39 protein-coding genes and 1 tRNA gene (1 of these 40 only partly in view) are annotated in these 57,671 nt (G+C 42.9%); 21 read left to right on the top strand and 19 right to left on the bottom strand.

Features of this window, described 5'->3' with window-relative positions; genetic code table 11:
- From GWR56_RS15240 to GWR56_RS15200, 9 genes are all read right to left on the bottom strand, one after another.
- A protein-coding gene (locus tag GWR56_RS15240) for a DUF3179 domain-containing (seleno)protein (protein ID WP_162432083.1) crosses the window boundary here: on the bottom strand, positions 1-658 show its 5' portion. Its footprint begins 593 nt before the window's first position; only the first 658 of its 1,251 coding nucleotides appear in the window; the start codon lies at positions 656-658; its stop codon lies off the left edge, out of view.
- A 116-nt stretch (positions 659-774) separates the two neighbouring features.
- Entirely contained in the window at positions 775-1,149 is a 375-nt protein-coding gene (locus GWR56_RS15235; RefSeq protein ID WP_162432082.1) for a hypothetical protein, read from the bottom strand.
- Between the two features lie 39 nt (positions 1,150-1,188).
- Positions 1,189-3,417, bottom strand: coding sequence for a CRTAC1 family protein (locus GWR56_RS15230; RefSeq protein ID WP_162432081.1), 2,229 nt, complete (start codon positions 3,415-3,417; stop codon positions 1,189-1,191).
- 29 nt (positions 3,418-3,446) lie between these two features.
- Positions 3,447-3,995 carry a carboxymuconolactone decarboxylase family protein gene (locus tag GWR56_RS15225; protein WP_162432080.1) on the bottom strand — a complete coding sequence of 183 codons (549 nt, stop codon included), beginning with the start codon at positions 3,993-3,995 and terminating at the stop codon, positions 3,447-3,449.
- An 8-nt stretch (positions 3,996-4,003) separates the two neighbouring features.
- Positions 4,004-4,546 (bottom strand): carboxymuconolactone decarboxylase family protein, encoded by a 543-nt coding sequence (locus GWR56_RS15220; protein ID WP_162432079.1) that lies wholly within the window; start codon positions 4,544-4,546, stop codon positions 4,004-4,006.
- 33 nt (positions 4,547-4,579) lie between these two features.
- Positions 4,580-5,713 (bottom strand): MFS transporter, encoded by a 1,134-nt coding sequence (locus GWR56_RS15215; protein ID WP_162432078.1) that lies wholly within the window; start codon positions 5,711-5,713, stop codon positions 4,580-4,582.
- Between the two features lie 118 nt (positions 5,714-5,831).
- Positions 5,832-8,600: a TonB-dependent receptor gene (locus GWR56_RS15210; protein ID WP_162432077.1), complete on the bottom strand. Its 2,769-nt coding sequence runs from the start codon at positions 8,598-8,600 to the stop codon at positions 5,832-5,834.
- A gap of 34 nt (positions 8,601-8,634) precedes the next feature.
- Complete coding sequence (locus GWR56_RS15205) at positions 8,635-9,195, bottom strand: carboxymuconolactone decarboxylase family protein (RefSeq protein ID WP_162432076.1); 561 nt, start codon at positions 9,193-9,195, stop codon at positions 8,635-8,637.
- A 133-nt stretch (positions 9,196-9,328) separates the two neighbouring features.
- Positions 9,329-9,820 carry a hypothetical protein gene (locus GWR56_RS15200; protein ID WP_162432075.1) on the bottom strand — a complete coding sequence of 164 codons (492 nt, stop codon included), beginning with the start codon at positions 9,818-9,820 and terminating at the stop codon, positions 9,329-9,331.
- A gap of 252 nt (positions 9,821-10,072) precedes the next feature.
- Here GWR56_RS15200 and GWR56_RS15195 point away from each other — a divergent pair, with 252 nt between their 5' ends.
- The 8 genes from GWR56_RS15195 (at position 10,073) to GWR56_RS15160 (ending at position 28,787) form a co-directional block, all read left to right on the top strand.
- The gene (locus tag GWR56_RS15195) at positions 10,073-11,977 is read left to right on the top strand and encodes a hypothetical protein (RefSeq protein WP_162432074.1); all 1,905 of its coding nucleotides are present in this window, start codon (positions 10,073-10,075) and stop codon (positions 11,975-11,977) included.
- 12 nt (positions 11,978-11,989) lie between these two features.
- Positions 11,990-19,342 carry a hypothetical protein gene (locus tag GWR56_RS15190; RefSeq protein WP_162432073.1) on the top strand — a complete coding sequence of 2,451 codons (7,353 nt, stop codon included), beginning with the start codon at positions 11,990-11,992 and terminating at the stop codon, positions 19,340-19,342.
- A 229-nt stretch (positions 19,343-19,571) separates the two neighbouring features.
- The gene (locus GWR56_RS15185) at positions 19,572-21,440 is read left to right on the top strand and encodes a M1 family metallopeptidase (RefSeq protein ID WP_162432072.1); all 1,869 of its coding nucleotides are present in this window, start codon (positions 19,572-19,574) and stop codon (positions 21,438-21,440) included.
- Between the two features lie 952 nt (positions 21,441-22,392).
- Positions 22,393-23,373 (top strand): hypothetical protein, encoded by a 981-nt coding sequence (locus GWR56_RS15180; protein ID WP_162432071.1) that lies wholly within the window; start codon positions 22,393-22,395, stop codon positions 23,371-23,373.
- Positions 23,374-24,002: 629 nt separating this feature from the next.
- The gene (locus GWR56_RS15175) at positions 24,003-24,290 is read left to right on the top strand and encodes a helix-turn-helix domain-containing protein (protein ID WP_162432070.1); all 288 of its coding nucleotides are present in this window, start codon (positions 24,003-24,005) and stop codon (positions 24,288-24,290) included.
- Positions 24,291-24,394: 104 nt separating this feature from the next.
- Complete coding sequence (locus tag GWR56_RS15170; RefSeq protein ID WP_162432069.1) at positions 24,395-24,727, top strand: plasmid mobilization relaxosome protein MobC; 333 nt, start codon at positions 24,395-24,397, stop codon at positions 24,725-24,727.
- Positions 24,724-25,920, top strand: a complete 1,197-nt coding sequence (locus tag GWR56_RS15165; protein ID WP_162432068.1) for a relaxase/mobilization nuclease domain-containing protein — start codon at positions 24,724-24,726, stop codon at positions 25,918-25,920. The genes GWR56_RS15170 and GWR56_RS15165 overlap by 4 nt, the downstream gene beginning before the upstream one ends.
- Positions 25,921-26,291: 371 nt before the next feature.
- Positions 26,292-28,787 carry an SIR2 family protein gene (locus GWR56_RS15160; RefSeq protein ID WP_162432067.1) on the top strand — a complete coding sequence of 832 codons (2,496 nt, stop codon included), beginning with the start codon at positions 26,292-26,294 and terminating at the stop codon, positions 28,785-28,787.
- Between the two features lie 516 nt (positions 28,788-29,303).
- Here the strand turns inward: GWR56_RS15160 and GWR56_RS20565 are convergent.
- The 6 genes from GWR56_RS20565 to GWR56_RS15135 are packed head-to-tail and all read right to left on the bottom strand — an operon-like array spanning position 29,304 to position 39,320.
- Positions 29,304-29,837 carry a DUF4357 domain-containing protein gene (locus GWR56_RS20565; protein WP_202925330.1) on the bottom strand — a complete coding sequence of 178 codons (534 nt, stop codon included), beginning with the start codon at positions 29,835-29,837 and terminating at the stop codon, positions 29,304-29,306.
- The gene (locus tag GWR56_RS20560; RefSeq protein ID WP_202925329.1) at positions 29,830-30,240 is read right to left on the bottom strand and encodes a GIY-YIG nuclease family protein; all 411 of its coding nucleotides are present in this window, start codon (positions 30,238-30,240) and stop codon (positions 29,830-29,832) included. Before GWR56_RS20560 ends, GWR56_RS20565 begins: the two co-directional genes overlap by 8 nt.
- Entirely contained in the window at positions 30,237-30,914 is a 678-nt protein-coding gene (locus tag GWR56_RS15150; RefSeq protein WP_162432066.1) for a DUF4391 domain-containing protein, read from the bottom strand. The genes GWR56_RS20560 and GWR56_RS15150 overlap by 4 nt, the downstream gene beginning before the upstream one ends.
- Before the next feature lies 1 nt (position 30,915).
- On the bottom strand, positions 30,916-34,146 hold the full coding sequence (locus tag GWR56_RS15145) for a helicase-related protein (RefSeq protein WP_162432065.1): 3,231 nt from the start codon (positions 34,144-34,146) through the stop codon (positions 30,916-30,918).
- Between the two features lie 5 nt (positions 34,147-34,151).
- Positions 34,152-37,289, bottom strand: coding sequence for a type III restriction-modification system endonuclease (locus tag GWR56_RS15140; protein ID WP_162432064.1), 3,138 nt, complete (start codon positions 37,287-37,289; stop codon positions 34,152-34,154).
- 3 nt (positions 37,290-37,292) lie between these two features.
- Positions 37,293-39,320 carry a site-specific DNA-methyltransferase gene (locus tag GWR56_RS15135; RefSeq protein WP_162432063.1) on the bottom strand — a complete coding sequence of 676 codons (2,028 nt, stop codon included), beginning with the start codon at positions 39,318-39,320 and terminating at the stop codon, positions 37,293-37,295.
- A gap of 176 nt (positions 39,321-39,496) precedes the next feature.
- Here GWR56_RS15135 and GWR56_RS15130 point away from each other — a divergent pair, with 176 nt between their 5' ends.
- From GWR56_RS15130 to GWR56_RS15120, 3 genes are read left to right on the top strand one after another with little or no spacing between them, the layout of a single operon-like run.
- Positions 39,497-40,150, top strand: a complete 654-nt coding sequence (locus tag GWR56_RS15130) for a hypothetical protein (RefSeq protein ID WP_162432062.1) — start codon at positions 39,497-39,499, stop codon at positions 40,148-40,150.
- 16 nt (positions 40,151-40,166) lie between these two features.
- Positions 40,167-41,501, top strand: coding sequence for a DUF262 domain-containing protein (locus tag GWR56_RS15125; RefSeq protein WP_162432061.1), 1,335 nt, complete (start codon positions 40,167-40,169; stop codon positions 41,499-41,501).
- A complete protein-coding gene (locus tag GWR56_RS15120; RefSeq protein ID WP_162432060.1) occupies positions 41,485-43,503 on the top strand; it encodes a DUF262 domain-containing protein in 2,019 nt (672 codons plus the stop codon). The genes GWR56_RS15125 and GWR56_RS15120 overlap by 17 nt, the downstream gene beginning before the upstream one ends.
- A gap of 110 nt (positions 43,504-43,613) precedes the next feature.
- Here GWR56_RS15120 and GWR56_RS15115 read toward each other — a convergent pair whose 3' ends face one another.
- From GWR56_RS15115 to GWR56_RS15100, 4 genes are all read right to left on the bottom strand, one after another.
- Complete coding sequence (locus tag GWR56_RS15115) at positions 43,614-44,159, bottom strand: ORF6N domain-containing protein (RefSeq protein WP_202925328.1); 546 nt, start codon at positions 44,157-44,159, stop codon at positions 43,614-43,616.
- Between the two features lie 18 nt (positions 44,160-44,177).
- Positions 44,178-45,443: a site-specific integrase gene (locus GWR56_RS15110; RefSeq protein ID WP_162432059.1), complete on the bottom strand. Its 1,266-nt coding sequence runs from the start codon at positions 45,441-45,443 to the stop codon at positions 44,178-44,180.
- 194 nt (positions 45,444-45,637) lie between these two features.
- Positions 45,638-45,724: transfer RNA gene (locus GWR56_RS15105), tRNA-Ser, on the bottom strand.
- A gap of 83 nt (positions 45,725-45,807) precedes the next feature.
- Positions 45,808-47,874: an HD family phosphohydrolase gene (locus tag GWR56_RS15100; protein ID WP_162432058.1), complete on the bottom strand. Its 2,067-nt coding sequence runs from the start codon at positions 47,872-47,874 to the stop codon at positions 45,808-45,810.
- A 117-nt stretch (positions 47,875-47,991) separates the two neighbouring features.
- Here GWR56_RS15100 and GWR56_RS15095 point away from each other — a divergent pair, with 117 nt between their 5' ends.
- The 10 genes from GWR56_RS15095 (at position 47,992) to GWR56_RS15050 (ending at position 57,584) form a co-directional block, all read left to right on the top strand.
- On the top strand, positions 47,992-48,849 hold the full coding sequence (locus GWR56_RS15095; protein WP_162432057.1) for an SPFH domain-containing protein: 858 nt from the start codon (positions 47,992-47,994) through the stop codon (positions 48,847-48,849).
- A 4-nt stretch (positions 48,850-48,853) separates the two neighbouring features.
- Positions 48,854-49,384, top strand: coding sequence for a hypothetical protein (locus GWR56_RS15090; protein WP_162432056.1), 531 nt, complete (start codon positions 48,854-48,856; stop codon positions 49,382-49,384).
- A gap of 2 nt (positions 49,385-49,386) precedes the next feature.
- Complete coding sequence (locus tag GWR56_RS15085; RefSeq protein WP_162432055.1) at positions 49,387-49,551, top strand: Arc family DNA binding domain-containing protein; 165 nt, start codon at positions 49,387-49,389, stop codon at positions 49,549-49,551.
- Positions 49,552-49,649: 98 nt separating this feature from the next.
- Positions 49,650-50,828, top strand: a complete 1,179-nt coding sequence (locus GWR56_RS15080) for an acetyl-CoA C-acyltransferase (RefSeq protein ID WP_162432054.1) — start codon at positions 49,650-49,652, stop codon at positions 50,826-50,828.
- Between the two features lie 74 nt (positions 50,829-50,902).
- The gene (locus GWR56_RS15075) at positions 50,903-51,823 is read left to right on the top strand and encodes a hypothetical protein (RefSeq protein ID WP_162432053.1); all 921 of its coding nucleotides are present in this window, start codon (positions 50,903-50,905) and stop codon (positions 51,821-51,823) included.
- A 112-nt stretch (positions 51,824-51,935) separates the two neighbouring features.
- Positions 51,936-53,429: an MFS transporter gene (locus GWR56_RS15070; RefSeq protein WP_162432052.1), complete on the top strand. Its 1,494-nt coding sequence runs from the start codon at positions 51,936-51,938 to the stop codon at positions 53,427-53,429.
- A 116-nt stretch (positions 53,430-53,545) separates the two neighbouring features.
- Positions 53,546-54,277 (top strand): polyprenol monophosphomannose synthase, encoded by a 732-nt coding sequence (locus GWR56_RS15065; RefSeq protein ID WP_162432051.1) that lies wholly within the window; start codon positions 53,546-53,548, stop codon positions 54,275-54,277.
- 252 nt (positions 54,278-54,529) lie between these two features.
- Entirely contained in the window at positions 54,530-55,552 is a 1,023-nt protein-coding gene (ruvB, locus tag GWR56_RS15060; protein ID WP_162432050.1) for a Holliday junction branch migration DNA helicase RuvB, read from the top strand.
- Positions 55,553-55,714: 162 nt separating this feature from the next.
- Positions 55,715-56,311, top strand: a complete 597-nt coding sequence (locus GWR56_RS15055; RefSeq protein ID WP_162432049.1) for an RNA polymerase sigma factor — start codon at positions 55,715-55,717, stop codon at positions 56,309-56,311.
- 88 nt (positions 56,312-56,399) lie between these two features.
- Entirely contained in the window at positions 56,400-57,584 is a 1,185-nt protein-coding gene (locus GWR56_RS15050) for a FecR family protein (protein WP_162432048.1), read from the top strand.
- Positions 57,585-57,671 lie beyond the last annotated feature (87 nt).

Below are 57,671 nucleotides of genomic sequence, written 5' to 3'. Positions count from 1 at the left end.
TTTTTGTGGCATCATCTTCAATAACAGCATTATAATGCCTTGCTCCTACTAATCTAAAAGTTTGCCTTTTGCCGTTAATAACAGGGTTATATACCCTGCCGCTGCGGCACATGGTACAGTAGGTAACCAACACAGGCTGGCCGCCCACATTATCCTGTATTTTATGGTGATAACCCAAATAAATTAACGGGTATGCTTTGGCTACGCCATTGCTGACTACACCAATGATCACAGCGCTTTCGGGCACGCTGTTATTAACAAAATTTGCAAACTTAACGCTCTGTGGCTCTTCAAACATACGCTCGGCACTAAATTTAAAGTCGGTAAAGTAAAAGCTTACAAGACCGAGCCCTAAAATGGTGGCTTTGCTAATTTTATTACGGGTAGTGTTATTTTTAAAGTAAAAGATCGCATACCAAACAATTAAGAAACCACCCAAAATCCGAATAGGGAGAACTATTTTTTCAAGATAATAAGATACGGTAATAGCGTTTAAATTCTGGCTCCCCGGAAATGGCATTAGTAAATAAGCATGAACCAGGCCGGGCAGTAATAAAAATATAAAACCTGCCCAAAAAAGGTACGATTTGTTACGACGCCCCTTAGCGGTTTCTTCTACGTTATTTTGCTGTAACGCAGCTGCGGGTTCTTGATGCATTAATATCATAATATAGTTACAATAGTTTAAAATTTACAGCCAATTGGCAAGCTATAAATCAAGGGATGACCGGTAGTAACATCCGCTACACCCGGATGTTACTACTGATGTTAAAATTATTCTGTTGGCGAACTCCAGCCTTCGCCCCATGCAAGGCCACCCGGTTTTGCTTTATTTGTTAGCAGTTTGTCGTACTCAGTTTTTTGTACGGGGTTTAGTTCGGCTTTAATTTTTTTGATGGTTTCGGCGCGTAATGGCTTTATGGCGATCATTATTTTCGCGTTATCCCCGTGTTCATTCTGCTTGATCTTTTCAAATTTTTGCGACGACTCCTGGTAAATTGCCGATATCCTGGCTGTTTGTTTATCGGTAAGCTTTAATTGTTTTTGCAGATCTTTCGCTTTATCCGAAGACTTAACAGTAGCATTCTGGGCCTTACCGGCCACTGTAAGGCCTATAAGCAGGCCGCATAACATCATTAGTTTTTTCATGTTTAGTTGTCTGGTTGTTAGTTATTTAAATATACTATTTTATTTAATTTTTGCATTCACGGGCATACAAAACGGGGCCGATTTATCCATAAAAGTTAATTTAGCCAGCTTATTAACGCTATAACGATTATCACCCTCGGTAATTTGCAGAAACTGATTGGGCAATACATTTTTAAACCGTTGTATAGTTCCGCTGCCGGCCCATGTTATTTCAATTTCGGAAATAACGGTTGTTTTACCAATGCCGATCTCCTGTTTAAGCGGCGACGACCCAAAACTGCCGCCAGAATTAACATCTTTATAGACTGATCTTTTTACGCCATTTTCGGAAAATGTTAATTTTATGTGGCTGCCAATAGCAGCTTTATTTGATTTTACACCTATTAGCTTAAGGCTTATCCAATTGTTATTATTACCTGGGTTTAAATACAACGAACTGGTATAAGAATCGCCTATATAAGCACCTCCCATTTCGGCAAAGATGTCCTGCTTTCCGTTATTCCTCAGATCGGCAAATGCAATGCCGTGCCCTTTTTGCAGATTACCCATGCGCGATGCGGTAGTAATATCATCAAACCTATTACCGCCGATATTATGAAACATCTTATTTGGCACCAGTGAGCGAAAATCAGGGTTGCCGGTTCCGAAATACATATCCGGGTAGCCGTCATTATCAATGTCGCCGAAATTAGCGCCCATGCTGTAAACTACTTTATCAAGGCCGGCTTCTTTGGTAACGTCGGTAAATGTTCCGTTACGGTCGTTTCTGTACAAAAACACGTTTCCCGCAAAAGGCACCGGTTTCCCCAGGGCTTCCGCGGCACAGTAGTACGCCAAGGCGCGGTCGAACTTATAATCGCAAACTATAATATCCTGCCAGCCATCATTATTATAATCATAAAACCAGGTGGTAAAGGTGCGTTCGGTATTTTTAGCTATGCCCGCATGTTCTGTTACATCTTCAAAATCGATAACAGCACCTTTTTTCCCTTTATTTTTAAGCAGATACTTTTTACCGTTCATGGTAGATATGAACACATCCATCCAGCCATCATTATCAAAATCGGCCGAGGTAACACCTTTTACAAAAGCGCTTATGTCACAGTGCGCAGCCTTTGCAATATTGGTAAAAGTGCCATCGTGATTATTGATGTATAGCATGCAAAATGATTGGGTGTTATCAATATTATTTAAGCTTTCGGTGCCTATAAAAACATCAAGCCAGCCATCGTTGTTAAAATCGGCCCATGTAGCCGCCTGTGTAGGGTAAAAAAACAACAAACCGCTGTCCTTGGTAACATCTGTAAAAGTACCGTCGCCATTGTTACGCAGTAACGAACTGGGCTGATTGCCAAATCCTTTATCAAGCCAAGCGCCGCGTAATACAAACAGGTCAATATTGCCATCGTTATTATAATCGGTTTGCTGCACATTAAGCCCGCCCGTAATACCATTTAAATTACTTTGTTCGGTAACATCGCTAAATGTTCCGTTCCTGTTATTTTGAAAGTAATGCATCGGGTCGCTCAGATCCCATCCCGATGTCACAATATCCAGGTAGCCGTCATTGTTAAAATCGTCTATCACCACACCGCCCGCACGGCCGTTAATATTAAGGCCTAAGCTTTTAGCAATATCTTTAAAGGGCTTTACATCTGTTGTATTGTTGCTGTTAAGGCCCGGGATCAATACATCCGCCGGTACACCCTGGGGGTATTGCCCAAGTGTCATGTAAGCAATATTGATCAACCATCTCGATTCAAGGTCTTTCGGGTTAATTTTCAGAAGGGTCTTATAAGTTTCAATTGCTTTACCTGATCCGGTTTTGATGATGTGCACACCATCGTCCTTTATCGGAAAAATGCAGGATGAGCCGGTATGATTTAGCATACAGTTGGTGCGTTCGCCTAATCGCATATAGGCTATCCCTGCATCAACCATCACCTCGTCGGTAGTCATAAAATCAAGTTTGTTCATTATCTGCTCGTATTGTTCTACGGCTTGTTGCTCTTTGCCAACCTCCAATAAAAGCGACCCCTTGGTTGCTAGCAGTTCCCGGTCCTGCACACCCGGGTTCGCTTCTATAAATGAATCCAGATACGCAATTTTTGGCTCGGCATAAAAGGGGTTTAAAATATTGTTGTTTTTCTGCTTAATAGACTCCAATATTTTGATCATCTCTTTATGAGAGGTAGATCGATTGTTTATAACAAGTGTAAAGCCAAAGGCCACAAGCACCAAAACGGTAAGCATGATCTTTATTTTCATAATGGCTGTTTTTGGATAGGTAGATGTATTTATTTATATACGCTTGATTGATAACCTTCCTGCGCGCGCTGCGGGGCCCTGTTTATGTAGAATTGCCTGTCTTGCGGTGCCCAGGTACCCAAACCGTCAACATAGCGGTTAAACATGCAAAAGGCGGCGGCTATCAATACCACATCGTGTATTTCGGTATCTGTGGCACCGGTTTCGCGCGCTTTGGCTATGTCATCCTCTGTAACGTTTTTACCACCCGTTTGCACTTTTGCAGCAATATTTAAAAAGGCTTTCATTTTTGGCGACAGATCGGCCCCGCTAAAATCTGCTTTAATTTGATCTATCTGTTCTATATTACAATTAAGGTAAAAACCAGCGATAGAACCGTGTACATTCTGGCAAAAAAAGCAGTCGTTTAAGTATGATACATATGTGGCTATCAGCTCTCGTTCTCCACGGCTCAACGTGTTATTGTCGTCGCGCAGCAAAACTTCAGCAAGGGCGTTCAAGGGTTTTTCAGTTTCCGGGCGGTAGGCCATCAGGCCGCGTATCCCGGGCAAATCATTATTTAATTGGATATATGCCATAACTTTATTTATTGTTTTGCCGGTAATGCGTAACCCTGTACCATGCGTTGGCCCATTTCCTTATATGCCTCAGGGTCGGTTGGGGTAAGGCTACCCAGGCCATCAACATATCTGTTAAACATGCAGAATGCCGCTGCTATTAAAACCGTATCGTGCAACTCCTTATCTGTAGCTCCTTCTGCACGGGCAGCTTCAATATCTTCGGGCTTTACCTCTTTACCCAATATTTGTACTTTGCCGGCAATGTTTAGTAAAGCTTTCATTTTTGAGCTGATGCCGGAATGTTGCATGTCCTTGAGCACATCATCTACGGTAGTATCCTCTTCGCCATAAAGACATCGGGCGGCTGCAGCGTGGCTATTCATGCAAAACATGCATTCATTGCGGTATGATACATAAGCTGCTATCAACTCGCGATCGGCTTGAGACAAAGGCGATTCGCCACGCAGTAAAACTTCGGCTAACTCGTAAAGGTGTTTACCCGTTTCGGGCCTGAACATAACCAGCGACCTGATACCGGGTATACCTTCGGGGACGTTTATATGTGCCATATTAAGTTTGTTTAATTATTATAATTATAGTTACTAAGCTTTATAAGGTGTGTTTTGAGCTTTGCGGGGCATAAAAATTACCACAAGAAAGCCCAATACAAAAACCAACGAGAACAAAAAAATCGCATTGCCATATCCGCCTAAAGAGGTAACCAATACCCCTATAAACAGTACGGCTGTAGCTGTAAAAAGCCGGCCTATATTAAAGCAAAAACCTGTAGCTGTTGCGCGTATGCCTGTATGAAACAATTGCGGGATGTACGCCGATAACACCCCCTGGCTTGCACCAAAAAACAAGGCCATAATTGCTATTTCAACAAAAACCATATTAGAAATAACCGTATTGGTTTTAAAAAGTATAAATGACAATGCGGTACAAACGCCAAAGCAAAGTATCATGGAGCGGCGTAACCCAATTAAGTTGACCAGCCAGCCAGAAAAAAAACCGCCGGTAAGGCCGCCCATGCCCATAAACATCATGCTAAGGCCGCGCTGTTTGGCCGCATCGCCGGTTGTAAGGCTTTGTATCCAGGTTGGAAGCCACGAAAATATTGCCCAAAGGCCTATCAGCATTGTGCCAAAAACCAGTGACCCGATAATGAGTTCGCCCCTGTTGGCAGATGAAAATATTGATCCATTTGCTGATAATTGTGCGCTTTGTTTGTGGCTGGCCCATTGGGGCGATTCGGTAATAACAAAAAGCCCTATCAAGGCCATTGCCAGCGGTACAATGCCTATCAAAAATCCATGGCGCCAAACAGGGGTAATAATATTTATTGCCCCGGCACCAAAAATACCTATGGGGAAAGCTATTGACAGAATGCCGATCATAATAGCTTTGCTTTTTTCGGGCCATATTTCTGATATAAAGGTCATGGCTATTACCATTTCGCCGCCAACGCCAAAGCCACTCATAAAGCGGCAAACCATCACTCCTGTCCATTGCTGCATCATACCGGTTAACACGGTAAAAACGCCGTAGCAAACAATTGAACTAAGTAATGCTTTTTTCCGGCCCATACGGTCGCTGACGATGCCCCAGGTAAAACCGCCAATTGCCCAGCCATAAATAAACAAGGCATTTATAAGGCCGCTAACACCATCAACCTGGTCCGGTTTAATATCTCCCTGCAGGTCTTTTAGAACCACAGGGAGATAAACCGACATTAAAGTTGAGACAGAACCACCAAGTACGCTACTTACAAAACATAGCGTAAAAACCGCAGCAAAATATGCTTTGCTGTGTTGGATAGTTGTATAATTTAATTCCGTTGCTTTCATAAGATTATTTCAAAGGGCTGTCAAAAACAACAGCTACATAGTAAATAGCACCAACGGCAGGCGAGCCATAAGCCTGCGATATGTATTTGTTAAATATGTTGCTGCCGCCAAGTTTGATGGTAGTATTTGCACGCGGCAATTTTTTGTTTATCTGCGCATCAACCATCGAGTAAGCGTTTATACGGCCCGGCCTTACACCATTAAAGGTGCCATACCAGTCAAAGGCGCTTTGCCAGTGCCATGCCACATTAAAGCCGTAGCCGTTGCCAACATTAGCGTTGCCAAAAGTTGCATTAGTACTCCATTTTGGGGTGTTGTATTGTGCAATGTTGTTGATATTTGCCTTGCCCAGGTTAAACACCGATAAGGTGGCATTTGCCCCCACCATGTAGCCTTTGTTAAGCAAATAAGTTAGGCCCATACTTGCACCCTGCGCCGATACCTTATCAGAAGCGTTGGTATAAAGCTGGTAGGCGTGCACTTTACTATTTAATATGTCCATAGCCGCATTTACATTAGGTTTACCATCGGCGCCCAATACAGGGCTTTCGGGGTCAATAACAACTGTATTCAAAATAAAGTCGGTATAGCTGCTGTAATAATAATTCAGGTCGATCAAAAGCTTATCGTTTACCAGGCTTTTATAACCTACTTCAAAGGCCTTTTGCTGCTCAGGCTTTATATAAGGCACATTTGATTTAACAAGCAGGTCCTTGTTTTCGGCAACGGCTTGCGGAAAAGGTGTACCGCTGCCAACAGCCGCTCCAAAGGCTGCTCCAAATGCACCTACCGATGCGGCTGTAAAAGAGTTTTGATATGCATTTACATTGGCGCTGTTGCTTGGCGCACCGCCCAGTATGGTAATAGGTCCAACATTCAGGTTTATGAATTGATCTACAGGAGTTGGGTTGCGGAAACCGGTTTGATATGAGGCCCTGAAATTATGGGTTTTAGCAACTGTGTATACCGCCGAAAAACGAGGTGTAAAACTGCCTTTAAAGTTCTCGTTCTTATCGTAACGGATAGATGCCGTAAGTTTAAGATTATCATCCAGCAGTTTTTTACCAGCCTGTAAAAACGACCCGTACTCGTTGATCTTTATTTTATTGGTTTTATCATCAAACAAGCTGCCGTTAGTAAACATAGCGTATTTGCGGAAGCTGCCGCCAGCTAAAAGCTCAAAAACCTTAATGGCTTTTGAAAAATCATACTGTGCATCAGTATGGTAAAATTTGCTGTTACTAAACACACCTGCCCCGCTTAAGCCATAGTTGTGGATAGCTGCGTCTTTGGCATTCTCAAACGCAGGGGTGCCTGGTAAAAACCTGCCCTGGTCTGCAAAACCGCGGGCTGCGGTATGGCTGCCCGCTGTTACGCCCGGCGCCGAACCGTTAAACGCTGCCTCGTACCGATCGAACCATGTTTGGTCTGCATCTTCCGGCGATACTACTTTACCGCTCATATCCTGTACCCAATCGCGGTTAATGAACTGAGCGAGCGACCGGGTGTTGTAAGAATCGTGCGAGTTTTCACCAACTACGTAGCTGCGTACAAAAAAGTTACTGCCTTTTAATTCTAAACGGTGCGTTTGCAGCACAAAGTTGTTCAGGTCGAACCTGCTGCTGCCCGTGTAGCTGGCAGTACCACGACCATAATTATACTGATAAACAGCCTCGATATCACTGGTTAGTTTATAGTGCAGCGCGCCGTTAAGCTTCAGGCTGTAAACATCGTAGTTCATTAAATCCTTTTCTTCATAACCGGTACGCGATACCACGCCTATACCCGGCAAATTTTCAGACACCACTTCATCTCCATAAATATTTAATGCATCGCGGCGCGGATTGTTAGGCCCACGGTCAGCAACAGGGGTAGCGGCGCTGATATCAGTGTAATCATTAGCATACCAATCGGTCCCGGTGAGGTACGATGCATTAAGCTTAAAGGCAAAGCGGTTGTTAAATGCCTTTGCATAACGCAGGGCAAAGTCGCTGAGGCTTTTGGCGCTGCCAGCGGATTCGCCTATGTGGTTTATACCTGTTTTTAGCTGTACCGCAAGGCCCTGGTATTTAAAAGGGTCTTTGGTTTTTATTGATAACAAGCCATTGAATGCAACCGGGCCGTAAAGGGCCGATGCCGCGCCGGGAATAACCTCAGCCGATTCGATATCAAGATCTGATGCACCAAACAAGTTACCTACGGCAAAGTTAAGACCCGGGGTTTGGTTATCCACCCCATCTACCAGTTGTAAAAATCTGGAGTTGCCGGTGCTGTTAAAGCCACGGGTATTTACTTGCTTATATGTTAAGCTGCTGGTAACGGCTTCCATACCTTTCAGGTTTTGCAAACCATCATAAAAAGTGAACGATGGGTTTTCCTTTATAGCCCGCTGACCCATTTTTTCGATACTTACAGGCGATTGCAAGCTGCTTTGGCTTACCCTTGTAGCCGAAGTAACAACCTCGTTAAGCATGGTTGTCTTTACCGTAAGCGAGGCGCCCACAGTTTGCGAAGCCGACGTTATCTGGACTTCCTGCTGCTCGTAGCCGAGGCCCGAAATTACCAGGGTAAATGGAAGCGTGATATTTTTAGTATGCAGGGTAAAAATACCGCTTGAATTTGTGGTAGTGCCGACATTTTTACCTTTAACGTTAATACTGGCATTGCTAACAGGGTTACCGGCGGCATCATTTACGGTACCGGTTATTTTAACATCCTGCGCAAATACATGCGCTGAGGAAAGTATCATAATTATAAATAAAAGTTTTTTCATTGTGGATCGAGTTTAAATTGATAAGGGGATTTAATTACTTTTTAAGATGGTCGTAACCTTGCGGCAAACGTGTGTAACCGTGGTTGACCAGCCTTTCTGCCAAAACATTATAGTAAGCCGGGTCGGCAGGGAGGGCGGTGCCCAGCCCGTCGACATAGCGGTTGTAAAGGCAAAATAAAGCTGCTATTAAAACGGTATCATGTATTTCTATATCAGTTGCGCCTGCCGCTTTTGCACGGCTAATGGCATCGGCAGTAACGCTTTTACCACTTTGCCCGGTTAACCTGGCTATGGTTAAAAGCGCCCTCATCTTTTCGCTAACAGGCGCGGTTTCAATGTTTTGCTTAACCTTTTCGGCCGTTTGGGTCTCGCCGGCTAAAAGGTCGGCAGCCGCAGTATGGGCGGTTGTGCAAAAAGTACATTCGTTACCGTATGATACAACGGTAGCAATAAGCTCGCGTTCGGCTTCAGTTAATGTAGACGGGCCTCGCAACAAAAATTGTGTCAAATCGCGTATAGGCTGTGCAGTACCCTTGCTATACTCTAACAAGCCGGTAATGCCCGGCAGATGATCTTCAAGTGCTATATAAGGCATAAAAATTCAATAAAATATAAAAGATATAGGGCGGCGTACAGCAATTCTATCGCTCTGATGAGCAAAAAATGCGTGCGATCAGGCTATAGCTTATACCTATGCCGATGTGCTTCCCCGAAATTATATGAATAAATTATGCCTGGCTCTCTGGTGGTTGTGCCGGCGACGAAAGATAGGTATTCAATAACTGAAGTTCCATATATACAGTGCTGCAACTTGTTTCCTTTGCAGACACAGTGAGGTCAAATAATGTAACTATGTAATTGTAATCGGTATCAAGGCCGGTTTTTTTAACAGTCGGCACATGGTTCTTTTTTGAAAGCGGGATGTCGCTGATCTGCTTAGCATTGATAACGTTATCGTTGATCAGCTTTGTTTTATTGTAGTTGGGTATACACTTTACATACATGGTATCCCGTGTCATTTTAAGAGCTACATAGTTGTAACAATTACCTTTAAGCTGAATTTGACCCGAAATATTCTCGTATTGCCGTTGTTCCTGCACGTAAGGCATTCGTACCGGGATCTTTATAACAACCAGCTCATCCGGTTTGTAATACCCTTTGCTGATCTGCTCGTTGGCAAAATCGTCTGAAGCTTTAATAAAATATTGGGATAATAGCATGTACCCGCCCATGTTAAACAAGAGCACAAAAAGCATAACTATTGCAAAGGTCTTTTTCAAGTAGGGGTATACTTTTAGGTTAGATAAAAGTATTATTAATATTTAATAATACAAATGTTTTTTCAATCGACATTGTTCAGGAACAAACATTGTTTTTGAAATGAGGAATAATTATCCGGAAACATTAATTTATTTTCTTTAATTTAAAAGCGTTAATTCTGAGCGGCTTCGGTTGCTTCTAACTTAAACCTTATGAGCTATCAATTAGAGATCCACCATGTGGATGTAACGGGCGGTGACGCGACCTTTATCGTCATCCGCCATGGCACAGCGCCCTACCCTGTCGTTTACAGCATCCTGGTGGATACCGGCGGTATCGGCAATGGCCCCGATAAACTGGCCGGCTACTTAAAAAAATATTTCCCCGACGTTAAGATCGATCTGATGATCACTTCGCATTGCCACGATGACCACGTGAGCGGTATCAGCGTAGCCAGTACAGACGGTAATTGTGTTTTCGAACCTGAAAAACTCTGTGATGTGGGTTATGATCAAAAGGATTATTACCCTGCAACCACCCCCGCCTATGATAAACTGCTTCCCTACGTCAATACTTATCGTACCTTCTCTTTCAAGTATAAAGAGAAAACAAAACGTTTGATCCCACCTTTCCTGGACCTTGAACTGTATAACGAAGACAAGTTCACGGGAAGCATCAATTCGATAAGTCTAAAGGATAATACGGCACGATCAACCAATACGGGGTTTTACCTGACCTTCTGGAGCGGTAAGGGTGTGCTGGCAGATGGTACTAACATTATAAAGCAACAGTCAAAGCCGAGTAAAGTCAACCCCAACGATCTTTCCATCAGTTTCACTATTCATAACCCCGATACTGGTTTCTCTTATTTTTCGGGCGGGGACCTGAGTGGAGACCCTGCGCTGAAGTCATATCATAACGTGGAAGGGCCAACCGTTGACCTGATAGCCAAAACCTTTAAAAAATGGAATGAGGATAAAATGAAGTATAAATTTGAAATTAAGGTACTGAAGGCTACCCATCACGGCAGCAATTTTAACAACCATAAAAAAAATGCGAATTATGATGATAAAAAATTTAACAGCGCCCCGGGCTTTTTAGAAACATTGCAGCCCGAGGTCGTCGTCGTTCCGTGTAACAAGGACCTCCAGGTGCCAAGTCCTGTTTTTATTAAGGACAGGCTGGCAACGCACTTGAACGGCGTGGAAAAAAGATATGCCTATTTTTTGAACGAATTTAGTTATCCTAACCAGGACCGGGGTGAGCGGGTGATGTCGGATGCGATCAAAGCCTTACTTGCTGCAGCACCGGACCGCACAAATGTTATTTTAAGCGAGGTCGACAACTGGTTTTATACAGAAGGTATAGGCTCGGTGGTTGTCGTCTCTAATTCTAATGGGCCGGAAGATCTCGTGCCTCCCCAAAACATGAGCAAGCTGAGTAAAACAGCGTCTACAAATTGTTACACGGTTTTTATAAACAACGAGGAGATCGAGGTTACATCGCTTACTTTCCGTGTGGCCGCAGCAAGATTAGCCGACAGGTTATATGACTTTCAATCAAATGAGGAACTTGAAGGCTCAATCAATATCAAAGATGGCTTTATGCGTCAGGCCAAGGAGATCCTCAGTGAGCTATCGTTTAATATATCAACAGCCAAGATCAACGTTTTAAAACAAAAGTTCCCCGCCTTGCTAAACTGTTTCCGCCGTTCACAAGAGGAGGATATCACAGAGGAATCCATCAAAATTTATTTAACGCCTAAGCTACCCGAAATATTGGTGAGCGAAATGATCAGAATCTTTAAAAACTGCTATACATTCTTTTTCTCCTGGTGGGCCAGAAATGCGGACATCCCCAACGAGGATTTAATTACAATGATCAATTTGCTGTACTATAATCCCTACCAGTATCAGTATAACTACCAAAACGATATGACGTTGGACATGCAAAAATTTGTCAGCTTACTGCCGCTGGAAATGTGGGGTAAAAAAACGAATGACGAAAAAGAGCAGTTTTCACTGTTCATCAGCAAAACCCTGGGCGTGCGGCCACACCGGGAGGAAGAGCTTGATACCAAGAAGCCGGTAAATAAAAGAAGACGGATAAAAAAATAGCACACGAGCGTGATGGATAAAAATGAACTTTACAAAGATTGGCAAGAAAAGATCGAACAGAGTAACGATCTGAAATTGAGCGCAGCAGCATACCCCCAACTGGCGCTGGAAGCACCTTTGAGTCTTTTGTCGGCTGCCGAGGTCACGGTTCGCGGGCCGGTCCTGCAATATACCGGGCCTGACGGCATCCACCTAAAAGGCAGTTTGGACGGGGGAAACTTAAAAGTGCATTCTTTCCAGGTGTGGGTTGATTTTGAAGAAATGATCTTCACCTCTCTCCGTTTTGAGATAGATGCCATAAATTTCGACTGGTTGCGGCAAAAGGGCCTGCCCGAGCTACCCGGCGAACTGGCCAGCCTCTCCAATGCCGGGATTGAAAAAGTGATCGTAGAATACCTGTCTGATGAAGAAGAATTTCGCTTTCGCGTCATTTTCGCTGATATCGAAATAGACCTCTTTAAGGACTACCACCTTCATTTTCGCAAACCCCTGCTAACCGCGGTGATCAGCAAGGGGCAGTGCTGTTCGGTCTCAATTACTGTCGCCGCAGATTTCCTGGGCCGCGAGCGGGATTTTCGTTTCAGTATTCCGTTTACCACAGGCGGAAACTGGGAGATAGAATTGCTGGATGAGACGGACTATGATATCAAACTTGCCGATGCAGTTAAGCAGGTGGAGATCCATAGCGGCAGAGAAGACCTTTTTTCAAGCATCCCGGACCTGATCACCGACCAGCTGTCAAACATTTCCATAACTGCCCTTCGTTTTAGCTGCTCCCATACACGCAGCAGCGCCCTTACCTTTTCGGTTACTTTATCCTCTTTCCGCCATGTATCGTTATTGCCGGGCATAACGCTTGCCTTTCCGCGGCTGGTGCTTGATGCCGGGTATATCGGCGGTGAGATGAAGTTGTCCGTTGCTTTTAAAGGCGTATTTGCTATTAGGGAAAATATAAAGCTTGGCTTAAGCGCATTCCTTAGCACTAACCCGGCGCTACCCTGGAATTTCCACATCGATGGCATGATCGATCTGGAAAATATAAAGCTGTTGGAAGAACTGCCTTTTGGCATCGACCTGTCCGGGCTTAACTTTCCTGGAGATATTGCCCAGGTACACTCGGTAACCCTCAGGCGCTTCGACGTAATTGCGAACCTGGCACAAAAAAAGATCAGCCAGATAGAGTTGGATCTGTCGGCCGAGTGCGAACTGCAATTGATCAGGGGAATCCGGCTGGCAAACCCGCGGTTCAACCTCAGCTACCTGCCGGGAGAAAGCACGTACCAGGCGATGAGTGGATCGTTCAGGGGAGAACTGCTGATAGGTAAAACCAGCTTTTACGGAGAAGTAGCTAAATCTGGCCGCGACTGGACACTAACTGCGGGCACCGGGTTGACCGAACCGTTTTTACTGCGCCAGTTTGTAGCCGGCCTGAACGAAATAACCCATGCAGAGCTACCCGTTGAACTCATACCCGATATTAAGGTTGGCTTTACCGAACTGGAATATCAAACCGAAAACGATTCGTTGTCGTTTACATCAAGCCTGGAGGTGCCCTTACCCCTGCCCTTTCTTACCGACCAAAGCCTCGTTTTAGGCAGCAATATCGATGTGCAGTTAAAAAAGGCCGGTGAGCAGTACGATCTGTCGTATAATTTTTCGGCCAGCCTGCAGGTAGGGCTGGCGGCTTTGGCAGTAGCCATCAGTAAAGAAGAAGGGGCGCGGTCATACGCCGGCGGGTGGAAAGCTGTTGAGGGAGAAGGGATGCTTAGCCTGGCAAAAATAGCCAGGGCGATAGGCATAGAGCTGGACCTCACTTCCCTCCCGGCACTTTTAAACCCTCAGTTTTGTGAAATAGCATTCAGTTATACCCAGGCCGACCGCACCTTTGCCCTTAGCGCATATACTACGAATAACACTACTTACTTTTTTATCGCCCGTAAAACAGCCGGAGACACATGGCACTATGTAATAGGCCTTGATTACGATATTACCTCACCGGCGCCTACCGACGAAATCGGCGAACTAAGCCAGGCGGCTAAAGCTGCGGGGCTTACACAACTGCACTTACTTTACGCCGGTACCGATCTACAGGATTTTAGCCTGCCGCGTGTGCCGGACCTTACAGGCAAAGGCAGCCCATTGGATGGTGGTAAGCTTCTTACCGTTAAAAAAGGCCTTTTTATAGCGGCAGAAGCGAATGATATTGCGACACCGCAAATAGGGAAGCTGCGAGGAAACCTTAAGCAATTCTATGTATCGGTTGAAAAGCGGGAACAGGTAGTGGTACTGGTTAAGGGCCATATGGACCTCATGGCGGGCGATCGATCAGTAAATATCACGTTGCAGGCCGGGTTTGCTTCAGGGGCCAAAGACCTGTCTTTCAGCGGTAAGGTTGTCGCCGATATAGGCTTAATGCCTTTGTTGAGCGCTATATTTGATGAGGAACTGGCATTGCCCGAAGGTGTTAGCTGGCCGGATATCAGTGAGGCCGGACTGGCATTCAGCACCGCTGAAGGCACTGTTAATATGACAATCACCACAGTCCCTGCACGAAACAGGTTAGCCGTTGAGGACTTATTCAGCATCGGCGCAGACCGGATAAGCCTGAGCCTGTCAAAGAGCAGCGCCGATCTTACTATTACAGGGGGCCATTTACAACTGCACCTGCTTGACGACCAGTTTCCTGAGGGCGTTGGCGGCGCGCTTAGCCTACATATCGAAAAAGCTAACAACCGCTTTGTGTTCAAGCCATCTGGCTTTGAGATCGTTACCCCTAAGATAGATTACCAGGAATGTACGGAAACCACACAGGCGGACGGAAAAACGCAGCCTAAAACGGTTACCCGCAGCCTGTGCGCCAAACTTACTCCCGGCGAGTTTTCATTTAAGCAAGAAGATAAGCAGTGGACCATTACCGCCGAGGCAGTCCTTATTTTGCAGGACCTTCCGGACCCTGTACGCAGGATATTTATGGAGGAAAAAGAACAGCATTGGGTAAGCAAACCCCTACTGTTAGCCGCCGGGCTAAAAAACGGCACGCTTTTCTTTGCAGCCACGGGCACCCTGCTCCAACTGGAAATTCCTGATTTGATGGCCGAGATCGGGGTAACATCGGTACCGGCATTTGGTAAGAGTGCCATAAGGCTGTCGGGCGCTGAGTTTCATATAGGGAAAGAGGTTGCGCTCGAACTGGAGTTTGGTTATGCCTTACCTATGCGCCTGAACGAAGTTTTGGGCATGCAGCAAACAAAAATATTTAAGACCCTGGCCTCGCCACCCGGTGAACAATTCACCCGTTTTAGGGTAAGTATCGGCTCGGCAGGCATCAGCGGCCAACTAATCGACTCGCCATTTTACACCATTGAAGGCATCACCGAACAGGACAATAAGGTAAGGATTGACCTTAACCGCGTATTTAACGACAAAGACCTGGGCTGTATCAGTTTTATAAAGCCTGTTATAAAACTTGATGTGGAAAAAGGCACATTTCAGTTTAAAGGCGGTTATGAGATAGATCCGGAAAATCCTGTGGCTATCCCATTGACTTTGTTGCGCAGGCTTTTCGAAGCGCTCAGACTCAATAAGGTGGCTCAAAATTTACCAAAGAGCATCCCGGTAAAAACGATGAAGCTGGAAGATACGCTCACCTGGCTTATCAACATGCTTGACCGTTGCGGCATTACCCTGCCCAAAGCACTGGGCGATTTGCTGCTCGCGGTACAAAAAATTGAAAACAGCCTGCCTGCGCGCTTCCGCGGATACTTAAGCCTGTCGGTACCACGCGCGCTTGAAGCATCGGTAGATATAACTGCCGATGGCGGTATCGGCTTCTCGCTCACCACAAAAGATGCTCCGCTGCAATTCCTGGTACCAACGCCATTGGCTTTTATAGGGCTGCGCTTAACACATATTTCGCTGGGCACGGCTATGGGCGGTTCTTTACTAAAATTTGAGTGCAGCGCAGAGCTGGACACTTTTGACTATGCCGAATTGTTGCTATCGACCACCCTATACCAATCAGAAGTGGTCGCGGCGAAACTACCGCCCCGCGACGAACTGCAACACACCTTTGCTGTAAAAGAACTGCTGATACTGATCGTTTACGAAACAGGCATCCCTATCCCTGTCCCGCTGTTTTATGAAAACATATTGTTTAAATTCAAGGGAATAGAAGGTTTGGATATACACACCTCTATTTCGTTCCCGCAGCCAAAGGTTAACGTGATGAAGGTGCTGAAAATAGCGAGCGACCTGAAAAAGCTTTTCTCGGAAGGCAAAGACCTTGATGTTGCGTATCCCCTCAGCATACAGAAAGACGGCGGTGAACCGGGCCTTAACCTCGTATTTGATGCCGGGCCTTTCTATATGCGCCTGCCCAAATATGTTGCCAAGGGCGAGGATGAAAAGGGCCTTTTACTCGGCTGGACAAACAACTATCGCTTGCTGGACCTGATGAACCTTGCCGGGATTTTACTTAACGGCGTCAATCATCTTATCAAGGAAAAGACCCCTGCTTATCTGGTACAGGCGCTGCCGCTGGCATTGCGTTATAACAATATTACAGTGTTCCCTTTAGAGAACCTGGAAGCCTCTGTTGCGTGGCTGATGGCCACGCCAAAGGAAGTAACCAGGCTATACCAAGATCACCAACTGCCCGACGCCGCGCTTGAAGAACTGGTTCCTCTGTTGAACCTGTTAACATTTCAGCCAGGCGCCGCGCCTGATAGCAAAGCTGTTACCGCACCAGACAATGCGGTGCTATTTTTTATGCAGGGTAAGCTTAAGGTGGGCTCAATTGCCGAGGCCAGGCTGAGCGCTGCTTTGTGTTGGCTGCCCGATGGCCTTGCATCGTCCATGCTTATCCATGTGGCCGCGCCTAACGACATCCTTTTGCTTCACCTGGATGGGAAGCAAGCCATTACAGCTACTAATTTCCAGGTGAGCGGCAACACATACCTGAAACTGCTTGGCTTTAATATTTTCCAGGGAACTTTTATTGCTGCAAAGGGCATGCTGTACTTAGAAGCCAGCGCCTTTGATACTGCAACATCTCCTATTGGCTTTTACGGTAAGATAGAAGGTGTGTTTAACAACGATGTTGTTAAACTTAACGGCATCGCGCGCTTTAAATTTTTCGCTATACATGTAGATGCACAGGTGAATCTTGACCTGAATAATAGTTCGGATTCTTCTTTCAGCGCCGCCGCAATGGTATCAGCCGGTGAAGTTTTTAGTGGTACCTTTTTGTTCAGATCGCTGCTTACCCAAAATTCGTCGTTTGATGCGTCGGTGAATTTCGAGCTGAAGGTGTTAAATATTTTCGGCTTAATTTACGAACAACATACGCATATCGACCCGCTGAAGCTGAAATTACAAGGCGAAATAGACTTCCTTTTTCTCGGCAAAAAATTCCTTTCAGCGGCTTTGCTATACCAGGACGACACGTTGAGTATCGCTACGGATTTTACGATACTGGATATACTCCGGATAAAGGGCGTCATCAGTATCCGGGATGAATACTTTCAATTGGGGGGCGAATTGTCTTTTGACCTTGCAGGCATCACCACTACTGGCACGATAGACGTACTCAGCGATAAAAATAATAAAAAGTTTGAGCTGGTTATCAACAAGCTTTTCGGTGATGAAAACACGCTTAAGTTTTCGCTCCAAAGCGCCGCCAATTCCGTCAAATTTCTATCCTACAGCCAAAAACCGATCAGCGTATTTAATGGCATGTTGCTTATCTCCGGCGTTAGCGATGAACAGGCAGGGCCCGTGTTTGCCATGGGCTTCGATCATATTGGCATGCAATACCTGATGACCGAAGCAAAGGTAAACGCTTTTGGCCTGGCACAAGCAGCCGTAACCATGCAGTATGCCAATGCTACGGGTTCTTTTTCTGCCGCACTAAGCACCTCTGTTCATACGGGCGTATTTGAGTCTGATGCGGTGTTTAATATGATATATAATACCAATCTGTTTAAATTGACAGGAGCCTTAAATTTCGGTGTCGACCTGGGGCTTGCGATAAAGACCGTATTTTATAATTTTTTTCATATTGATATTGCTGCGCCAAGCTTTTTTGTACAATTTGAATTGAGTGATTTTGAATTTTCGGTTGAATGTACACCAAGCCCAGAGTCGCCCGACCTGCGCGAAATCGAAAAGGCTATCGAAGCCGTCGACAAACGCATCGCGGAGATCAATGCCCTTTCGAAAACCGCCCTCGAAGGCCTGAACCACTTATTTGCGGAATCCGCGCAAACGGTCGCAGAGATAGATAACATGATGAGCAACGAACTTCAAACATGGCAGCGAACTTTACTTATAAAGTGGAAGGAAAAGCTGCCAAAAAATATAGCTGATATACAGCCGTTCATCACCAGCCATAACAATCACCAGCAAATGATCAAAGATGCAAGGCTGGAATTGAGCGATGCCAGTTACAAGGTACGCGATTTCGAAAGCAACTGGGCATCTATGTTAAGGTGGTTTGACACACTGGACAGCCGGGCCGAATATATCGGCATTGATTGGTGGGATAACAAGAAAGACATGATGATGAGGGATAAGGACAATACCTATGATTATATGAACGATGTTTTACAAAATATTGATTATAGCGAGATTGATGACATACATGAAAACTATTACGGCAAGCATTGTTATAAATGGATAGGTAACAGGCAAAATTCAGACAGATGGTTACAGATCAAAAAGGTAGACCTTGACACCAGGAAAGATGGCGGCTACCAATGGCGCAAAGGCAATTTCGACAGCATAGTTGCGAAAATTGACCATTATGAGGCTGACCTGGTTAAATTTATCAACCTTTTCAACAACGCGGCCATACCCATCATTAAAGCCGACCTTTTGCAAAGCCATATAGATATGAAGCTCATTAACACTTACAAAAAGAGCGATGAGCTTGCAAAACATGAGCTGCCTTTGACAACCCTTTCGACTGATGCGGTAAACGCAAATAATATGAACATGCGTGTGGTATTCAGGGGCAAAGGCAGTGCAAATATCCCGGGTATCGGAAAAATTTCTTTAGGTAATGTTCAGGTCAGCTGGGCCGGTATCAGTGATCTGGGTGCCGACAGCTCATTATGGCAGCATTTGCAGCGCGCTTTAAACGCTTACCTGAGCCAGCAGTTGATGAAAATCCTCAATGAACAATATCAGTCCATTTGGGAAATTGCAGCTTGTTTAAAAAGAATGATCGCTGGCGGAAATGCCATGCAGGATAGCAGCGACGTAGATCTGGCCAGCATGATAGGAGGCTTTGCCCTGCTCCCGGCCGAAGTGTCAAAAAATATGAAAGATACCCTTGACAATCCGCCGCCTTTATCGATAAGCTAACAGCACACGCCAATTCTTTGACTTATGACGACCACCGCCATAGCTTTTTCAGGACTTTCACAGATCCGTGTTCGCCGTTTTTTGACATTGGATAATATAAACGACCATTTTAAAAATCTATCCATTTAAGCAACAAACAATCAGTTGCTCTCATCCAGCAAAGTAAAATGTAAGAACTCTTTAAAGTCACGGCACACGCCCAGCATTGAAAATTAGATTATTTTTGGAGATGATCAAATTACGTTTTCTGGTTACTTTCTCATTCGTCGCTAATAGTTTACTATTATTCGCTCAAAAGTTACCGGTTGATCGCAATTATGCCAAAGCACTCGCCGCAAATACGCGTAGTGAGACGGGACTACCAGGTAAAAACTATTGGCAAAACCGGGCCGATTATAAGCTAGCCGTAAGTTTTAATCCCGACACGAGGGAAATTAATGGAAAAGTAAGTATTGAATATTACAATAATAGTCCTGATACCTTAAACAGGCTGGTGTTAAAGCTATATGCCAACCTTTATAAGAGCAACGCTATGCGAAATGTTTTTGTGTCTTCCGAAGACGTCGGCGACGGTATTAGTATCACCCGTATCGAAATTGAACATCAGGCAAAATCAGATAAAGAATATAGCATCAGCGGTACAAACATGTACGTCAAAAAAGTACGCTTAGCACCGCATCACCGGGTTAGCATTGATATAGCGTATCATTACACGCTCAATAAGGGTTCATTCTTACGTACAGGTCAAATCGCCGAAGGCTCCTATTTTATAGCTTACTTTTTTCCTCGTGTTGCGGTTTATGATGATATAGATGGCTGGAACGAATATGGCTATTTAGGTAAAGAAGAATTTTACAATGATTATGGGAATTTTAAAGCAAGCATAACTGTTCCGGATAACTATTCTGTTTGGTCGACCGGAACGCTTACCAACGGCAAAGAATTATATCAGCAGGCCATTTTCAAAAAAATTGAAGAAGCCGAAAAAAGCGATAGTGTTATCGAAGTTATCAATCGGGATGAAATACAAAATAAAAATGTTACCAGACACAACGCGGCCAATACATGGAATTTTGAAGCAGATAACGTGACTGATCTTGCTTTTGCGGTAAGCGACAAGTATGTATGGAAGGCTGCTAGTATTGAAGTAGATAGTAATACACACCGTCGCACCCGTATAGATGCCGTATATGATCCTAACCACAAAACGTATGACCATGTTGCTGACTACGCGCGAAAAACGGTAGAACAGATCAGTTATCATTTACCTCGAATTCCGTTTCCTTACCCTCATATCAGCATTGTGGACGGTCTGGATGCTATGGAATATCCGATGATGGTAAACGACCTGCCATTTAAGGATGAAAAGGATGTTGTGGAGTTTACAGCGCACGAAGTTTTCCATTCCATATTTCCTTTCTACGTCGGAACAAATGAAACAAAATATTCATTCATGGATGAGGGCTGGGCAACAATGACAGAATTTATGTTTCATCCGTTGATTGCGCCGCATGTTAAAATGGACTATGATATCAGTAGTATAAATGATTATGCAGGCTTGGCAGAAGACATGCCGTTAATGACGCCAACACCTCAATTGTATGGCAAAGCGCGTTATGGCGATAAGGATTTAAAACCCGCACTGGCACTCTACTATCTAAAGGAAGCACTGGGCGAAAAGAAATTTATCATTGCGTTGCAATTCTTTATTAAAACCTGGGCTGGTAAGCATCCGACGCCATACGATTTTTTCAACTGCACGAACCATGGTACGGGCGCTGATCTCAACTGGTATTGGAAAAAGTGGTATTTCGAAAAAGCAGTCCCAGATCTTTCGATCGAAAAGGTTTCGCACAAGGGTTCGACCTATCAAATCAGTATAATTAACAAAGGCACCGTGCCGATGCCGATTCACGTACGGGTCATCATGTCAGATTCAACAACAAAAGATCTGTTGCGAACCGTTAAGGTATGGCACGATAACGATAAAGTCATGATCTATTTATACTCAAAAAAGAGGATAAATAGAATTGTTCTTGGAAATGCCTATGACGCAGACGTAAACCCTGCCGACAACGTTTGGTTAAATAATAATTGATCAGAAACTTACCCACCGCATGTTTACCATACATTACCCGATATAATCGATGAAATTTCCACTGATCCGTTAAAAGAAAACATCTTAAGTTGCTCAGCCAGATTCCTTACGATGAATTTCCTGGGTTTTAAAAAATATTTTAGTTACCGGGGTCATTAGCCTTTATTGGCCACAAAACGGTCCGGTACGTTAGCTGTATTCAACGCGATAGATCACTTTTCCAGCGTCTTTTCAAAAAAACAAGGACTATACGAATCGCGTAGAAAAAATATTGCGTTTTTTGACATATTTTGCTGCAACGGCAAAAAAAAGCCGCTAAATCATACGATTTAGCGGCTTTTGCATGGTCAGCGGTGAGGGAGGGAAATGTAACTTGACTATTTATAGCCCCTACTGCTGTTATTTGTCGGTTTTTGAAAAAGAGGTCTCGCTAAAGACCCGCTCAAATCAAAGTAATTGATATCAATAGTGATACAAATATAATCAATTCTTAATAATCTTAAGTCCATTAAAAAAATGCGAAATTCAAGTTGCTTTATGTTCCCAGCCGTGTTGATCCATTTTCTTAAAATGTACTGATTAATCCTTTATATGAAGATGCCCGAGAGTTAAAGATTGAATTGGTTACGCCATTTAGATTTGATGAACCGTTGTATAAAATATAGGAATAATGCTAACTCAATTAAGCAAAGCATCGCGTAGCCTTGGCGTTAAGACGTAACGGTTCTAAGTATTAGAAAACTTCGCGATTGTCCCTCAAATAAAAAATGCTATTCCAGTCTCCACTGATCGTATTCTCTTTTATAAATCACATATCGCAAATGCTAATAAAAATACTATTCTATTTCAAAGGGATGAAAACCGTTTACTAATGGTCTATATATGAATGTGATAATAGTGTATATTACATATTTGTAAGCATGCGATATAGATCGCTTTAATATCACAATTTATGGATGATAGTAATTCAACAATAAAGAGTAATGCAATAGAGTTACATTATTGGTTCAATGATGGTAGTCATTTAATGGATGCTTCAATTCAAAATAAATGCGAGTACGAGTTTTTGAATATTGTAAAGGAAATTGCATTAATCTATAAAGTTGAGATTATAATTGAAACGGAGCCGCTTAATGAAGGTGGCTTGATCAGATGGTTCAAAATAGCGCTAAAGGACGAAAACAAAAAAGCTTCCGTTACAATAGCACTTATTACTGCTTTAGTCACAGCAATTATTGTAACACCTGTAACAACTGCGATTAGCAAAGCAACAGAGCATTTAATAGAAAAGCTATTCGAAGATTCAGAAAAGAAAGATCTAGAAAAGGAAAAGCTAAAACTTGAAATAAAGAAACTAAAGCAGGAGACTGAGCTGAATTCCGCTAAACTGGACAGTAGCAACATAATAAGAAAGAGAAGGTCAAACTTTTACGAGTTACTTGAAAAATACCCTAAAGTCGAAAAAGTCTCTTTTGTTCCAACTGATAATGAAAAGAGTCACACTAAGGAAGAGATAACTATACCAAGAACGGATTTCAAAAATTTCATCCTTGCTACTGACGACTTAGAGCCAATCGAAGTTGATAATGCTGTTATTGAAATTATTTCACCGGTACTGAAAAAAGGCAAGTACAAATGGATGGGCCTTTATAATGGAGAAATAGTTTCATTTAGTATGAAATCGACCGAATTCAAAAGTCTAGTCCAGTTAGGTAAAGTTCAGTTCAAAAACGGCACATCGATTAATTGTTGCATAATCATTTACAAAAAGATTGATAGCGATGGCTTGGAGAAATTGGTAAATGTAGAAGTCACTCGTGTCAATCAATACTTTCAAAATGACACTCCTATTGAAACGCCTGAAGGCAAACAGCATAGACGACGTAAGGAAGCAGAAAGCGCACAAACCGATTTATTTGCTTATTTAAAATAACCACTCCGACTCGGACAATATCGGATAGTTATTCCTTCAAATCCCTCACCTTTAGAAAAAAATTTATCATACCTCGTACATGAGGTGTGATGAATTCTCAAAAACCTTGATGACCTTTGATTTTAATAAAAAATAACACAACCTGTGTAGAAGTGGTGAAGTTTATCGGGTTTTAGTTAAGACTTTTACGAGAAGTTGAGCTGATAGAGCTAAAAAACAACTAAAAAAAACCCAAGTTAGGTACAAGTGGTGAAGTTTTTAAATATAAGCTTAGCACTTTTGACTAAGGTTAACTTGACTGAAGGCTAAAAAACACATGCTGTACGTACAAGTGGTGAATTTAATTGAGAACAGATGCTCAATTTTGAGCTGAAGTGACAAAGGAGCTTCAATAAAAATATATCCTACCTCGTACATGAGGTGTGATGTTTATTTGAAGCGGTTGACAAGCTTTGATTGAGGTAACATCAATTAGGACGTAACAAACAGAACCAGACGTGATATGGAGAAAGCATTACTTAAATTTTAAGATAAAGGGTAAAGGGGATACAACATGGGTACAGCCAAAAGTTGTACTTGTGGAGCATTCCCTTACCCGATAAGTTTGAATTTACTTAATGCAAAATGTTATGGCAGTAGAAGTGATCACCAAGGAAGATTTAGAAGCATTCGGTGAAAAGCTGTTAAATCAGATGAAGGCCTTACTCGGCCAAGGACAGGACGACTCCAGAAAGTTCCTGAAGACCTACCAAGTCAAGAACCTGTTAAAGATCTCTAACAATACCCTGCAATTACTTAGAGATAATGGCACGATTCCCTTCACCAAGATCGGCGGTATCTTTTATTACAGCCAAGAGGATATCCTGAAAGTATTAAAGGGAGAAAGCTTAAACAAGCAGGTTAAATTCAGCAGATAAGTGTGTTCATCTGAAATGGAGCAAGCCATGTTTTCGCTACGCTTAAACGGCTTGCTCCTTCGGAGAAATGGAGCAGTCTTTCACTTCGTTCCATCCTTCAGATTATGGCAAGACCAGCATTAAAGGAAGAAGACAAAAGAGTGGTACAGGTCAATATCCGGCTAACCGAAGCAGAGCATGACCGGGTCAATGCCTATGCAGAAGCAGCAGGTATTACCCCCGCCAATTGGATCAGGCAGAAGGTATTTACCGGGAAGTTTCCAGCGATCAGAGTGTCTCCACTGAACGCAGCCGTTTACCGCGAACTGCACAAGATCGGCGTGAACCTGAACCAGGCGGTCAAGGCGATGCACACTGGTAAGCAGCCAAACTTGATTACGATTATTGGCAGTTTGCTGAATCAGCAGAAGGAGATCATTAAAAGGTTGATACCATGACAGCAGACCAGGTCAAAGGCAAAGGATTCCGAGGCGCACTACGGTACAACCTGCAAAAGGTAGATCAGGGTGTTGCTAAAGTAATGGACAGCTCTTTTGCAATACTGGAAGAAAATGCGGTGATGAAAGAACTGCAGCTGGTGAAGATGCTCCGGCCTAACCTGGCGAAATACTTTTATCATACCTCGCTGAACTTTCCACCGAACGAAAACCTGGACGATGAACAAATGAATAAGATCGCCAATCAATATTTGAACAACATGGGATTTGTTCAGAACCAGTATATGATCTTCCGGCACTTTGATGCCGATCATCCGCACGTGCATCTCCTGGTGAATCGGATCGGTTATGATGGCAGTGTTGTGAGTGACAGTAAGGACTACCAGCGAAGCGAACAGGTGTTACGACAACTGGAAAAGCAGCATGGCTTAACCGAAGTCATATCCAGCAGGCAGGCACAGGAAAGGGCCATGACGAAGAACGAACTGGAGATGATGAAGCGAACAGATGAACCATCGACGAAAATGAAGTTGCAGGTCATTTTAAAAAGCATCCTTGAACAAAAATCAAAGCCAAATACAATGCAGTTTATAGCACAGCTGGAGGCCAAAGGGATCAATGTCTTGTTCAACCAGGCAAGTACCGGTTTTGTCAGCGGTATCTCTTACAGCTATGCAGGCTTACAGTTCAAAGGAGCACATTTAGGTAATGCTTATAAATGGCAGGCAATAAAAACAGCAATAAGTTATGAACAAGAAAAAGATCGCACAGCAATATACGAGGCAAATGTTAGCACAAGAGCCCAGCAATCAGCAAGAGCAGCAGCAGGAACAGCAGGCACCCGAGTTAGACCAGGCCAAACTGATGCTGATCCTGCTACAAGGTCAATATCAACAAGCCAGAGAGGAATACCGAGCAAAGACCGAAAAGCAGATCGAGGTGACAGCAATGAGGTTAAGAGAACTGGACAAGATCGCAAACCATCTCGCCTCTCAGATCAAATCAATCGTGAGTCAGGCAGAAAGCATCAGCAAGGTGAACAACCAGGTCGGCAGCAGGTGGATCATCAGAATTTACCTGATCGCGATCTTATCGGGAGTCTGCTCGGCCCTGATCATCATGCTGATCATCTGGACGGAGATCCACTAAAGTTGAAGCAGCGAAAAAAGAAAAGAAAGGGTTTGCGACTTTAAATACAGAAAGAAAACCCAATAATATCCAGCTGCTGCGACCGGCTGCCGCATTCCATTCCGCAGCCCGTCTCCCCGCTATAGCAGGCCCGTATTCGTTCCTCATACCACCTTCACGACTGAGAAAACATATATACTTGTCACAGCATACAAGTAAAAGTTTAGCTCTCGAATTGGAGATTTTATCAGTCATTTTTTCACCAACCATTTTCTTTATCATGCCAGATGTCATTATTAAAAGTCTACTTCAAGATATGTGGAAAGTAAAACAAGGTCAGCAGAAAAAATAAGGTTCCTGCATAATGGCATCATCTCAAACATTAAATCTTTATACTTGCTAGCACAAACTATTATAAAACTTTCAAATAACACCTATGCCTTTAGTTGAACTTTTATCAAGCCTAGTCAACCAAAAAAAATTAATACCTGTAATCGGTGCAGGCGTATCTGCCGCTTCAGCTGGCATACCCGGCTGGTGGGGGCTTATCAAGACTGGTCTAGAGTTTGCAAAAGATCGTGGCCTTTCAAATGACCATCTATACAAAAGTACTGAAGAGAAGTTAGATAAGAATGACTTGGTAGGTGCCGCTAAAGACCTGAAACTATTGCTGAAGGCACCTGGTGGTGTTTACCGAAGTTGGTTGGATTCACAGTTCGACGGGGTAAAGATCAAAAATGAAGAACTTTATAATAGTATTTTAAAGCTTGACGCATCATATCTGATAACAACTAACTACGATAAATTACTCAGTGAGCATCAACTTTACAGGGAAAATTATACTTGGGAAGAGCCTGAACTTGTCAGGAAAAACATAGCTCAGGAAAAGCCCTTTGTATTTCATATCCATGGGGTCTATACCCATCCCCAAAGTCTAATCTTTGGTGGGGATGATTATGACGCGATAAAGTTAAACGCTGCCTACCGCGCACTAATTAACTTCATATGGCTCGGCAAATCGTTGTTGTTTCTTGGCTGCAGTAAAGACGGTGTTTTGGACGAAGATTTCAAACTGACCATTCAAACGTTCACAGACGCTTTTACGGATTCGGCGCATGAGCATTATATCCTGTTAAAAAGTGCGGACGCAGACAGTAAATCCATTAAAGATTTTCTTCATAAATACCGGATACAGATCATCGTTTTTGGAGATCGAAACGATCAACTACCAGTCTTTATTGATAGCTTCAATCCGAATGAGAACCTCAATCGCAATAAATTAAATACATATAAATTTCTAGAGCAATGCATTGCGGATATAAGTGCAGGTAAAAAGGTTCAAATTACATTGAAAGATGAATGGGGACCCGATTCAGCAGCGGTATTAAGGGATTTATTTGACAAACGGCAGGAATTTTCGACCAATAAAAGGAATGAGTTAAGAGCCATTCAGAGTTTGGTCGCTAGTTTCATTACGGTAAAGGAGCTGGCAGAAGCAGCATATTGGGTTTCCGAAACTCCAAGCAATAAAGATCGTTTAGCCGGGCTACCGATCATCGAACGGGCAATTAAAGCAGATCAAATGCTTAGGGCGTTTCCCGAAGAAATTTTAAGAAGAATAAACCGAAAGAATAGATCCATTATTCACCCTTACTGGTTTACCGGCGAACTTACATATCACATTACTAGATATGAAATGCTTAAACAACAGGATAAAGCTGATCATTTTGGTGACCGCTATGACTACGAAAACTTAACGCGTATCATTACTTCCCTCCACAAGGTACTTCTGGTAGATCCTAAAGAAATTTATTCGGAATTATCACCCAAAGTAAGTCTTTTACCAGCACCTGTTGAACATGGCATTTTGCTAATTGTTGGCAGTGAAATATCCGTAAGAAACCCAAAGATGTTTGAAAACAAGCTCGCCAGTATTGCTGCAGAAGACAGTTTGGAATTTGAACAGGCGAATTTAGTTTCATTCCGAGGCAGAAGAATAGTGGTGGGTCACAATAAAGAAGTTGCTTTTACTTGGGATCCTATGAAAGATAGCTTCATTAAACCGTATCATACCCTTACCACAGAAAGTGAAATACATGAGTCAGGCTACGATTTTGATAAAGATGGGAAACTAATATGCTGGGTATTAGCCGGAGGACAATTCAGGACGTTTGTGAATTTTAAGGAAGAACAAATCATTTCTTTACCTAATAGTTACCAGTCATTTACTCTATTAGATACCGCTTCAAGAGTTGCATTCCTCTCACGAAACAAAATAATGCTCCGAGAACTAACTAAGGATGAATATTTGGCGACACCTAACTCAGATGAAATTCTGCAACAATTATTGAAAGACCCGTTCTTTAAAATGTATTTTGATCAGAAGGTTGATGAAATCAAAAAAGGCGATGACTTCTTGAATGACGAGCTGAAAAAGGAACCTCTTGTCTTAGATTTTGAAGCCTTGAAAACATTATTAATAGAGGGGCAGGAATTTCTATGCAGTCGTGCTAATATAAAGTCGAAGTTTAGTACGCATTTCAGTGTAATTCTGTTTTTTGAGGATTCAGGATCAGGTTTGATGTTGCAGGGTTACTTTCTGCAAAAAGACAGTTTGCTTTTTGATTTTGACATAAAGAACGATCTTTTGATAACCGCCGTATCATATGACGTGAAACCAGTCAGTTTATTTGGAATATACAAAAAAGCGCAAACCGGACGGTTATTCAGTTTTATAGAAGTGGAGTTAGGTTGTTCCTTCCCCAAATTTAAATTTCACATGCTTGGTGCGGTGATGGGAAAAAACTCGTCCGAACTTTGGATTACTACGGAGTGGAACGATGTTTACCGATATTACACCGATACCAAACTCCTACAACTGCAAAAGAATGATTGGGGTAAACAGTTTATTAAAGGCTTGACCACTTTTTAAAGAAGCGGATAGAAAGAGCCTGAGACTGCGCTAATAGAAAGAAGACACGAAGAACATCCTTGCGGCTGCGACCAGTTGCTGCATTCCATTCCGCAACCCGTCTCGCCGCTATAGCAGGCCCGTATTCGTTCCTCATACCGACCTGATGACTGCTTCGATATCTACCGGTCATAGCACCGCTACCACAAAGTTAACGACACAGGAAAACCGTAAAGGGTGTAGTAAATAGCAGCTACCGCTGCTACCCTTGACAGTTTCCCTGCATTTAGTTTCGGTTGTTTAAGCGAAGATATGACGCGATGTGTACTAACAATCCAAATAACTAGCTAAGTAGGCAAAACTGAGTAATTTGCTCAAAAAATAGTTGGTTATTGGCTCTCCCTATTTGCTTGGGATAAAATCTACGAACTCGTCTGGCTCATACTTTTAAAAGCAATACCTTAAGCACAGATCAGATATTCCATTCTTACCGTTATGGAAATTCCAACCAAACACTCTAATGTTCGGACGAAGTATTTATTCATCATCCTCAGAAAGTTCATCAACCATCTGTCCGGATTGCCATTCATGATAATTCATCTTGGTTCCAACCACATACCAACGTGTCCGTCCATTCGTATTTCGGTCTAAAATGACTGATCCAGCGGCTGATGGACTTTTAAATGCATAGGTTTGGCTGAAATAATAACGCTTTCCATCAGGAGTCGGCTTTAAAACTCCATCTTCTATAAGCTGTTCTTTGAGGTATTTGTAACTGTTTTTTGCATAGCCAGTATCTTTAAGCGCTTCAGAATTAATTTGCACTACAAACTCTCCGTCTTCATCAACAGCGTAAGCTTTAACGCCAGATTTATGACGAGTTTCAAATCTTATTTGTTCTTTTTGACCTACTGTTTCTTTAGCGGCTTCGGTTGGTCTGCTAACTCCAATTGGCCTCGGTTTTAGCAAGTCTAAACCGACCACCGGCAAAATTACTTTCAAATTAGCAAGAAAAGCCTCCATATTAGCCCTATCAGCTTCAGGCAGACGTCTTCGTTCCGCATCAGGCATTTGAAGTGTTATCGACCGTCACACGGTTGGCTGATTTGGCCATATCAATTAATCTCGCTTCTAAATAACGCACGTGACCTTTCGTTAACGCCTCATCGGATGTTGTTATAACTACCGCTGTTTCCCAAAAACCTCTTTTACCTGCGCTGTCACTTATTCGCTCTTTTACACTATCCGCTTCACCAATATAAGCTTTCATGCGAGAGGCATCATCAGGGTCTTGACCATATAAGATATAGATGCCTGTGCGATCTACTTCTGGGCGTTCTAACAATCTGCCAAAAGTAGATTGGGTTGAAACGGCAACTGAACCAGTCCACCCATGAATCGATGCGATGATCAATCCAGCTGGATTATCATCCACTAAGAAAAGTTGTATTGTTCTACCAAATGCACTGCTCATTGCTTTGTCGATTCAGTTGTGTTTTTAAATATTAACAAATTAAGTTGCTCTCTCTTTTTGTTCAGTTCAGTATTGAGTTCCACCTTCTTATTAAACTGTTTACAACTAGAGATACCTGTGTTGAGCTTTGTTATCGACCTGGTCAGTTCGCCAATCTTCGTTTCAAAAACTATTAGGTCGTTTATTGATTTCGCTTTATCGTTTCGCCCAGATAGCTGCTTACAAAAATCGAGAAAAATATAATCGAGATTTCGTTCCAATTTTAAAGCGTAATTATCATCCTTATTGTCAAACCAATCTGTTGAAAATGTCCAGTCAATGACTGCGGTATCCTCATCTCCGGGATGTGTATGCTTCTTTGAAGTAGATATTAAACTCTCATCGGCATAATGTAGTTGAAAAATAACATGGTAAGGAATGGCCTTATCCATAACTTTGAGCAGATCAGAAACACTCTCTTTTTTACGAAGCTCGATTTCAAAGAGTTGAATTTCGGTGATTTCTTTGCCGCTTAGATTAATGGTCTCGAGGCTAAGTTTATTTGTCCATCTGATCCGTTCAATCAGGTCAACCATCTGCTTTTTTTGCTTAGTATTGGTATAGCTATCAAAGGCGTTTTTAGGGATAACCCTATTAACGACGGTTTTGACAGGTAGTTGTTCGGATAGCGACATATTATTTCACAACAAGGAAAGAGATAAGTTTAAAATCTTCTATCCCTTTGATTTTATCACGCAAGGCAGTTGTACCACCGGCTTTAAATAAGCTGAGAACGTCCTTTTCTTCTTCGTTTTTAAGAATAGAACCAATAGATTTTTTGAGCAGATTTGAATATAAGCCCATCTCTTTGTATTCGTTCGTCTCTGCGCTAAATTGTTCTGCAAGATCGGCCAATGGCTCTTTTCTACCTTTGGAAAGCAGTCGAATAATATCGAGTGTCTTTTTAGCATCAAAGTGGCCGTGAATGACTTGGCCGTCGTTATCAAGGTATACTAAGTAATAAGGGTGAAGGCGGTTTAGTTTATCTATATTGATCTCGGAATTAACATTTTGCAGGACAAATATAACGCCCTTCTGAGCATCATCAAACGACTTTGTAACAGCATGAAGGCCAGTTGGGATGTTCTTTAATTCACCGTATTCTTTTATAAGATTGGATAGGTCAATCCTAAAATCATTTAGCCCCAAGTCTGTGATACTTACCCCTTCGCGTAAATCTTCCAGGTCAACAACTTCTTCCTGAAGTTTACGCAACTGTATTTTGCGATACTCTAAATCTTTTTCCTCTGTATTAAGGATATTATCATCGCCGGTACTAGCCAGGTTGCTAATAAGCATCTTGCTCTCAACCCTCTGCTTCAAGTTGATATACGCATCTAACGTAACATCCGGCCAGAAATTGACCATCGTGATGGCAGTATTGATTGATCCAATACGGTCAATTCGGCCAAAACGCTGGATGATGCGTACAGGATTCCAATGAATATCATAATTGATGAGATAATCACAATCCTGAAGGTTCTGGCCTTCAGAAATACAATCTGTAGCAATAATAAGATCGATACTCTCAACAATATTGGGAAGTATTTGTGCCTTGCCTTTAGAAATAGGTGAAAAGCAGGTTAAAAGGGCATTGAGATCAGTCGGAATCTCTTTGGCACTACATTGCCGTGTTGATCCTGTTATCAATGCTGTGTTGATCCCATAATTTTCTTTAACGTAGTCTTTGAGGTTGCGGTAAAGGTAATTTGCCGTATCTGCAAAAGCAGTAAAAACAATAATCTTCTTATTACCGGGATTTATCGGATTATTTATTTTCTGGGCGATAAGTTCCTTCAGCCTATCAAGTTTTAAGTCCCTCTCTCCTGACAGTTTAGCAATATCAGATAAAAGTTCTCGAATAATATTAAGATCACTGGCCAGGTCTTCTTTCCATCGTGTGGTATCCATGTCCACAACACGAACTTTGACACTTTTACCAATAACGTTTTCTTCATCGCCCCATTCTGGTTCCCAGTCCATCTCTTCAGACAGAACATCTACTTCTGCTGCCGACACGGCAGCATCTGTTTCTTTCTTGGCAATAGCACTCAATGAAGCTTCTATCTGGCTACAAATATTTGTAAGAGTCAGGCTGAATGAATCAACTGAGCTTTCAATTCTTTTCAGAAGATTGATCCGCATTAGTAATTGTAAGCTCTTCTCACGATCTTTCTGGGTGAATGTTCCAGACTTTACCTTCTTATCGTAAAGATCTGCATAGTAATTAACTTTACTTGGCAGGATATAGTTCAACGGTGAATAAACGGACAAGTTTAGTAAAGACAACCGTTCCGCAATATCCTGAAAAGTTACCCCGTCATGTTCAGCCAATGGTGAATAAATTGATAGCGGTTTGTTTCTTGTCGGAAATTTGCCAATATCAGCCGTGTCGTAATAGGTTGTGATATGCTTTCTTGACCGTGCAATTGTGAGGCTATCCAGTATTTCAAAGAAATCAAAATCCAGCATTTCTAACAAGCGCTCGGTCGTTCTTTGCCCTGTTGGATATTTTGACCAGATATTAAAAGATTGCTGCGCCCTTCTGAAAACCTGCTCGATGCCTTGTGTAGTTTCAAGCTTGCTGTCAATGACAGTAGATGCACCTTCATAAGCTAAGGCCAACTGGTTTCTAAGGTCATTGAAACGGTTATTTACCGGCGTGGCTGAAAGCATTAAAACCTTCGTTTCAATCCCTTCCTGAATGATTTTTCTAAGTAATTTCTGATAGCGGGTCTCTTTACCGGCAATGGTATTGTTATTTCTGAAATTGTGCGATTCATCGATAACAACCAGGCCATAATTCCCCCAGTTCACGGCTTCTAAGTTCCTACCGTTGCTAGTACCGCTTTCACGGGATAAGTCCGTATGAAAAAGAACATCATAACGGAAACGATCTTTAGCCAGGATATTGTTTTTATCATTATGGCGAAACGTATTCCAATTTGCTTCAAGTTTTTTAGGACAAAGCACCAATACATCTTTATTTCGCTTTTCGTAGTATTTGATAACGCCAAGCGCTGAAAAGGTTTTCCCTAGACCGACACTATCAGCAATGATGCAGCCATTATATTTTTCAAGCTTATTAATGGCACCGATTACTGCATCACGCTGGAAGTTAAAAAGCCTATTCCAGATAACGGTTTCTTTAAAACCGGTTTCTTCGTTGGGCACATTATCAAGCGATAGGTCGCTTAAGAAGTTACTAAAGATGTTATAGAGCGTAACGAAATAAATAAACTCTGGGCTATTTTCTTTATAAGCATTCTCAAAATATTGTTGTACGGAGAGTGTAACGTCTTTTAAATCATCCTCGTTTTCCCATACCTGATTAAAATAATCCAGGTAGGCTTTGCTTTGCGGAAAATCGACTTTATGAATAAGTGTTGGAAAGCCTTTCTTCGGCGTTACGCCTAAATCTGATGTTGTAAAGCCGCTAATATTAGTGTAGGCAACTTGATTTTCCGCATCATTCTTAATGTGAATCATCCCATTCAGATGCAAACCTGGCTCGAGGTTAGATTTGAATACGACCTTTTCTTTCACCCAGTTTGAGCACTCTTTAGCAATCGCTCGCTGGTTGAGTTCATTTTTAAGTCGCAACTCAAATTCACCTCCACATAGATGGCTTTCATTAAAAATATGCGGGATATAAAATTCCCTGGATATTTTTTGGAACTTTTCTTCAATGAATGCTGGCGAAGTAAAAATAAACTGAAGCTCATCAATCCCTTTTAGCTCCTTTTTTAGCGCTTCGAAAGCGTAAATTGAGAAGGATGAAGCCGCAATAGATAACTTGCTGGCTTTCTTTATTTCCAGCTTCAATTCATCTACCAAACGGTTATTTATATTGTCCAGCAACTTCATTTACCTTATTTTACTTGTACGATCTCCAGTAATTGATCATACGTCTTCAATTTTGAAAATTTAACCTCGTTGCCACTGATCGCATTAAAGTGTTGAGAGGCACAATGAATTTTTAGTTGTTCAATTTCCTTCAGTTCTAAATCGGAATCTGAGCCTTTGGTTTCAGCAACGAAATAAATGTGCCGTACCTTTTCTTTGTCAAATACGATTGCCCAATCCGGGCTGTAGTTAGCCACTGGCGTTGTAATGTAAAACGTTTTCGGCAGCTTAGCATAAACGATTACTTCAGTACTATTTTCGAGTGCTTCAGCAAACTTAGCTTCAATGCCGGAATCAGTGGTTAGGTAATCGTAAATATGCTTTTTCAGCAATTCCGTACGTCTGATCGTTGACCGGTCATTTGTAAATACGGTTTTTGCATCATGTCGATCTTCAGTCTTATGATAAACAATGTTGTTGATAATCAGACTGGCCTTGACCTCGTTAATCAGCTTGCTGCATTTGGCAATAAACTCTTCCGGATTGCGTCGTACCAATAGAAACTTCTGTGGTTCGATGCTTTTCAGTATCTGAACAACGGTATACCTGGTCAAGTTGGTGTAATTGACGATTTCACCGACCAGATCATAGACAACATTTGTGTAAATGTCAGAGTTCAGCTTTCGTGTCGTTCTATCGGTTTCTTTAAAGCTTTCCTTGTTTTCCAGCTGTGCTTTTGAACTCTGCTGAAGTTCGCCACTTTTTACCTCGTAGCTACGCTCCTGAATGTGCAGGTCAGCATTGATGCGGTTTTTGCTGTCCGCAATCAGTTTCTGGGAATCAAAGTTAACCTCGTAGGTCGACTTGATGTTAATTTTGTCCCAAAGTGCCTGAAACTCCTTCTTGTGGAAATTGGTATTAATGGTTACTTCGATGGAATCTCGGTCATTTTCGGGCAAAGGTACCTCGCCGCTGAAGATAGACTTCAACAACACAGTAATGGCTGTCTTAAAAGGTTCCAGGTTTTCTGGAACGGGTACCTTATTCGCTTCTATGAATTTGCGGCCATCAGCAGTGATCTTATCATCATCGTCAAGAATGTCGTTTTTATATAGAAACTTGTTGAGCTTCTTCGCTGTATCCTCATCGATGCGTAGTTCAGCGCCTGCTTCGTTCTTTAAAAGCTTGCCAACAAAATAGTCTACTCCGGCTTTCTGCGGACGATTTTTAAGCGTCGCTGCAATTTCGCTTTGAAGACCTTTGGCAAATTCCTCATAGCTTTCTGAGGCAATCACGGTTAGCTTGTTGATCTCGTGAACCTGGTCGGCAACCGTATCAAAATCCTGCCGGATGCCATGCCTGTCAACGGATAGACGCATCCCGCGTCCAACTTCCTGACGGCGACGAATGGTAGCGTCCGAATGCTTTAGCGCACAAATTTGGAACACATTCGGGTTGTCCCAACCCTCTTTCAGCGCGGAGTGGGAAAAGATAAAGCGCGTTGGCTCTTCAAAGCTTAACAAGCGCTCCTTATCCTTCATGATTAAATCGTAGGCGCTGATATCATCAGATTCCGTTTCCTCGCCACCTTTTGCCTTTTTTACACTCGGATCAATTAGCTTTTTTTGCTTATCTATCGAAAAGTAACCATTATGCACGCGATGGGCATCGTCGCGGCCCAGGTATTCCAAATACCCCTCTGGCATATATGCTTTATGGCTCAGCGCAGGATCGTTATCGTGCAGGTATTGGTTATATTCTTGATGAAATAAATCAATAAAATCGTTTTTGACAAGGTTATATTCTTCTTCAAATATCTGCGCGTATTCACCCAACTGTTCTTCGCCGTCTTTGCTGTAAATACGGTATTTTTCAACGGAATCAATGAAAAACAAGCTCAAAACTTTAATGCCTTTATCGAATAAGGCCTTCTCCTTGGTAAGATGCGAGATAATTGTTTCTCTGATCTGAATGCGGCGAAACGCCTTCTCATCCAAGTCGCCAATAGCTTCCCCAGCAAATAGTTCCTGACCATTGATCGTTACCTTATTGAAATAGCCGTCGATACCCTGAACAACATGATGCTTGTATTGCGGCATTTCGCCTGATAGTTCATAGAGGTTCGTACCCTCTGCAACCTTTTGACGAATTCTTTTTACACCCGTTCCGCTTCGTTTCTCGTACTCTAGTAAGGCCATTGGCGGTTGATTGCCATTCACCACAATTTGCTCCAAATACAAATAGCCTGTGGTACCTGTGGAGTTTTTGAGATTGATGCCCTTAACTTGAATTTTCTTTACCAGCTTCTTGTTATACGCATCCAATGCGTCCAGTCGGTAAATTTTGTTGTATTCCGTTTTATGTGTTGCAGAATACCGCAGTGTAAATAGCGGATTGAACTCCTGCATCCCCTCTAACGTCTTGTCACCATCAACGGATTGTGGTTCGTCAATAATCAATATGGGGTTAGTTTGGGCGATAATATCAATTGGCCTACGCGTCTGGAAACTATCTATCTCCATAAAAATACGCCGTGCGTCTTTCCCCTTGGCATTAAATGCTTGCGTATTAATAATCATTACGCTGATACGGCTATCGGCGGCAAAATTCTCAATATCCTGCGGACGGCTGGAATTGTAGATAAACGGCTTTATTTTGTGCCCGTAAATTTCCTGGAAGTGTTCTTGCGTTACCTCGAAAGATTTATAAACGCCCTCGCGAATAGCAATACTGGGTACAATGATTATGAACTTACTCCAGCCATAATTCTTATGCAGCTCATACATCGTGCGGATATAGGTATAGGTTTTACCGGTACCTGTCTCCATCTCAATCGTAAAGTTATAGCCTAATTTTAATCCGCGTGGACGCTCGATTTTATCGCTTTCAAACAGGTCATTTGAAAGTTGCACCTGCTGTATATTTTTGAGTACTTGGTTGTCTGTAAGCTGTAACGGCCTATTACGGTAACCGATGCTCTCTAATACATCGTCTTCTAACTCTAAAAGATTTTCGCCTCGGGCGGCGGCCTTAGCTTTACGCACAATATTAGCGCTTCTCTCCAATGTGAAACGCGTAGTCTCCAACGGCTGTCCAATAAAGCACTCAACGACTGCTTTAACTGCCTGTATTTGAAATTGCTGTTCTTTAAACTGTAATTTCATAGCTTAAATAACACGCATTTCTGTGTCAGGACTTAGTTGTTTTAATAACTGCTTCACATTTTCTTTTGCAGTATCATCTTTAAAAGAGGCATCTCTAAAAACAACACGTAATGGTTTATGCTGTGCTATTTCCTTTGTAAATGTCTCATCAACACCTTTATCAAAACACGCCATCAATGAGTTCGCGGCTACTTTGAAAACATTTTTACCAGCAACTTTCAATTGTTCGATTTTATATGATAGAGGTAATCCCCAATCTAGCATTACTTGCGTTAAAAGGTCATCTCCGCTACGACCTGGTTTTACATTATCAGCGAAGGCTCCTAGTTGAGATTGTTGATAGTCTTGAGGTCTATAATAAACATCTTGCATATTGCTCTCATCCAAACGAAATACACGAAAGCCATAATCAATGTCAAAATTACTGAGGGAATCACCTTCAGTTGCATCGTCTGATGTCAGCAGTAATTGTCTATTTTTTAATAAGTTTAAATCGTTTCTATTTTTTAATTTTTCACCTGCACGTCGGATTCTTTCTTTTCCAATTTCACAAATACTTTTGAAACCAGAATTATAAGCCTCACTTTTCTCAGGCGTTTGCTCTGGCAATTGTACCATTATATATTTTCGTTTTCCGGCATCATCGTAGTTTAATTGCATGATCGAATGAGCTGTAGTTGATGAACCAGCAAAAAAATCGAGAATAATGTCTCCATCTTTTGTGCCGCAGATTTTGGCTAAATATTTTATTAACTCGACCGGCTTAGCAAAATCGAATGGTATACCTAATTCTTTAAGTTCTTTCGCACTATGACGGTTTTCAAACTTTGTAATTAAATCATTAGGTAGTTGACCGTCTTCTTCTCGGTCTTCTAACCATATTTTGGTGTTTACATTCCAGTCAACAAAATCCCCATTTTGATCAACTAAAACTTTATTAGTAGTTTTTTTAAATTCGATATTTCCAGCCTGCTTTTCTTTCAAATATCGATCATAAGTCCATCTCCACACACCATCATCTTTTCGCAATGGAACAATTTTTTCACCTTCTTTATTTTTGTCAGGATAAACGCTTCCAGGTGGAATAAGCAATTTGCCATCGGGAGCTTCTATATAATAACGCTGATTAGCTCGCGCTTCTAAAGACGATTGATATAGCCCCATTGATCGGTATATTTTACCCTTACGTTCTCCCTGAGCTTCTACTTGAGTATATACTTTTTTGATAAGCTCTGGATCCATTTCACCTCTAAATCCTTTAGCGGAATCGGCGTTTTTTGCTGCTATTACAATATATTCTATGTTTGGTGAAAAAAACTTTCCTTTGTTCCCCCCAGCCTTCGCAAGCCTCCCCACAATGCTTATGCGGTTAGTTTCTCCAAAAATTTCGTCTATTAATTTAACTACGTTTGATACCTCATCCTGTCCTATCGATATAAAAATAACACCCTCGTCGGAAAGTAGGTTTCTTGAAAGTTTTAGCCTTGGATACATCATTGTTAGCCAGTCCGAATGATATCGACCTGAACTGTCTGGGTTAGGCACAAGACGTTGGCTCAATTCATCTATTTGGCCAGAATCTTCTTTAAATTCATCAGCTGCTATAGTGAAAATATCTTTATATATAAAATCATTTCCTGTATTATAAGGCGGATCGATATAAATCATTTTCACCTTACCCAAATAACTTTCCTGCAATAGTTTCAAAACTTCAAGATTATCGCCTTCGATATACAGATTTTCAGTATTGTCAAAATCTACAGAGTCTTCGCGGATAGGACGAAGGGTTTTTGTGGTAGGTAGATTAGCTGTAACAATCGCTTCCTTCTTTCCAGGCCATTCCAGGCGATAGCGTTCTTTATTACCCTCAACAATTTCGGCACTGAGTTCTTGCCTTAAAAGATCAAAGTCAATGGCTTTGCCCTCGGCTGTTTCTGTAACACAATTTGGAAACAAAGCGGCAATTTGATCTATATTCTTGCTCACCAAATTTGATGAGGCCATATCTAATTTGTCAAAAGTTTCGGTCATGAATTGTTCTCAAGTTTAGGCTTAGTCTTTCTTATAATAGAACATAAACCCAGTTCTGTATGCTTAAATTAAAAAATAAAGGTAATGTAAACGGTTGGAATTAAAAAAGTCCTCACTTCTATTAACCAATCAAAATTCTTGTTGCGGAATTCCTTTCAGCTAAATACCTTTAGCAAATGCCTTGCCTTCACAAATTTAATACAGAGCTGTACCTGGAACACCTAGATTACGATCCGGAAACCCTTATACTTGGCACGTTCAATCCAGCCTGGCCAGAAGAAAATTCCGCTAAGTGGTTTTATGGCCGAACGCGCAATAGCAAAGGTAAACAGAGCAACAATTTTTGGGAAGTACTGCCCCGGCTATATGGCCAGCAGAGCCTGATCGACGAGTCACCAGAGCAGTGGAAGCTATTCTGCAGAACGCATGGTATTGCTATATCCGACCTGATCTATTGCATCAAAGATGCGAACCCAGATGACAGTACGCATAAAAGATGGTTAAAAACTTACAGTGATCATGCTATTGCTACGCGTTTCGAGAAGCATGTAAAGGTGAACTTAAAGGTGATTCTGGCTAGTCGTCCTAGTATTAAATATATTTACCTGACAAGAGGTGCCAAGGAAACAGATCATAAATTTTGGCAAAACTGCTGGAAGCCTGTTCTAGAGTCAGCGGAATTACAGAATAAACGTGCGCGAACCTTACTTACACCTTCCCGCTATGCTTTCTACCAGCAGGCAGCTTACAATAAAGATCATCCGGATCAAAGGATACCCAGTCTCCCTGATTTCATCTTGAAAAGATGGCAGAGTAAATGGCACTTTTAAGAACCTTAGCTTTTATATGGCAATATTAGAGAAAAAAGTCCTTTCAGTAGGGCAATACCTGCTCAACTCCAAACTCAGCATTCCTCCCTACCAGCGCCCTTACAAGTGGGGGAGCAAAAATGCACTTCAATTGATTGAAGATATCAGCCGCTTCAAAGGCAAACCTTATCGTATTGGCACTATTGTGGTTTGCAAGCAAAACGAGTCCTGGGAAATCGTGGACGGACAACAACGGACTGTGACTTTTTTACTTATCCTCCGGGCAATTCAAGATCATTGTTACGGGGAGATCGAAGCAGCAGATCTTAAAGAGATGCTGGAAACGCTCTCCCGTAGCCAGTTTCGGCCAAAGTTCGTAAGCGATGTTTCCAAGCAAAATCTCCAGACTAACTACCGCGAAATTGAGCGAAGAGTAGTAGATATGAACGAAGGCTTCATCCGTTTTTTTCTCACCCAGTGCCAGGTTACTTATTTTGTTATAGACAATATATCGGAAGCATTTCAATTTTTTGATTCGCAGAACTCTCGGGGTAAAGATCTTGAACCTCATGATCTGCTTAAAGCTTACCACTTAAGAGAACTCCAGAAGAAAGAACACTCGGCTAAAGAAGAGGAGGTAACTAAATTGGTCGACCGCTGGGAGGAAATGAAAACCTGGCAGCTTACTAACCTCTTTACTGACTTCCTGTACCGGGTAAGAGAATGGTCGAGTGGGCGGTCTGCGAGGTATTTCACTAAGGAGAAAGCTTATTTGTTCAAAGGTGTAAATTTAAATGACGAATATGATTATCCCTACCTGAAGGCTTTTAGGATCATCGCCGATCATTTCCAAAAAAATACCGACAGAGGGGTGGGTTATCCCTTCCAGCTTGATCAGGTCGTAATCAACGGGAACTATTTTTTCGAGATGGTCAATCATTATGAAACCTTTTTTTCGCAAGGCGTAAGTTTGCTGGAGCCACTGGACGATGCAAGCAACCTGATCCTGGAAACCTTACGCACGTACGACGGCAAAGACCGCACAGGAGACCGCTATATACGAATGATGTTTAATTGTGCACTATTGTTCTACCTGGATAAGTTCGGGAAAAAGGATATCGAACGCGCGATCCTCAAAATATTCATTTGGGCGTATACACCTAGATTAACTTACCAGAATCTTCAGCTTGCTTCCGTGGATAACTACGTAACGCAAGAGAACAACCTTTTCCGTCGAATTCATCAGGCGGTACATACAGACAGGATTACGGGAATTGAACTGCCTTTAATCACCAAACCATTTGATTCCCCAAAAACCAGACAGATCAAAGAATTATTTATCAAATTCAAGTACTATGGAACAACCGTCTGAAGCGATCGAAGCGTTGACGATCAGGCAACTACTCGGCAACGGTGAGCAATATATGATACCTATCTACCAGCGCAAATACGCTTGGGAGGCTAAAGAGATCGAGCAGTTGGTGCAGGATATTGCCGACTATGCAACTGGGCACGGGCAGGAAAATTATTTTATTGGTACGATGGTAGTAGCAATCGATCCTAACTTGCCAGGGCATGTTCAGGTGGTGGACGGGCAACAACGCCTCACTACACTTTCAATAATGGCCGCCTCTATCAGAAACGGTTGGAAGGAAATAGAAAAGAACTGGTTGACCGCGGTTAATATAACCTATGCTAGCAGGATAAGTGCGAAGACCAGCCTTTTGGATGCCTTTAACGGTCATTTTCCTAGCGAGGAACAGGATGATCAAATCAAAGCTGCTTATTATATCTGCAGGGAAGAGATTCGTAAAAAACTCAGCGAGAAGAATATTTCGATAGAGAGTTTCACAAGCTGTCTGTTCGACCGCGTTCAACTGTTACGGGTCCCTTTACCGCAGGGAATCGATTTGAATCATTATTTCGAGATCATGAACAGCCGCGGCGAGCAACTGGAAAAGCAGGAGATATTGAAAGCACGGCTCATGAAGTATTTCGTTTCTCTCGAACCGAAGCAATGCAGACGGTACCAATACGCTTTTCATAAAGTATGGGAAAGTTGCGAGAATATGGAAAGGTATGTCCATTATGGCTTTAGCACCGATGAACGCAGCGCTATATTCGACGAGGCTAATTGGATGGATCTTCGCATTAGAAATTTCGATGATCTCGTTTCATCACTCGTTCACAAGGAAAGAGATGCGGAGCGTGACGAGGAAATGTCAATCGATGATATCCTGAGGGCGCCATTGTTAGTTGAAAAGAAGAAACAGGATGAAGAAGCTCCTGAACGCTTCAATACTGTGATCAATTTCCAGAATTTTTTACTCCATGTGCTCCGTGTTCAGATGCGAAGTACATCAGTGAGCCTGGATGATAAACAGTTAATCGACATGTTTGATGAAGTACTGAGTAAAGAGCCGGATCAAGCCCTCTCTTTCGTCAAAGAATTTGCTTTCAACCTACTAAAGTGCAAACTCCTCTTTGACCGGTATGTAATCAAAAGGGAGTTTACCGGCGGAACGGATAGATGGAGTCTTAAAACGCTTAAACGTTATGAGACAAAAGCGAACAGAAACGGCGTAAAGTACATTAATACTTTCGGCGAAGAAGATGACGCAGGTTTTGAATCCGTTAACCAGCGGGTTATCATGCTTTTGTCAATGTTTCATGTGTCCGTGCCGTCAATGGTCTATAAGTATTGGTTTAACGCTGTTTTGGATTACCTCTTCTATACCACCGAAATTGAAAGTAAGCCTTACATCTATTACATGGAGCGTGTAGCAGAGGCGTTTGTATTTGATCGCTTTTTGGCAGAAAAGCCAAAGGAATATCACGAACTGCTTAAGCCAGGCGTAATGCTTGCGGCTGAAAGGGATGAGAGTGGATTGAACCTATCCAAACTGAGGTATACGAACCTCCAAAATAACTTAATCTTCAATTACCTTGACTATTTAATCTGGATGAGGGAAAAAACGCACCGAAAGGATGAGCGGGTGAGTAAGTTCGCGTTCACGTTCCGTAGTTCGGTCGAACATTTCTATCCTCAGCATCCTATTAACCCACAGATACCTAAACTGAATGATCACTATCTCCATGCTTTCGGCAACCTTTGCCTAATAAGCCATGAAAAAAATTCTCGACTCAGCAATTATATGCCCGACGCGAAGAAAAGCCATTACATAAAAAGCGCCATTGATAGCATGAAGCAGTTCCTTATGATGGATTATACAGAATGGGAGGAAAAGGACATCGATCATCATGAAGCAGATGTTACCGGGTTATTGCTTGACCAGCTTACTAGGCCGCGGCAACAAGGCATTCCAATCTCTACTGATGTAGTGGAGATCAGCACCAGCAAAATGGAAGCTTGATCAATTATGCTTCCCCTTGGTGGACGTTATGATATCGAAAAGATTGACTATTTCTTATCACATTTAAGCCATAGTTTCATGGAAATTTAAGGACCGTTTCTTTATGCTATTTATTCATCAGGTTTATACCCAATTCTTTTTCTATCATTGACAACGGTTTGTTGAACTTCTATTTTATTGGATAACTCGTCAAGGTAAGCAAAGACGATTTCCATGTTTTTGCCATGATTAAAAAGTTCATTTCTGATTTTTTCGAGCTCCAATCGTATCTCAGTCGTATCAGTCAAAATCTGTCTGACCTGCACAAAAATTCGCATGATACGTATGTTTACCTGTATTGCCGCAGGGCTATTTAGCACACTTGAAAGCATACTGATGCCCAGTTCAGTAAAAGCCATAGGAGCATACTTGAAATTTTGTCCTTGTTTCAAGGTGCCAATTTGGCTCCTTGAAATCTGATATTCTTCAGGGGACAGTTCGAACATAAAATCCTCGCCTGGGAACCGCTCAATATTCCTTCTTACCTGGCGCTTAAGGTGCTTGGTCTCTACTTGGTACAGTTCTGCGAGATCATAATCTAACATCACTTTCTGACCTCTAACGATATAGATCTTACTTGAAATGATTTCGTCTGTAATGATTCCTTCTTTTTGCATGATGTGCAGTTAAGGTTATCACGAAATGTGATAACCGTTTTCGATTTTTGACAATTTACTTTCAGTGACTCTCAGTTTCTCTTTTAAAACAGCCATATCCTCGCTTACCTTAGCATCTAAAATTTTTGCGTAATGCTGCGTAGTGCGGATGTTCCGGTGACCAAGCATTTTAGAAACACTTTCTATAGATACGCCGTTTGACAGGGTGACAACTGTAGCGAAAGTGTGCCGGGCGATATGAAAGGTTAATTCCTTATTGATACCGACTGCATCGGCAATCTCCTTTAAATAGCTATTCATTTTTTGGTTAGATAGGACAGGCAATGCTTTATCGTGATGTAAGCATTCTGGATTATCCTCATACTTTTCCAATATCTTCAATGCGGTAGGTAATAATGGGATACGGGACGTGGTCTCTGTTTTTTGACGTGAAGTAAAGATCCATTGTTGCCCATCAATACCTTTGATGATCTCAGACCTTTTAAGTTTTTTTACATCAGCGTAAGCTAATCCGGTAAAACAACTGAAAAGGAATATAACCCTGACTTGTCTGACCCGATTGGTAACTAGCTTAGCATCTGCCATGGCCTGAATTTCATCTTTGGTCAAAAAATCTCTAACTACCTCTTTTACTTTTGGCTTGTAGTTAACGAACGGATCTTTGTCCAGCCAGCCATTCGCTATACATAGCCTGATAATCTTTTTGAAATTCTTGACATATTTGACCGTAGTATTGTTCGCGCAATTGCATTCTGACCGTAGATAGAAATCAAAGGATGTGATAAACTCGTGATCAACAGTTTTAATGTCTATATCCGATTTCCGGTACTGCCACTGAATGAATTCAGTCACATGCCTGAAAGTGGTTTCAAAGATGGTCAACGTCCCCTGGGAATATTCTTTTCCGATGAGCAGTTGCAGACGCTTATTGTGTTCCTTGAAAATAGGGATCAGCATTTTTTGCCTTTCCTTTTGCTCTTTGCCAAGTAATCGGTTTTTGAGATCTTCCACACAGATGTTCGCATTTGCATTCATCATTTTTCTGTGCTCATCATAAACCTGCTGTTCAAGGGTTTTGAGATAATGGTTAAAGACACGGGCCTCTTCGTTGGTGCCGGTCATCTTTTGCTGGTCCACATTCCAGCGTTCCGGTTTGATGTACCGGCGGGTCGTAAATTCAACACGTTCACCTGCCACTGTCAATCTCAGATAAACCGGGGCTGTACCGTCTTTAAGTGTTTTGCTCTTTTTCAACGCGAAGTTGATACAAACTGTTCTGATCATCGCCTTAACGATTAAGGATTAAAAATTAAACTTTTAGCGGTTCAGCGAGACCTAATTTACGAAGGGCCGAATAGGTCTCGCAAGAGGTCTCGCTTCGATTGATATGAATTGCGTTGAAATGAGATGGCTATAAAGCAAAAACGCCCCAGATCGTATGATCTGAGGCGTTTTTCAAAACTTTGACATGTTATTTGCGGTGAGGGAGGGATTCGAACCCTCGGTACAGTTTCCCGTACGTCAGTTTAGCAAACTGATCCTTTCGGCCTCTCAGGCACCTCACCGTGTTTATTGCGGTTTTTTCCCTTTTTTCAGGGATTGCAAATATAGTAATTCGCTTAAGCTGTCAAAAAAATAAATCAGATTTTTAATAATCAATCCGCACATGATAAATACTCGCCAGCATCCGCTTAAATATCTGTTTAATTGTTTCCAGATCTTTCAGCGTTATATTACTGTCACTCAACTGGTTTTGATCGAGTTTGTATTTTACAATACGGTCAACCAGGATGCCGATAGATTCTTCGTCCGGCTCTTTTAACGAGCGCGAAGCTGCCTCAACCGAGTCGGCAAGCATTAAAACACCGGCTTCTTTCGAGAACGGGATAGGCCCCGGATACCGGAAAATGTTCTCGTTGATGAATTTTTCAGGGAAATTTTTAAGGAACGACTGATAAAAATAATCTACACGGGTATTGCCGTGATGGGTACGTATAAAGTCGATAACTATTTCGGGCAGGTTTGCTTTGCGCGCCATCTCAATACCCTTACTTACGTGGCTGATGATGATCTGTGCGCTCTCTTCATAAGGTAATTTATCATGGGGATTAAAACCCGATAATTGGTTTTCAATAAAAAACAATGGGTTTTGCATTTTACCAATATCGTGGTACAGCGCCCCGGCCCTAACCAATAAGGCATTACCACCTATCGAGTATATGGCGTTTTCGGCCAGGTTAGCCACTTGTAACGAGTGCTGAAAGGTACCCGGGGCACTAAAAGCCATTTCGCGCAGTAAGGGAGCGTTGGTGTTAGTGAGTTCGATAAGGGTAATGTCCGATGTTATAGCGAACATCTTTTCGAAAAGGTAGATCAGCGGGTATGCCAGTAGCGTGAGCAGTACACTTACGGCAAAAGGGATAAAATCGACCCAGTCAATTGTATTAAGCGTCCCCTCCCTGATCAACGATATGCCCAGAAACGATACAAAGTAGCTAAAGGTAATGATCAATGCCGATATCAGGAACTGCTCGCGGCGGATAAGGTTCTTGATGCTATAGATAGATACCATACCGGCGGTAATTTCAAAATAGGCAAACTCAAAGCTGTTAGGTACAAAAAAACCGGCTATCAGTACAACCAGTAAGTGAATGTTTAGTGCCAGGCGGGTATCAAAAAGTATGCGTATAATGATGGGCACTATACAATATGGTATATAATAAAAATTTGGCAGCCCAAGTTTTATAGCCAGCGACAAACCGGCAAGCATAGCCGTTATAACCAGCAATATCAGGCTTACCAAACGGTTATCATCATAAATATCGCGCCTAAACAGGTACAGGAAAACCATTAACAGCGTTATGGTGATGCCAACCAGTAAAAATTGCCCCAACAATACCATGCCATGGTTACCATTGGTACGGGCGTTATCCTCAAAAGCCTTTTTATACGATGCCAGCTTTTGGTAGGCCTCGTCGTTTATAACCGAGCCTTTGCTGATAATAACGTCTCCCTTTTGCACCATGCCGCGGGTAATAGAAAGGTTTTCGGTAACCTCTTTCTCTAAGCGGGCTGTCAGGTTAGCATCAAATGACAGGTTGTTTTGTAGCCGATCTTGCACCAGGTCGAGCAGAAAGGCTTTATCCAGGCCGGGTACTTTACTGATTTCAGCGTCACAATAGGCAATAGCCCTTTCGCGGGTAAGCAGGTCGGCAGTATTTTTTTCAGTTGCAACGTTCGCGCTCAATATCGTGATCGCGTAGTTTTTTCCGTTTTGCTGATATTTAGGGTTCAGTTTCAGAATACCCTTGTCATAACATGTTTTTAAAACGTTGTAGCCGGTTTGCAGGTAAGCGTTCTTCTGTTTATCATTTATGCCCGCGGCATGCCACTTTACTTCCAGGTCAGTTTTAAAACCATCCTGCTGCTGCCGTTCCATGTCATCATTTTTCTGGTATATGGGGGTAACCGCAGCCAGAGCGGCTTTTTGGTCGGCCTCTATCTCGGCATCGGTTTTCAGGATGGCAAAGTTGTAAGGCGATACCAGATCCTTTTGATTCCATATCCTGCCTTTTTCAAACTCGTACCCAAACTTGGCTTGCTTAGGCAGCGCATATACAATTACGATCACGCTCGCAAGCATCATAAAAAACTTCACATTTAGCGCGTATTTGCGCAATAATGCCTTTTGCCTGGACGATGAAAGTTTTGCCATTAGCTGTGTTTATCCAATCAAAAATAATATAAGTTTCGGTTATATGTTATTTTTCTTGCTTTTATCACATCAAAGTTGATATCTTTATGATATCAATTTAAAATCATAATCACGATCATGCAAACCGAAAAAGTTACCACAGCACCTTCGGGCTATTTGGCCTTTGTTTTAGTACTTGTGCTTATTGCCGCAGCAGCCGTTTCTTTCTATTGGCAGCAACATGTAATAGGCGCTATTATATGTGTAATAAACTTTGTTTTTATTTTACCCGGCCTTGCTATTGTAAATCCAAACGAATCTAAAGTGCTTACCCTTTTTGGAAAATACCAGGGAACAGTAAAAAAAGACGGCTTTTTTTGGGTAAACCCCTTCACCGTTAAAAAGAAGGTATCACTAAAGGCATTTAACCTGAACGGCCAGCAATTAAAGGTAAACGACAGCGTAGGCAATCCTATTGAAATTGCTGCTGTAATTGTATGGCAGATACAGGACACCGCCAAAGCCGTTTTCGCGGTTGAAAATTACCTGCAATATGTAAATATACAGAGCGAGGCCGCAGTGAGGCACTTGGCCAACTCATTCCCTTATGATCACATCGAGGACGAGAACGCCAGCATTACCCTGCGAGGAGGATCTGAGCAGGTAGGTATCCTGTTGGTACAAGAACTTAACGAGCGCCTTGAACGCGCGGGTATTGAGGTATTGGAAGCGCGCATATCGCACCTGGCTTATGCGCCCGAGATTGCGCACGCCATGCTGCAGCGCCAGCAGGCATCGGCCATTATATCTGCCCGCAGGCTTATAGTTGAAGGCGCGGTAGGCATGGTTGAAATGGCCCTGCAAAAAATGGAAGAAAAAAACATTATCGAGCTTGACGAAGAGCGCAAGGCAGCTATGGTGAGCAACTTGCTGGTTGTACTTTGTGGTGATAAAGCGGTTAACCCGATAGTTAACACGGGCACTTTATATCATTAATACGATGACCGATTTCAGAGATTTTGCGCTGGTTAAAACCAACGAGTTGTTTATTACCCGTCATAAATGGTTCTTCCCTTATTACGAACTTACCGACGGGCAGTTTGTTTATGGTAAGCTAAGCTACAAAGCAAATTTTAAACGCTATGCCGTTATAGAAACCGCTGAAGGGACCTGGACAATTAAACGTAAAGGCATGTTTAACCGCACCATGCTTTTGAATAAGGGCGAGGATGAAACCGTTGGCAACCTGGTACCCGAAACATGGAAAAGGGATATCGCCATAAAAATGGATAACGGCTTTGATGCGGTTTATACGTTTAAAAAAGTTTTCTCCCGGAGTTTTACGCTAACACATGTGCTATACGGCGATATTTTACAAATTGAACATAAAGCCTTTGGGATAAAAAAACCTTTTGAGGTCAGCTTCGACAAAACGGTACAGATAAACAATATGCCCCACGTACCCCTACTGGCATTAATTGGGATAAATATTTTACTGATACGCCAGCAACACGCGGCGGCAGCACATTAAGCATGGCCGAAAAAAAAGCTTTTATATTAAGGATAAACCCGGATGTGCTCAAAGAAATTGAAATGTGGGGCGCAGACGAGTTCCGCAGCACTAACGGGCAGATAGAGTACCTGTTGCAGGAAGCCCTTAAAGCGCACAAAAGGTTGCCGCGTAAGAAAAAGAATTAGGCGAATACTATGCATGCATAATATTTTTCAAATCTGTCGTTACTATTAAAAGTAAACTATAAATTTGCTGACCATTATATAAAGACAGCACTTTTCTTATGAAAGAAGTATATATCGTATCGGCCACCCGTACCCCTATCGGCAGTTTTGGCGGCAGTTTAGCATCGTTATCAGCTACTCAATTAGGCGCTGTGGTTATCAAATCGGCCATTGAAAAGGCTGGCCTGCAGCCTTCAGATATTCAGGAAGTGTACATGGGTAATGTACTGTCGGCTAATTTAGGGCAGGCACCCGCAACCCAGGCGGCAATATTTGCAGGCCTGCCACACATGCCCGCTACTACTATAAATAAGGTATGCGCATCGGGCATGAAAGCTATTATGCTTGCAGCTCAAAGCATAGCCAACGGTGATAACGAAATTGTATTGGCGGGTGGCATGGAAAGCATGAGCAACGTACCTTATTACCTTGACAAGGCCCGTAACGGCTACCGCCTTGGTAACGGGCAGATCATTGATGGCCTGGTAAAAGATGGCCTTTGGGATGTATATAACGATTATCACATGGGTTCGGCAGCCGAGCTTTGCGCGGTCGACTGCAATGTAACGCGCGAAGAGCAGGATGCTTTCGCTGTAGAATCGTACAAACGGGCGCAGCAAGCCCAGGCCGATGGCAAGTTTAATGCTGAAATAACCCCTGTTGAACTGAAAGATAAAAAAGGCGATGTTACCGTGTTTGCCGACGATGAGGAACCAAAAACGGTAAAATTTGAAAAAATACCCACGCTTAAGCCGGTATTTAAAAAAGATGGTACAGTTACAGCTGCCAATGCATCAACCTTGAACGACGGTGCGGCAGCCCTAATATTAATGAGCAAAGAAAAAGCCGAAGCAATGGGCATTAAGCCGCTTGCCAGGATAGTATCCTTTGCTGATGCGCAACAAGCGCCCGAATATTTTACTACGGCCCCGGCCAAAGCCCTTCCACTGGCATTACATAAGGCAGGTTTATCTGCCGATGAGGTAGATTTTTTTGAGATAAACGAGGCCTTTTCCGTTGTAGCGTTAGCTAATAATAAATTATTAAAACTTGACGCTGCTAAGGTAAATGTTAACGGCGGAGCTGTCGCTATTGGCCACCCGCTTGGCGCCTCGGGCGCGCGCATTATGGTAACGCTGATACATGTTTTACAGCAAAACAAAGGCCGCATAGGTGCTGCAGGCATATGTAACGGTGGCGGCGGCGCAAGCGCAATGGTGATCGAAAACTTGTTATAACATCAATATAGTTTAATAATTTAGCAGCGGGTAATACGTTATTATCTGCAATGTATTTTTATCGTAAAATATTGATGAAAGGTTTTTTAGTAGCCGCCTTCGTGTTATTAACCGTCAGCACCTCCTTCGCGCAGCACTCCGATGAAAGCACCAACCTGAAGAATTTAAGCGTTTACCAGGACAGCCTTAAAGCGCTGGGCAAAAAGTTTGTGAACGACCCGGATGATATAGAGCGCAAAAATGCAAACTACAAGTTTATTCGCATGCTGGTTGCCGCCTTAAAGGTACCCCACTCGTTTAACTATCCCTTTGATTCGCTTAAAAGCATCAGCATTATTAATGCGCCCGATAACCGTTTGCGGATAATTAGCTGGCATATCATGAACCAGGACGGGAGTTACCGTTTTTATGGTACCGTGCAAATGAACACCGGCGGAAACCTGCTGATGTATCCGCTTGAAGATTACTCGCCCCTGTTAAAAAACCCCGAAGACTCGGTTACGGATAACCGCAAGTGGTATGGCGCGCAGTATTACAAAATTATTAAGGTAGCCGCAGCAAAACCATATTATGTTTTATTGGGATGGAAAGGCAACACGGTAAAATCGACAAAAAAGGTAATCGAGGTGCTATCGTTTGACAGGGATGACAAGCCGCTTTTTGGCATGCCTGTATTTGATGGTGGTAATAAAAACCGCAAACGCGTAATATTTGAATACACCAGGCAGGCATCAATGCTGTTGCGTTATGTGCCCGATCAGCAACTTATCGTATTTGACCACCTTGCCCCGCCTGATGATAAATTAAAAGACCGGCCCGATACCTTTGGACCAGATCTTACTTATGATGGCTATAAATTAAAAAATGGCCGGTGGGTGTTTGCAGATAATCTTGATATGCGCAACATACCCGAAGAGCGCGACGCTGAATATGTCGACCCTAAAGCACAGGCCGTTAAAGACCGGGCCTCTGTTCCGTTAAACAAAAAAAATTAAAGCTTTAGTATTTAAGCGTAATCAAAACATTGCAGGTTACACTGTAATAATTTCGGTATAAAATTTCGGATTAATTTAATAATAGTATTTTAGGCAAAAATAGTTCAAAAGTATGGCAGAAAACCTACAGGCAGCCGCTCCGGCAAAAACAAAATCAAGATTTCCAAAAGCCGTACCCTATATTATCGGCAACGAAGCCGCAGAGCGCTTTAGCTTTTACGGGATGCGTTCAGTACTTACACTTTTTTTGGTAAACCAATTTTTCAACCCGGCAGATAACCCGGCTTTAACCGACCAGGCTAATGCCCATGCCAATAAGCTGCACCACCTGTTTGTGATGGTAGCTTACGCGCTGCCATTTGTAGGCGGCATGATAGCCGATTGGTTTACCGGCAAGTACAAGCTTATTTTATATGTATCTATAATTTACTGTATCGGGCATTTAATGCTGGCAACCTTTGATGGTGGCCTCACCGGTTTCGAATTAGGTTTACTGGTGGTTGCAATTGGCGCGGGGGGGATCAAATCGTGCGTATCGGCCAACGTGGGCGATCAGTTTGACGCCACCAACCAGGACCTGCTTTCAAAAGTTTACGGCTGGTTTTACTTCAGTATCAACGCCGGCTCTATGATATCAACCGTTGCCATCCCCTGGACTTATGAACACTTTGGGCCAAAATGGGCTTTTGGTATCCCCGGGCTGCTGATGGCCCTGGCTACTATTATATTCTTCTCGGGCCGTAAAAAATATGTAAAGGTTCCGCCACAGGGAGTTAACCGCAATAACCTGGTTTTTATTACCTGGTATGCGTTAACACATTTAAGCCAGCGCAAACCGGGGCAATCTATGCTTGATGTTGCCAAAGGTCCTTATGATCCCGAACGCGTTGAAGGCGTAAAGGCAGTTTACCGCGTTATGGCAGTTTTCTTTTTCGCGCTGGCCTTTTGGGCTGTTTGGGACCAATGTTTATCTGAATGGACACTTTACGCCGAAAAAATGGACCGTGTGATCAACCTTGGTTTTACCAAATTCACCATATATCCGGGCCAGCTATCAACTTTTAACACGGTATTCCTGCTCCTGTTTATCCCATTCTTTAACTACGTGGTATATCCGTGGCTGGACAAAAAAGGACTGAAAACCACACCACTGCGCAGGCTTGGGACCGGCCTGGTGCTAACCGCGTTATCGTTTGTGGTGATAGGTGTTATACACACCAGCCTGGATCATGGCGGTTCGCCGTCTATCTGGTGGCAGGTGCTGGCGTTTATGATACTTTCAGCAGCCGAGGTATTGGTATCAATTACCGGTTTGGAGTACGCTTATACGCACTCGCCAAAATCGATGAAAAGCACCATGACGGGTATCTGGTTCCTAGTGGTATCGTTCGGTAACCTGATAACCGCCGTTGTAAATGGCCTTATTGAAAATGGCGGCTGGTGGGCCACAGCTCTTAAAGGCGCCAATTACGAATGGTTTTTCGTAGCGTTTATATGTGTTTTCATAGTGGCCTTTTTAATTATATCTCCGCGCCTTAAAGAACGGAATTACATTACCGACCCGGTCGGTATTAACGAGGTAGCTGCTGAAACAGAACGCCTGTAACAAACATACTACCGATAAAAAGCAGGAAAGTGGACCACTTTCCTGCTTTTTATTTTAATGCGGTATAAAATTAAATTATTTTAGCGGCGTTCATTAAAAACAAACAAAAGCTCTACGTGCCCGATAGCATTGTCATCATCCCTACTTATAACGAGAAGGAAAACATCGAACGGATGATCCGCAAGGTGTTTTCCCTCCCGCACGACTTCCATGTTCTGATCATTGACGACGGCTCGCCGGATGGTACCGCAGGCATTGTAAAACAATTGCAGCAGGAGTATGCCGATACGCTTTTTATAGAAGAACGAACGGGCAAACAAGGTTTGGGTACCGCCTATATCCATGGGTTTAAATGGGCCATAGCGCATCATTACGATTTTATATTTGAAATGGATGCCGATTTTTCGCACAACCCCGACGACCTGCTGCGTTTACGCCAGGCCTGTATTGATGGTGCCGACGCGGCGATCGGTTCGCGCTACATAAAGGGTGTTAACGTGGTTAACTGGCCCATGAGCCGTGTATTAATGAGTTTTTTTGCATCGGTTTATGTGCGCTTTATAACCGGCATTGATATACAGGACGCCACCGCCGGCTTTATGTGCTACAAGCGTAAAGTGCTGCAAACCCTTAACCTTGATAAGATCAAATTTGTGGGCTACGCGTTCCAGATAGAAATGAAATACACCACTATCAAACATGGTTTTAAGGTAACCGAAGTGCCCATCATCTTCACTGATCGCACGGCAGGTACATCTAAAATGTCATCGGGCATATTCAAGGAAGCTTTTTTTGGGGTTATACAAATGAAGATCAACAGCATTTTCAGGAAATATCCCGAAGGGTGATAATACGCCGGGTACCTTACCTGCACAGTTTTATAAACGCACCGGTAAAGTACTTTAACCTGCAAAGTGTTCACGTTCGCCGCACGTGAATACCGTGAACGCTCGTGAACACCTCATTACCAGGCAATTAGAAAACCAGCTACTGACAGAACAGCGCCACCATTTATATAATTAAGTTTTATACACAGTATATGCTGTTTTAAAACCTTTCTGCTTTTACCTTTCGCCTAAAAATTACTAATTTCGTTGGCAATGAACGAAAACCTTGATCCGGATAGCGAACGCCTCTCTCCTGCTGAGCGTGACATCGAAAAAGTTTTACGCCCGCAGGCATTTGAGGATTTTACCGGTCAGCATAAAATACTGGCAAACCTGCGCGTTTTTGTACAGGCTGCCCGCCAGCGCGGCGAAGCGCTTGACCATGTATTGCTTCATGGCCCTCCGGGCTTAGGCAAAACCACCTTATCCCATATCATCGCTAATGAGATGGGCGTGGGTATCAAGATCACATCGGGCCCGGTGCTGGATAAACCGGGCGATCTTGCCGGCCTGCTTACCGGCCTGGAAACAGGCGACATCCTTTTTATTGACGAGATACACCGTTTAAGCCCGCTGGTAGAAGAATACTTGTACTCGGCTATGGAGGATTTTAAGATAGATATTATGCTGGAGAGCGGCCCTAACGCCCGCTCGGTGCAAATTTCGCTTAACCCTTTCACGCTTGTTGGCGCTACCACCCGGTCGGGTTTATTAACAGCGCCCTTACGTGCCAGGTTTGGCATTAACAGCCGTTTAGAGTATTACGACGCGAAACTCCTCACTACAATTGTGCTGCGGTCAGCATCCATATTGCGGTCTCCTATAAGCGATGAAGGCGCTTATGAAATTGCCCGCCGCAGCCGTGGCACCCCGCGTATTGCCAATGCCCTTTTACGCCGCACCCGCGATTTTGCACAAATAAAAGGGAACGGCAGCATTGATACCGATATTGCGCAATATGCCCTTAACGCCCTGAATGTTGACGAGCACGGGCTGGACGAGATGGACAATAAGATCCTGTCGACCATTATCGATAAATTTAAAGGGGGGCCCGTTGGCCTCAAAACCATTGCCACCGCGGTTGGTGAAGAGGAAGGCACCATTGAAGAGGTGTACGAGCCCTTCCTGATCCAGGAAGGATTTTTGATGCGCACCGCAAGGGGCCGCGAGGCTACCGAGAGCGCTTACCGGCATCTCGGCAAGATAAGACCCGGAGCAAACCCTTCTCTATTCTGACTTATACAAAGGTTATTTATTTTTTGCAGGGGTTAAGTGTTTAATGTTTAGATAATCGCAGGAGGTTTTTATTGCTCCTGATGATACTTTTTTAACATTAAAACATTATTTGGTTGCAGTTTTAGTATTTTTTTTATTACTTGCCTGCTCCAATCATCACCTATGTCCGACTTGTTACCTTGTGAAAAAGAGTTGCTCTTGAAGGTTGCCCGTGGAGACGAACACGCGTTTAGCGAATTGTTCAACAACCATCACCAGCTTTTGGGTACGCATATCTACCGCATAACCGATTCGGTTGAAATGGCCGAGGAAGTGGTGCAGGACGTTTTTTTAAAGATCTGGATGAACCGCGAAACGCTATCGTCGGTTCAAAATTTTAAAGCTTATTTATTTGTCGTCTCCAAAAATCATGCGTTAAACTGCCTGCGAAGATTGGCTAAAGAGCGCATCCGACAAAAAACAATACAAGACAATGCTTTGGCCCTTGCCAGCGAAGATAATTCGGGGCACCACAATTATTACAGTTTATTGGACGAGGCTATTGACCACTTACCGCCGCAGCAGCAAAAAGTATATTTACTAAGCCGGCACGGCCGCTTAAAGTACGATGAGATAGCACACCAGATGGGCCTGTCGCGCGAAACAGTAAAAAAATATTTGCAGGGGGCCACCCACTCCATCACCAGCTTTGTGCAGTCTAACATTGATGTTTCGGCCATAATTATACTGGCGGCTACACTTTTTTTAAAAAAAATATAAAGCTATACCCCCTTTTTATGTGCCTCTGGTGTCTTTACAATAAAGTTCCCCGGCTTTTTCTACACTACCAGTTATTGAACAACATTTAATGAAAACATCCAGGCTAAGGTTGAGATACCTTTTTGATCGCTATTACAGCAAATCGGCCACGCCGCAAGAGCGCGACGAACTGTTTGCGGCCATCAACGCAGGCGCAAGCGATGAGGAACTATCCCTGCTTATCCGCCAGGCCTGGGACGATCTGAGGCCCGATGCGCCGCTGTTCAGCGCTGATAAAACAAACATTATCCTCAGCAATATTTTAAAGGCCGGTACAAACAACGGTGCAAAGCGCAGCAACATTATATTGTGGGCTAAGATAGCAACCGCCGCTATTGTGTTATTTTTTGTTGGTATCGGCTTTCATAAGTTAAAAAGGCAACAAAAAGTTGCGCAACATCTCACTAAAACAAACCGCGTGCTTCACGATGCCCAGCCGGGCGGTAATAGGGCCACGCTAACCCTTGCCGATGGTAAAACCATTATTTTAGACAACGCCGAAAATGGCACCCTAGCCAAACAGGGCAATACCTTCATCAAAAAAGCTGCCGATGGCCGGTTGATATACAATGTATCGGCACTTGCAGGTGCCAACATTGCGCCCTCAATAAATACCATTACCACACCGCGCGGCGGGCAATACCAGGTTGATTTGCCCGATGGCACCAGGGTTTGGTTAAATTCTGCCTCATCGCTCACCTTCCCTACCCGTTTTACCGGTGCAACCAGGCAGGTGGCAATTACCGGCGAGGCTTACTTCGAGGTTACAAAAAACGCGGCAATGCCTTTCAGGGTAAAAACAAACCGCGCCCAAATTGAAGTATTAGGCACCCATTTTAATGTAATGGCTTACGACGACGAAAATGTAATGAAAACCACCCTGCTTGAGGGAGCGGTGAACATTACCAGCGGTGGGTTCAGCGCGCGGTTAAAACCCGGCCAGCAGGCGCAAATTAAAGCATCGGGCCAAAATAAAGTGATTGACGATGTTGACGTTGACGATGAGACCGCCTGGAAAAATGGGATCTTTCAATTCAGGGAGGTACGTATAGATGCCATATTGCGCCAGGCAGCTCGCTGGTACGATGTAGATGTTACCTATGCCGGCAAAGTGCCCGATAAAGTTTTTACAGGCCGTTTATCGCGCAATGTAAAGGCCTCGGTATTATTAGAGATTTTGAAATATACAGGTATCGACCTGAAAATTGAAGGAAAAAAAATTATAGTGTTATAGTAAAACAGCCAAAAAACAATACATATATATCAATTATTCACCCTACAAAAAACAACTTATGATGAAAGAAATACACCCCGCAAGCTA

The organism is Mucilaginibacter sp. 14171R-50 (genome assembly GCF_010093045.1).
GTDB lineage: Bacteria > Bacteroidota > Bacteroidia > Sphingobacteriales > Sphingobacteriaceae > Mucilaginibacter.
Note: the sequence above shows the minus strand (reverse complement) of the source record. Positions and strands in the feature narration are given on the sequence as shown.

What these genes read in the sequence shown, in the direction of transcription:
- GWR56_RS15235 (WP_162432082.1), bottom strand. Translation starts at nt 1,149, where the DNA reads ATGAAAAAACTAATGATGTTATGCGGCCTGCTTATAGGCCTTACAGTG.
- GWR56_RS15230 (WP_162432081.1), bottom strand. Translation starts at nt 3,417, where the DNA reads ATGAAAATAAAGATCATGCTTACCGTTTTGGTGCTTGTGGCCTTTGGC.
- GWR56_RS15225 (WP_162432080.1), bottom strand. Translation starts at nt 3,995, where the DNA reads ATGGCATATATCCAATTAAATAATGATTTGCCCGGGATACGCGGCCTG.
- GWR56_RS15220 (WP_162432079.1), bottom strand. Translation starts at nt 4,546, where the DNA reads ATGGCACATATAAACGTCCCCGAAGGTATACCCGGTATCAGGTCGCTG.
- GWR56_RS15215 (WP_162432078.1), bottom strand. Translation starts at nt 5,713, where the DNA reads ATGTCGGTTTATCTCCCTGTGGTTCTAAAAGACCTGCAGGGAGATATT.
- GWR56_RS15210 (WP_162432077.1), bottom strand. Translation starts at nt 8,600, where the DNA reads ATGAAAAAACTTTTATTTATAATTATGATACTTTCCTCAGCGCATGTA.
- GWR56_RS15205 (WP_162432076.1), bottom strand. Translation starts at nt 9,195, where the DNA reads ATGCCTTATATAGCACTTGAAGATCATCTGCCGGGCATTACCGGCTTG.
- GWR56_RS15200 (WP_162432075.1), bottom strand. Translation starts at nt 9,820, where the DNA reads ATGCTATTATCCCAATATTTTATTAAAGCTTCAGACGATTTTGCCAAC.
- GWR56_RS15195 (WP_162432074.1), top strand. Translation starts at nt 10,073, where the DNA reads ATGAGCTATCAATTAGAGATCCACCATGTGGATGTAACGGGCGGTGAC.
- GWR56_RS15190 (WP_162432073.1), top strand. Translation starts at nt 11,990, where the DNA reads ATGGATAAAAATGAACTTTACAAAGATTGGCAAGAAAAGATCGAACAG.
- GWR56_RS15185 (WP_162432072.1), top strand. Translation starts at nt 19,572, where the DNA reads ATGATCAAATTACGTTTTCTGGTTACTTTCTCATTCGTCGCTAATAGT.
- GWR56_RS15180 (WP_162432071.1), top strand. Translation starts at nt 22,393, where the DNA reads ATGGATGATAGTAATTCAACAATAAAGAGTAATGCAATAGAGTTACAT.
- GWR56_RS15175 (WP_162432070.1), top strand. Translation starts at nt 24,003, where the DNA reads ATGGCAGTAGAAGTGATCACCAAGGAAGATTTAGAAGCATTCGGTGAA.
- GWR56_RS15170 (WP_162432069.1), top strand. Translation starts at nt 24,395, where the DNA reads ATGGCAAGACCAGCATTAAAGGAAGAAGACAAAAGAGTGGTACAGGTC.
- GWR56_RS15165 (WP_162432068.1), top strand. Translation starts at nt 24,724, where the DNA reads ATGACAGCAGACCAGGTCAAAGGCAAAGGATTCCGAGGCGCACTACGG.
- GWR56_RS15160 (WP_162432067.1), top strand. Translation starts at nt 26,292, where the DNA reads ATGCCTTTAGTTGAACTTTTATCAAGCCTAGTCAACCAAAAAAAATTA.
- GWR56_RS20565 (WP_202925330.1), bottom strand. Translation starts at nt 29,837, where the DNA reads ATGCCTGATGCGGAACGAAGACGTCTGCCTGAAGCTGATAGGGCTAAT.
- GWR56_RS20560 (WP_202925329.1), bottom strand. Translation starts at nt 30,240, where the DNA reads ATGAGCAGTGCATTTGGTAGAACAATACAACTTTTCTTAGTGGATGAT.
- GWR56_RS15150 (WP_162432066.1), bottom strand. Translation starts at nt 30,914, where the DNA reads ATGTCGCTATCCGAACAACTACCTGTCAAAACCGTCGTTAATAGGGTT.
- GWR56_RS15145 (WP_162432065.1), bottom strand. Translation starts at nt 34,146, where the DNA reads ATGAAGTTGCTGGACAATATAAATAACCGTTTGGTAGATGAATTGAAG.
- GWR56_RS15140 (WP_162432064.1), bottom strand. Translation starts at nt 37,289, where the DNA reads ATGAAATTACAGTTTAAAGAACAGCAATTTCAAATACAGGCAGTTAAA.
- GWR56_RS15135 (WP_162432063.1), bottom strand. Translation starts at nt 39,320, where the DNA reads ATGACCGAAACTTTTGACAAATTAGATATGGCCTCATCAAATTTGGTG.
- GWR56_RS15130 (WP_162432062.1), top strand. Translation starts at nt 39,497, where the DNA reads ATGCCTTGCCTTCACAAATTTAATACAGAGCTGTACCTGGAACACCTA.
- GWR56_RS15125 (WP_162432061.1), top strand. Translation starts at nt 40,167, where the DNA reads ATGGCAATATTAGAGAAAAAAGTCCTTTCAGTAGGGCAATACCTGCTC.
- GWR56_RS15120 (WP_162432060.1), top strand. Translation starts at nt 41,485, where the DNA reads ATGGAACAACCGTCTGAAGCGATCGAAGCGTTGACGATCAGGCAACTA.
- GWR56_RS15115 (WP_202925328.1), bottom strand. Translation starts at nt 44,159, where the DNA reads ATGCAAAAAGAAGGAATCATTACAGACGAAATCATTTCAAGTAAGATC.
- GWR56_RS15110 (WP_162432059.1), bottom strand. Translation starts at nt 45,443, where the DNA reads ATGATCAGAACAGTTTGTATCAACTTCGCGTTGAAAAAGAGCAAAACA.
- GWR56_RS15100 (WP_162432058.1), bottom strand. Translation starts at nt 47,874, where the DNA reads ATGGCAAAACTTTCATCGTCCAGGCAAAAGGCATTATTGCGCAAATAC.
- GWR56_RS15095 (WP_162432057.1), top strand. Translation starts at nt 47,992, where the DNA reads ATGCAAACCGAAAAAGTTACCACAGCACCTTCGGGCTATTTGGCCTTT.
- GWR56_RS15090 (WP_162432056.1), top strand. Translation starts at nt 48,854, where the DNA reads ATGACCGATTTCAGAGATTTTGCGCTGGTTAAAACCAACGAGTTGTTT.
- GWR56_RS15085 (WP_162432055.1), top strand. Translation starts at nt 49,387, where the DNA reads ATGGCCGAAAAAAAAGCTTTTATATTAAGGATAAACCCGGATGTGCTC.
- GWR56_RS15080 (WP_162432054.1), top strand. Translation starts at nt 49,650, where the DNA reads ATGAAAGAAGTATATATCGTATCGGCCACCCGTACCCCTATCGGCAGT.
- GWR56_RS15075 (WP_162432053.1), top strand. Translation starts at nt 50,903, where the DNA reads ATGAAAGGTTTTTTAGTAGCCGCCTTCGTGTTATTAACCGTCAGCACC.
- GWR56_RS15070 (WP_162432052.1), top strand. Translation starts at nt 51,936, where the DNA reads ATGGCAGAAAACCTACAGGCAGCCGCTCCGGCAAAAACAAAATCAAGA.
- ruvB (WP_162432050.1), top strand. Translation starts at nt 54,530, where the DNA reads ATGAACGAAAACCTTGATCCGGATAGCGAACGCCTCTCTCCTGCTGAG.
- GWR56_RS15055 (WP_162432049.1), top strand. Translation starts at nt 55,715, where the DNA reads ATGTCCGACTTGTTACCTTGTGAAAAAGAGTTGCTCTTGAAGGTTGCC.
- GWR56_RS15050 (WP_162432048.1), top strand. Translation starts at nt 56,400, where the DNA reads ATGAAAACATCCAGGCTAAGGTTGAGATACCTTTTTGATCGCTATTAC.